The 54,335-nt window shown below is 67.2% G+C and carries 60 protein-coding genes and 1 riboswitch (2 of these 61 running past the window's edge); of the genes, 32 read left to right on the forward strand and 28 right to left on the reverse strand.

Going from position 1 to position 54,335, the window contains the following annotated elements:
• A protein-coding gene (locus ACFYO1_RS18335) for a 4-hydroxy-3-methylbut-2-enyl diphosphate reductase (RefSeq protein WP_387232201.1) crosses the window boundary here: on the reverse strand, positions 1–262 show its 5' end (the start). 752 nt of this gene lie to the left of the window's left edge; 262 of the gene's 1,014 nt are visible here — the first part of the coding sequence; it begins with the start codon at positions 260–262; the stop codon falls past the left edge of the window.
• A gap of 164 nt (positions 263–426) precedes the next feature.
• Between ACFYO1_RS18335 and ACFYO1_RS18340 the strand changes: the two genes are divergently transcribed.
• The 4 genes from ACFYO1_RS18340 to ACFYO1_RS18355 are packed head-to-tail and all read left to right on the forward strand — an operon-like array spanning position 427 to position 2,976.
• A complete protein-coding gene (locus ACFYO1_RS18340; protein ID WP_387232203.1) occupies positions 427–1,065 on the forward strand; it encodes a lipid droplet-associated protein in 639 nt (212 codons plus the stop codon).
• Positions 1,062–2,396 carry an exodeoxyribonuclease VII large subunit gene (gene xseA, locus ACFYO1_RS18345; protein ID WP_387232205.1) on the forward strand — a complete coding sequence of 445 codons (1,335 nt, stop codon included), beginning with the start codon at positions 1,062–1,064 and terminating at the stop codon, positions 2,394–2,396. Before ACFYO1_RS18340 ends, xseA begins: the two co-directional genes overlap by 4 nt.
• 2 nt (positions 2,397–2,398) lie before the next feature.
• Positions 2,399–2,635 carry an exodeoxyribonuclease VII small subunit gene (locus tag ACFYO1_RS18350; RefSeq protein ID WP_387232207.1) on the forward strand — a complete coding sequence of 79 codons (237 nt, stop codon included), beginning with the start codon at positions 2,399–2,401 and terminating at the stop codon, positions 2,633–2,635.
• Positions 2,632–2,976 (forward strand): VOC family protein, encoded by a 345-nt coding sequence (locus ACFYO1_RS18355; RefSeq protein ID WP_387232209.1) that lies wholly within the window; start codon positions 2,632–2,634, stop codon positions 2,974–2,976. The genes ACFYO1_RS18350 and ACFYO1_RS18355 overlap by 4 nt, the downstream gene beginning before the upstream one ends.
• Here ACFYO1_RS18355 and ACFYO1_RS18360 read toward each other — a convergent pair.
• Both ACFYO1_RS18360 and ACFYO1_RS18365 read right to left on the reverse strand, forming a co-directional pair.
• The gene (locus tag ACFYO1_RS18360; protein ID WP_387232211.1) at positions 2,973–3,179 is read right to left on the reverse strand and encodes a hypothetical protein; all 207 of its coding nucleotides are present in this window, start codon (positions 3,177–3,179) and stop codon (positions 2,973–2,975) included. The genes ACFYO1_RS18355 and ACFYO1_RS18360 overlap by 4 nt on opposite strands.
• 101 nt (positions 3,180–3,280) lie before the next feature.
• Positions 3,281–3,847, reverse strand: coding sequence for a DUF4245 domain-containing protein (locus tag ACFYO1_RS18365; protein WP_387232212.1), 567 nt, complete (start codon positions 3,845–3,847; stop codon positions 3,281–3,283).
• A gap of 191 nt (positions 3,848–4,038) precedes the next feature.
• Here ACFYO1_RS18365 and glpX point away from each other — a divergent pair, with 191 nt between their 5' ends.
• Positions 4,039–5,082: a class II fructose-bisphosphatase gene (gene glpX, locus ACFYO1_RS18370; RefSeq protein ID WP_387232214.1), complete on the forward strand. Its 1,044-nt coding sequence runs from the start codon at positions 4,039–4,041 to the stop codon at positions 5,080–5,082.
• A gap of 359 nt (positions 5,083–5,441) precedes the next feature.
• On the forward strand, positions 5,442–6,848 hold the full coding sequence (locus ACFYO1_RS18375) for a class II fumarate hydratase (RefSeq protein ID WP_387232216.1): 1,407 nt from the start codon (positions 5,442–5,444) through the stop codon (positions 6,846–6,848).
• 349 nt (positions 6,849–7,197) lie between these two features.
• Here the strand turns inward: ACFYO1_RS18375 and ACFYO1_RS18380 are convergent, their stop codons facing one another.
• The 3 genes from ACFYO1_RS18380 to ACFYO1_RS18390 all read right to left on the reverse strand — a co-directional run bounded on the left by ACFYO1_RS18380 (position 7,198) and on the right by ACFYO1_RS18390 (position 10,251).
• Positions 7,198–8,052 carry an acyl-ACP desaturase gene (locus tag ACFYO1_RS18380; protein WP_387232218.1) on the reverse strand — a complete coding sequence of 285 codons (855 nt, stop codon included), beginning with the start codon at positions 8,050–8,052 and terminating at the stop codon, positions 7,198–7,200.
• A 98-nt stretch (positions 8,053–8,150) separates the two neighbouring features.
• A complete protein-coding gene (locus ACFYO1_RS18385) occupies positions 8,151–8,696 on the reverse strand; it encodes an LGFP repeat-containing protein (RefSeq protein WP_387232220.1) in 546 nt (181 codons plus the stop codon).
• A 169-nt stretch (positions 8,697–8,865) separates the two neighbouring features.
• Complete coding sequence (locus ACFYO1_RS18390; protein WP_364722383.1) at positions 8,866–10,251, reverse strand: PhoH family protein; 1,386 nt, start codon at positions 10,249–10,251, stop codon at positions 8,866–8,868.
• A gap of 316 nt (positions 10,252–10,567) precedes the next feature.
• Here ACFYO1_RS18390 and ACFYO1_RS18395 point away from each other — a divergent pair, with 316 nt between their 5' ends.
• Positions 10,568–10,840, forward strand: coding sequence for a hypothetical protein (locus ACFYO1_RS18395; RefSeq protein ID WP_364722387.1), 273 nt, complete (start codon positions 10,568–10,570; stop codon positions 10,838–10,840).
• A 21-nt stretch (positions 10,841–10,861) separates the two neighbouring features.
• Here ACFYO1_RS18395 and ACFYO1_RS18400 read toward each other — a convergent pair whose 3' ends face one another.
• Together ACFYO1_RS18400 and ACFYO1_RS18405 are read right to left on the reverse strand one after the other, a co-directional pair.
• On the reverse strand, positions 10,862–11,065 hold the full coding sequence (locus ACFYO1_RS18400; protein ID WP_387232222.1) for a ferredoxin: 204 nt from the start codon (positions 11,063–11,065) through the stop codon (positions 10,862–10,864).
• 9 nt (positions 11,066–11,074) lie between these two features.
• Complete coding sequence (locus ACFYO1_RS18405; protein WP_387232223.1) at positions 11,075–12,259, reverse strand: cytochrome P450; 1,185 nt, start codon at positions 12,257–12,259, stop codon at positions 11,075–11,077.
• Between the two features lie 235 nt (positions 12,260–12,494).
• Here ACFYO1_RS18405 and ACFYO1_RS18410 point away from each other — a divergent pair, with 235 nt between their 5' ends.
• Entirely contained in the window at positions 12,495–13,199 is a 705-nt protein-coding gene (locus ACFYO1_RS18410) for a helix-turn-helix domain-containing protein (protein ID WP_387232225.1), read from the forward strand.
• Positions 13,200–13,218: 19 nt separating this feature from the next.
• On the opposite strand, the gene ACFYO1_RS18415 is transcribed toward ACFYO1_RS18410, so the two are convergent.
• Entirely contained in the window at positions 13,219–13,638 is a 420-nt protein-coding gene (locus tag ACFYO1_RS18415; RefSeq protein WP_387232227.1) for a limonene-1,2-epoxide hydrolase family protein, read from the reverse strand.
• Positions 13,639–13,693: 55 nt separating this feature from the next.
• Positions 13,694–14,419: a TetR/AcrR family transcriptional regulator gene (locus ACFYO1_RS18420; RefSeq protein ID WP_387232228.1), complete on the reverse strand. Its 726-nt coding sequence runs from the start codon at positions 14,417–14,419 to the stop codon at positions 13,694–13,696.
• A gap of 112 nt (positions 14,420–14,531) precedes the next feature.
• Here ACFYO1_RS18420 and ACFYO1_RS18425 point away from each other — a divergent pair, with 112 nt between their 5' ends.
• The 6 genes from ACFYO1_RS18425 (at position 14,532) to ACFYO1_RS18450 (ending at position 19,346) form a co-directional block, all read left to right on the forward strand.
• On the forward strand, positions 14,532–15,728 hold the full coding sequence (locus ACFYO1_RS18425; RefSeq protein WP_387232230.1) for an FAD-dependent monooxygenase: 1,197 nt from the start codon (positions 14,532–14,534) through the stop codon (positions 15,726–15,728).
• A 168-nt stretch (positions 15,729–15,896) separates the two neighbouring features.
• Positions 15,897–16,286, forward strand: a complete 390-nt coding sequence (locus tag ACFYO1_RS18430; RefSeq protein WP_387232232.1) for a hypothetical protein — start codon at positions 15,897–15,899, stop codon at positions 16,284–16,286.
• Positions 16,283–16,879, forward strand: a complete 597-nt coding sequence (locus tag ACFYO1_RS18435) for a DUF3558 domain-containing protein (protein ID WP_387232233.1) — start codon at positions 16,283–16,285, stop codon at positions 16,877–16,879. The genes ACFYO1_RS18430 and ACFYO1_RS18435 overlap by 4 nt, the downstream gene beginning before the upstream one ends.
• 24 nt (positions 16,880–16,903) lie before the next feature.
• Positions 16,904–18,121 carry a hypothetical protein gene (locus tag ACFYO1_RS18440; protein WP_387232234.1) on the forward strand — a complete coding sequence of 406 codons (1,218 nt, stop codon included), beginning with the start codon at positions 16,904–16,906 and terminating at the stop codon, positions 18,119–18,121.
• A complete protein-coding gene (locus tag ACFYO1_RS18445) occupies positions 18,118–18,864 on the forward strand; it encodes an ESX secretion-associated protein EspG (RefSeq protein ID WP_387232236.1) in 747 nt (248 codons plus the stop codon). The genes ACFYO1_RS18440 and ACFYO1_RS18445 overlap by 4 nt, the downstream gene beginning before the upstream one ends.
• A 38-nt stretch (positions 18,865–18,902) precedes the next feature.
• Complete coding sequence (locus ACFYO1_RS18450; RefSeq protein ID WP_387232238.1) at positions 18,903–19,346, forward strand: hypothetical protein; 444 nt, start codon at positions 18,903–18,905, stop codon at positions 19,344–19,346.
• Positions 19,347–19,350: 4 nt separating this feature from the next.
• Here the strand turns inward: ACFYO1_RS18450 and ACFYO1_RS18455 are convergent, their stop codons facing one another.
• The 3 genes from ACFYO1_RS18455 to ACFYO1_RS18465 all read right to left on the reverse strand — a co-directional run bounded on the left by ACFYO1_RS18455 (position 19,351) and on the right by ACFYO1_RS18465 (position 22,476).
• Positions 19,351–20,148: a GDSL-type esterase/lipase family protein gene (locus ACFYO1_RS18455; RefSeq protein WP_387232239.1), complete on the reverse strand. Its 798-nt coding sequence runs from the start codon at positions 20,146–20,148 to the stop codon at positions 19,351–19,353.
• A gap of 365 nt (positions 20,149–20,513) precedes the next feature.
• Positions 20,514–21,809 carry a serine hydroxymethyltransferase gene (gene glyA, locus ACFYO1_RS18460; RefSeq protein ID WP_387232241.1) on the reverse strand — a complete coding sequence of 432 codons (1,296 nt, stop codon included), beginning with the start codon at positions 21,807–21,809 and terminating at the stop codon, positions 20,514–20,516.
• Positions 21,810–21,900: 91 nt separating this feature from the next.
• Positions 21,901–22,476 (reverse strand): TetR/AcrR family transcriptional regulator, encoded by a 576-nt coding sequence (locus ACFYO1_RS18465; protein WP_387232243.1) that lies wholly within the window; start codon positions 22,474–22,476, stop codon positions 21,901–21,903.
• A gap of 236 nt (positions 22,477–22,712) precedes the next feature.
• On the opposite strand from ACFYO1_RS18465, the gene ACFYO1_RS18470 reads away from it, so the two are divergent.
• Both ACFYO1_RS18470 and ACFYO1_RS18475 read left to right on the forward strand, forming a co-directional pair.
• The gene (locus ACFYO1_RS18470) at positions 22,713–23,171 is read left to right on the forward strand and encodes a PaaI family thioesterase (RefSeq protein WP_387232245.1); all 459 of its coding nucleotides are present in this window, start codon (positions 22,713–22,715) and stop codon (positions 23,169–23,171) included.
• 18 nt (positions 23,172–23,189) lie between these two features.
• Entirely contained in the window at positions 23,190–23,639 is a 450-nt protein-coding gene (locus ACFYO1_RS18475) for a nitroreductase family deazaflavin-dependent oxidoreductase (protein ID WP_387232247.1), read from the forward strand.
• A 410-nt stretch (positions 23,640–24,049) separates the two neighbouring features.
• Here ACFYO1_RS18475 and ACFYO1_RS18480 read toward each other — a convergent pair whose 3' ends face one another.
• Positions 24,050–25,246 (reverse strand): DUF885 domain-containing protein, encoded by a 1,197-nt coding sequence (locus ACFYO1_RS18480; protein WP_387232249.1) that lies wholly within the window; start codon positions 25,244–25,246, stop codon positions 24,050–24,052.
• A 168-nt stretch (positions 25,247–25,414) separates the two neighbouring features.
• Here ACFYO1_RS18480 and coaA point away from each other — a divergent pair, with 168 nt between their 5' ends.
• Entirely contained in the window at positions 25,415–26,347 is a 933-nt protein-coding gene (gene coaA / locus ACFYO1_RS18485) for a type I pantothenate kinase (RefSeq protein ID WP_387232251.1), read from the forward strand.
• 6 nt (positions 26,348–26,353) lie between these two features.
• Here the strand turns inward: coaA and ACFYO1_RS18490 are convergent, their stop codons facing one another.
• Positions 26,354–26,932 carry a hypothetical protein gene (locus tag ACFYO1_RS18490; protein WP_387232253.1) on the reverse strand — a complete coding sequence of 193 codons (579 nt, stop codon included), beginning with the start codon at positions 26,930–26,932 and terminating at the stop codon, positions 26,354–26,356.
• A gap of 27 nt (positions 26,933–26,959) precedes the next feature.
• Complete coding sequence (locus ACFYO1_RS18495) at positions 26,960–27,739, reverse strand: isoprenyl transferase (protein WP_150402228.1); 780 nt, start codon at positions 27,737–27,739, stop codon at positions 26,960–26,962.
• Positions 27,740–27,920: 181 nt separating this feature from the next.
• On the opposite strand from ACFYO1_RS18495, the gene ACFYO1_RS18500 reads away from it, so the two are divergent.
• Positions 27,921–28,571, forward strand: coding sequence for a hemolysin III family protein (locus tag ACFYO1_RS18500; protein WP_387235207.1), 651 nt, complete (start codon positions 27,921–27,923; stop codon positions 28,569–28,571).
• 96 nt (positions 28,572–28,667) lie between these two features.
• Positions 28,668–30,269, forward strand: a complete 1,602-nt coding sequence (locus ACFYO1_RS18505; protein ID WP_387232255.1) for an adenylate/guanylate cyclase domain-containing protein — start codon at positions 28,668–28,670, stop codon at positions 30,267–30,269.
• Positions 30,270–31,095: 826 nt separating this feature from the next.
• Here the strand turns inward: ACFYO1_RS18505 and ACFYO1_RS18510 are convergent.
• Together ACFYO1_RS18510 and ACFYO1_RS18515 are read right to left on the reverse strand one after the other, a co-directional pair.
• Positions 31,096–33,144: a thioredoxin domain-containing protein gene (locus ACFYO1_RS18510; protein ID WP_387232257.1), complete on the reverse strand. Its 2,049-nt coding sequence runs from the start codon at positions 33,142–33,144 to the stop codon at positions 31,096–31,098.
• Between the two features lie 206 nt (positions 33,145–33,350).
• The gene (locus ACFYO1_RS18515) at positions 33,351–34,835 is read right to left on the reverse strand and encodes an ATP-binding protein (RefSeq protein ID WP_387232259.1); all 1,485 of its coding nucleotides are present in this window, start codon (positions 34,833–34,835) and stop codon (positions 33,351–33,353) included.
• 368 nt (positions 34,836–35,203) lie between these two features.
• On the opposite strand from ACFYO1_RS18515, the gene ACFYO1_RS18520 reads away from it, so the two are divergent.
• Entirely contained in the window at positions 35,204–35,944 is a 741-nt protein-coding gene (locus tag ACFYO1_RS18520; protein ID WP_387232261.1) for an NAD(P)-dependent oxidoreductase, read from the forward strand.
• 42 nt (positions 35,945–35,986) lie between these two features.
• A complete protein-coding gene (locus ACFYO1_RS18525; protein ID WP_387232263.1) occupies positions 35,987–36,457 on the forward strand; it encodes a PPOX class F420-dependent oxidoreductase in 471 nt (156 codons plus the stop codon).
• Between the two features lie 12 nt (positions 36,458–36,469).
• Here the strand turns inward: ACFYO1_RS18525 and ACFYO1_RS18530 are convergent, their stop codons facing one another.
• From ACFYO1_RS18530 to ACFYO1_RS18540, 3 genes are all read right to left on the reverse strand, one after another.
• Positions 36,470–37,183 (reverse strand): ATP-binding protein, encoded by a 714-nt coding sequence (locus ACFYO1_RS18530; protein ID WP_387232265.1) that lies wholly within the window; start codon positions 37,181–37,183, stop codon positions 36,470–36,472.
• A gap of 169 nt (positions 37,184–37,352) precedes the next feature.
• Positions 37,353–37,850 carry a cupin domain-containing protein gene (locus ACFYO1_RS18535; RefSeq protein WP_387232266.1) on the reverse strand — a complete coding sequence of 166 codons (498 nt, stop codon included), beginning with the start codon at positions 37,848–37,850 and terminating at the stop codon, positions 37,353–37,355.
• 113 nt (positions 37,851–37,963) lie between these two features.
• A complete protein-coding gene (locus ACFYO1_RS18540) occupies positions 37,964–38,923 on the reverse strand; it encodes an MBL fold metallo-hydrolase (protein WP_387232268.1) in 960 nt (319 codons plus the stop codon).
• An 89-nt stretch (positions 38,924–39,012) separates the two neighbouring features.
• Between ACFYO1_RS18540 and ACFYO1_RS18545 the strand changes: the two genes are divergently transcribed.
• Positions 39,013–39,957: a LysR substrate-binding domain-containing protein gene (locus ACFYO1_RS18545; protein ID WP_387235210.1), complete on the forward strand. Its 945-nt coding sequence runs from the start codon at positions 39,013–39,015 to the stop codon at positions 39,955–39,957.
• Here ACFYO1_RS18545 and ACFYO1_RS18550 read toward each other — a convergent pair.
• Complete coding sequence (locus ACFYO1_RS18550) at positions 39,909–40,811, reverse strand: serine hydrolase (RefSeq protein ID WP_387232270.1); 903 nt, start codon at positions 40,809–40,811, stop codon at positions 39,909–39,911. The genes ACFYO1_RS18545 and ACFYO1_RS18550 overlap by 49 nt on opposite strands.
• A gap of 65 nt (positions 40,812–40,876) precedes the next feature.
• Here ACFYO1_RS18550 and ACFYO1_RS18555 point away from each other — a divergent pair, with 65 nt between their 5' ends.
• Together ACFYO1_RS18555 and ACFYO1_RS18560 are read left to right on the forward strand one after the other, a co-directional pair.
• Entirely contained in the window at positions 40,877–41,440 is a 564-nt protein-coding gene (locus ACFYO1_RS18555; RefSeq protein WP_387232272.1) for a GyrI-like domain-containing protein, read from the forward strand.
• A 210-nt stretch (positions 41,441–41,650) separates the two neighbouring features.
• The gene (locus ACFYO1_RS18560; RefSeq protein ID WP_387232274.1) at positions 41,651–41,836 is read left to right on the forward strand and encodes a hypothetical protein; all 186 of its coding nucleotides are present in this window, start codon (positions 41,651–41,653) and stop codon (positions 41,834–41,836) included.
• Between the two features lie 4 nt (positions 41,837–41,840).
• Here ACFYO1_RS18560 and ACFYO1_RS18565 read toward each other — a convergent pair whose 3' ends face one another.
• Positions 41,841–42,419: a TIGR03086 family metal-binding protein gene (locus tag ACFYO1_RS18565; RefSeq protein ID WP_387232276.1), complete on the reverse strand. Its 579-nt coding sequence runs from the start codon at positions 42,417–42,419 to the stop codon at positions 41,841–41,843.
• Between the two features lie 415 nt (positions 42,420–42,834).
• Here ACFYO1_RS18565 and ACFYO1_RS18570 point away from each other — a divergent pair, with 415 nt between their 5' ends.
• Positions 42,835–43,227, forward strand: a complete 393-nt coding sequence (locus tag ACFYO1_RS18570) for a VOC family protein (RefSeq protein ID WP_387232278.1) — start codon at positions 42,835–42,837, stop codon at positions 43,225–43,227.
• A gap of 8 nt (positions 43,228–43,235) precedes the next feature.
• Here the strand turns inward: ACFYO1_RS18570 and ACFYO1_RS18575 are convergent, their stop codons facing one another.
• Together ACFYO1_RS18575 and mca are read right to left on the reverse strand one after the other, a co-directional pair.
• On the reverse strand, positions 43,236–43,505 hold the full coding sequence (locus tag ACFYO1_RS18575; protein ID WP_387232280.1) for a hypothetical protein: 270 nt from the start codon (positions 43,503–43,505) through the stop codon (positions 43,236–43,238).
• Complete coding sequence (gene mca, locus ACFYO1_RS18580; protein WP_387235212.1) at positions 43,505–44,371, reverse strand: mycothiol conjugate amidase Mca; 867 nt, start codon at positions 44,369–44,371, stop codon at positions 43,505–43,507. Before mca ends, ACFYO1_RS18575 begins: the two co-directional genes overlap by 1 nt.
• A gap of 119 nt (positions 44,372–44,490) precedes the next feature.
• Here mca and ACFYO1_RS18585 point away from each other — a divergent pair, with 119 nt between their 5' ends.
• Positions 44,491–44,940, forward strand: coding sequence for a DUF4307 domain-containing protein (locus ACFYO1_RS18585; protein ID WP_387232282.1), 450 nt, complete (start codon positions 44,491–44,493; stop codon positions 44,938–44,940).
• Positions 44,941–45,238: 298 nt separating this feature from the next.
• Positions 45,239–45,733 carry a transcription elongation factor GreA gene (gene greA, locus ACFYO1_RS18590; protein ID WP_040738717.1) on the forward strand — a complete coding sequence of 165 codons (495 nt, stop codon included), beginning with the start codon at positions 45,239–45,241 and terminating at the stop codon, positions 45,731–45,733.
• Between the two features lie 118 nt (positions 45,734–45,851).
• On the opposite strand, the gene ACFYO1_RS18595 is transcribed toward greA, so the two are convergent.
• Entirely contained in the window at positions 45,852–46,994 is a 1,143-nt protein-coding gene (locus ACFYO1_RS18595; protein WP_387232285.1) for a cystathionine gamma-synthase, read from the reverse strand.
• Between the two features lie 186 nt (positions 46,995–47,180).
• Between ACFYO1_RS18595 and ACFYO1_RS18600 the strand changes: the two genes are divergently transcribed.
• Together ACFYO1_RS18600 and ACFYO1_RS18605 are read left to right on the forward strand one after the other, a co-directional pair.
• On the forward strand, positions 47,181–48,356 hold the full coding sequence (locus tag ACFYO1_RS18600; protein WP_387232287.1) for an acyl-CoA dehydrogenase family protein: 1,176 nt from the start codon (positions 47,181–47,183) through the stop codon (positions 48,354–48,356).
• A gap of 206 nt (positions 48,357–48,562) precedes the next feature.
• Positions 48,563–48,931, forward strand: a complete 369-nt coding sequence (locus tag ACFYO1_RS18605) for a DUF6401 family natural product biosynthesis protein (RefSeq protein ID WP_387232289.1) — start codon at positions 48,563–48,565, stop codon at positions 48,929–48,931.
• A 63-nt stretch (positions 48,932–48,994) separates the two neighbouring features.
• Here the strand turns inward: ACFYO1_RS18605 and ACFYO1_RS18610 are convergent, their stop codons facing one another.
• Positions 48,995–49,867, reverse strand: coding sequence for a hypothetical protein (locus ACFYO1_RS18610; RefSeq protein WP_387232291.1), 873 nt, complete (start codon positions 49,865–49,867; stop codon positions 48,995–48,997).
• A gap of 353 nt (positions 49,868–50,220) precedes the next feature.
• On the opposite strand from ACFYO1_RS18610, the gene ACFYO1_RS18615 reads away from it, so the two are divergent.
• A complete protein-coding gene (locus ACFYO1_RS18615) occupies positions 50,221–50,655 on the forward strand; it encodes a DUF4254 domain-containing protein (RefSeq protein ID WP_387232293.1) in 435 nt (144 codons plus the stop codon).
• A 92-nt stretch (positions 50,656–50,747) separates the two neighbouring features.
• Here ACFYO1_RS18615 and ACFYO1_RS18620 read toward each other — a convergent pair whose 3' ends face one another.
• Positions 50,748–51,881: an AbrB family transcriptional regulator gene (locus ACFYO1_RS18620; protein ID WP_387232294.1), complete on the reverse strand. Its 1,134-nt coding sequence runs from the start codon at positions 51,879–51,881 to the stop codon at positions 50,748–50,750.
• A 290-nt stretch (positions 51,882–52,171) separates the two neighbouring features.
• A riboswitch (TPP riboswitch) is annotated at positions 52,172–52,287 on the forward strand.
• On the opposite strand from ACFYO1_RS18620, the gene ACFYO1_RS18625 reads away from it, so the two are divergent.
• Entirely contained in the window at positions 52,284–53,672 is a 1,389-nt protein-coding gene (locus tag ACFYO1_RS18625; protein ID WP_387232296.1) for a purine-cytosine permease family protein, read from the forward strand. (Overlaps the previous riboswitch by 4 nt.)
• A 16-nt stretch (positions 53,673–53,688) precedes the next feature.
• A protein-coding gene (locus ACFYO1_RS18630; RefSeq protein ID WP_387232298.1) for a DUF72 domain-containing protein crosses the window boundary here: on the forward strand, positions 53,689–54,335 show its 5' portion. Its footprint extends 160 nt past the window's final position; the window shows 647 of its 807 coding nt (coding positions 1–647); its start codon is at positions 53,689–53,691; the stop codon falls past the right edge of the window.

Below are 54,335 nucleotides of genomic sequence, written 5' to 3' on the forward strand. Positions count from 1 at the left end.
CCTCGTCGGTCTCGTCGACGAAGATGACGCCCTGCTCACGCAGGGTTTCCACGACGTGGCGGTTGTGCACGATCTCCTTGCGCACGTAGATCGGCGCACCGTGCTTTTCCAGCGTCTTCTCCACGGTTTCCACCGCTCGGTCCACGCCGGCGCAGTACCCACGCGGCTCCGCGAGCAGCACCCGCTTGCCGCCGACGGTATCGGCGGTTCCGGCACCCGCTGAGCGGGCGATTCCGACGTTCAAGGGTATGGCCGTGGACATGCCGACAGCTTACGTGCGTGCACCGACTCCGTGCCGTCCGGGCGCTGCGGGCGAACTCGGCGCGCGGCGGCGAGGCGTACTCTGCGCACGCGGCCGGATGCGCCAGAATCACTCCCGTGAGCCCCGACCTTTGCATAGCACACCATTTCGGGCAGGCTAGGACCATGTTTCGACCACCGTTCCTGGCCCGGGTAGCCGCCGGGGCCGCCGTATACGCCATTGAGGAAACTCGCAGGCTACCCACGGCCGCAATGAATTTGCCGATCACCGCCATCAGCCAGATGCTGCAGACGACCATGCACGTCCAGCAGTTCGTGACCAGTCTCGCGCTCAAGGGCGACGCGGTCTTCGATCGATTGGGCAACGCTCCGGAGGAACAGCCGGAGTGGGCCACCTTCGACGAGGACCTCGACAGCGAGCAATCCTTCAGCGGTACCGCGGCGCGCACCAGCCGCTTCGATCTCTACGCCGCCGACGAACCCGAACCGCCCTCGACCACCCAGGAGACCCCGGCCGGGCGTAACGGTCACCCGGTCGACTTCGTCGCCGAGCCGGAATCCGCTGAGCCGGCACCGGAACTGGAGATCGTCCGCGCGGAGGACCCCGCGCCGGCGATCAGCGAGCCGGAAGTAGCCACCCGCTACGACTACGCCAACATGACCCTCGCGCAGCTGCGTGCCCGCCTGCGTATGCTGACCGTCGAAGACCTCACCGCGCTGCTGGATTACGAGCAGCAGACCCAGGACCGGGCACCGTTCGTGACCATGCTGACGAATCGGATCGCCACCGTGCGGGCCCAGTGACCGAACCCCGGACTCCGTCGACGGTTGGCCGGGCCGCCCCCGGCCAACCCGAGCAACAACCCGCCGCTCCGGCGAACTCGGCCGAGCAGCCGTATCCGGTCCGCTCCGTCGCGATCAAGGTCGCGCAGTGGATCGATCGCCTCGGCAGCATCTGGGTCGAGGGCCAGATCACCCAGATCAACCTGCGCCCGGGCACCCGCACCGCGTTCCTGGTGCTGCGCGACCCGTCCGCGGACATGTCGCTCTCGGTGACCTGTGACCCCGACCTCATCCGCAAGTCCCCCGTCCCGCTGCAGGAAGGCAGCCGGGTCGTGGTCTACGGCAAGCTGTCCTTCTTCACCGGTCGCGGCACATTGTCGTTGCGCGTCATCGAGATTCGCCCGGTCGGCATCGGCGAGCTGCTCGCCAGGATCGAGCGGCTCAAGGCGCTGCTGGCCGCGGAGGGACTCTTCGATCCACGGCTCAAGCGGCCGATCCCGTTCCTGCCCAAGACCGTCGGCCTGATCACCGGCCGCGCCAGCGCCGCCGAGCGCGACGTCCTGACCGTCGCCCGAAATCGCTGGCCCGCAGTGCGTTTCGAGATCCGCAACACCGCGGTGCAGGGACCGAGCGCGGTGCCGCAGATGCTGGAGGCGCTCGCCCAGCTCGATCGCGACCCGGCCGTCGAGGTGATCGTCCTCGCCCGCGGCGGCGGCAGCGTCGAGGATCTGCTGCCGTTCTCCGACGAGGCGCTGTGCCGCGCCATCGTCGCCGCGACCACCCCCGTCGTGAGCGCGATCGGCCACGAGCCGGACAACCCGCTCAGCGATCTGGTCGCCGACCTGCGCGCCGCCACCCCGACCGACGCCGCGAAACGCGTCGTCCCCGACGCCGCCGCGGAATTGGCCGGCGTGCACGACATGCGCGCCCGCGCCGCCGCCGCGTTGCGCGGCTGGGTCGACCGGGAAACCCGCGCGCTGACCCAGTTGCGCTCGCGGCCGGTGCTCGCCGATCCGTTGCGCGAAATCGACCGTCGCCGTGAGGAAGTCGAGCGGCTGCGCGCGTCTACCCGGCGCAGCGCCGAGCAGTTCATTCGCACCGAGGCGACCGCGACCAGGCATCTGCGGGAGAAGCTGACCGCGGTGGGCCCCGCCGCCACGCTGGCCCGTGGCTACGCTGTCGTGCAGCGCGTCGCCGGTCCCGAACGGCACGTGGTGCGCACGATCGAGGACGCGCCCGCGGGCAGCCAGCTGCGCATCCGGGTCGCCGACGGCGCGGTCACCGCGGCCGCGCTCGGCACCCAGGCGCTCGGCCCGCGATCCACCGAAGACACCGAAACCAGGAGGAGCTGACCTTGGCCGAGCCCGAGACCGAATTGGCCGAGATCGCCGCGTTCGGCTACGAGCGTGCCCGTGACGAACTGGTCAACGTGGTGAAGATGCTCGAGCAGGGCGGTCTCGACCTGGACGAGTCGCTGGCCCTGTGGGAGCGCGGGGAGGCGCTGGCCAACCGCTGCGAGCAACACCTGGCCGGGGCCAGGAAACGCGTCGAGGACGCCTTGTCGCGCACCGACCTGGAGGACGGCAAATGACGATCCGCCGGGCCACGCCGGACATCCGCACCACCGATATCGAACGCAGCCGTGAGTTCTACAAGCTGCTCGGGTTCGAGGAGGCGATGGATCTCGGCTGGGTCGTCACCATGGTCTCCCCGTCCAACCCCACTGCCCAGGTGCTGCTGGTCGGCCCCGGCGCGGAGAAGCTACAGCCGGACATGAGCGTCGAGGTCGAGGACGTGGACGCTGTGCACGCGGCGATGACCGCCGAGGGCGCCGACATCGTCTATCCGCTGACCGACGAGCAGTGGGGCGTGCGCCGCTTCTTCGTCCGCGATCCCAGCGGCACCATCGTCAACGTGGTCAGCCACCGCTAGGGAAACGTGCAGGCCGGGCCGCCGCCGGAGCTGTCGACCCAGCCCGCGCGCAACATCCGTAGCAGTCGGCACAGGTAGTCGCCCGCCGAGGCGGAGCCGCTGTCGGCGACGAGCGTGGAGGTTGTCTGGTCGATCGGGGCGGCAGCGGCGGCGGGCGCCACCAGCACGGCGATGACCGCGAGTCCCGCAAAGGTCTTCTTCATCAGTTGTCCGCGTTCGTCCGAAATCCCCGCCCGCAAGCAGTATTCGACGACTCCGTCCGGCGCGCACGACCCCATTCATCAGGGCTTGGCGCACACCGCGGTCAGGGCTTGAGAGGTTGGGCTGTGACAACAGCCTGGGCCAGCGTGACGAACGAGTCGCGTTGCCCCGCGCCGGTGATCAGCACCCTGGACTGGCCGAGGTCGGCGATCCAGGCCGATTCCGAGCCGGGCTCGGAGTAGACGATCCACTTCTGGTCGCCGACCTGCTCGGTGCCGGTGGCGTAGCGGGAGCCCAGGACGAAGCGCGACATCGATTCCTCGGTCGCGTTGCTCTGGCTGAAGCGCATGTAGGAGCCGTGGCCAGTGATATAGCCGACAGTGCTGATCGGCCCGCCGCCGTTACCGCTGATGTTTTCCCGGCTGCCGGAGTTGGGTGTCCAGTCGGCGGGCACAGCCGGGTTCCGGATGGGGAACGGGAGGCTGCGCGCGTCGGAGGTGAGCGCCGCCTTCACATCGAAGTGGGGAATCTGCCCCTGCGTCGGACCCTTTGCGGCGAAACTGCATTGGCTGGCCAGGCCGGCGAAAACCACGGCGATCAGCACGAGCGGGATCAGCGACCAGAACAGATCCCGGTAGTCGTTCATGATGCGTGGCTTTTGTGGGGACACGCACTCAGTATCCACTCGGGGGTCGGGTGCTCGAGCTCGCACCCCGCTGGGGCGTGCAGGGTGTACGCCCGTCTCAGTCGGAGTGAGACAATCGTCCGGACCGTCGCGCGCGGTCAGGCAGCTTGCGTAACCACGGAGAACCCGCGTGCGGCGCATCGAATTCTGTACCGACGCACAGGAGGCACCCCGCAATGACGGCATCTTCCCCGACACCGAGCCGCCGCGAGGCACCGGACCGCAACCTCGCACTGGAGCTGGTCCGCGTCACCGAGGCCGGTGCGATGGCCGCGGGCCGGTGGGTCGGCCGCGGCGACAAGGAGGGGGGCGACGGCGCCGCGGTGGACGCGATGCGGCAGCTGGTGAACTCGGTGTCCATGCGCGGCATCGTGGTCATCGGCGAGGGCGAGAAGGACGAGGCGCCCATGCTGTTCAACGGCGAGCTGGTCGGTGACGGCACCGGTCCCGAGGTCGACTTCGCGGTGGACCCGGTGGACGGAACCACGCTGATGTCGAAGGGTTCGCCGGGCGCGATCGCGGTGCTCGCGGTGGCCCAGCGCGGCGCGATGTTCGATCCGTCGGCGGTGTTCTACATGAGCAAGATCGCGGTCGGCCCGGACGCCGCCGACGTGATCGATATCTCGGTCCCGATCGCCGAGAACATCCGCCGGGTGGCCAAGGCCAAGAACCTGTCGAAGTCGGACCTGACCGTCTGCATCCTGGACCGGCCCCGGCACGCCGGGCTGATCCAGGAGGTCCGCGACGCGGGCGCGCGCATCCGGCTGATCTCCGACGGTGACGTCGCGGGCGCCATCGCCGCGGCTCGCCCCGATTCGGGCACCGACATCCTGGTCGGCGTCGGCGGCACCCCCGAGGGCATCATCGCGGCCGCCGCCATGCGCTGTATGGGCGGCGAACTCCAGGGCATGCTCGCACCGACCGACGACGAGGAGCGGCAGAAGGCGATCGACGCCGGCCACGATCTCGATCGGGTGCTCACCACCGAGGACCTGGTGGCCGGCGACAACGTCTTCTTCTGCGCGACCGGCGTCACCGACGGCGACCTCCTGCGCGGCGTCCGCTACTACGGCGGTGGCGCGTCCACCCAGTCGATCGTGATGCGCTCGAAGTCCGGCACGGTCCGGATGATCGACGCCTACCACCGGCTGACCAAGCTGCGCGAGTACTCCTCGGTCGACTTCATCGGCGACGAGCACGCGGTGCCCCCACTACCCTGATCCGACCGAAAACGCCCTGCACTCGGCCGGTCCGGCCAGAGGATCTCCTCGGTCGGGCCGGCCGTTTCGGCCGAAGGGCGCTTTCGGTAGGACGGGGCGAGGGGCGCGGTCTAGTAGGCCGGACGGGGCATGGCGTGCGGTCTAGTAGGTCGGACTGGGCAAGGCGCGCTGCCAGTAGGCCGGACTGCACAAGGCGTGCTGTCAGTAGGGCGGAATGGGCGGGTGGCACCTTCGGGTCGAGTGGAGTACGGGTGCGCGGCTTCTCGCCTGCGCCCGGTTGTTATTCCGGGCGGTGGGTGTGCGGATCACTACAGGCGTGGCGGCCCCAAGGGTGCTCGGTGCGGCATAGGGTCGGAATCATGACCGAGGAGACGCAGCAGTACCGCATCGAGCACGACACCATGGGCGAGGTACGGGTCCCGGTGGACGCGCTCTGGCGCGCGCAGACCCAGCGGGCCGTGGAGAACTTCCCGATCAGCGGCCGCGGCCTGGAGCGCGCGCAGATCCGCGCGCTCGGCCTGCTGAAAGCCGCCTGCGCCAAGGTGAATCGGGATCTCGGACTACTCGACCCGGCCAAGGCAGATGCCATCATCGCCGCGGCGAACGAGATCGCCGAGGGCAAGCACGACGCGCAGTTCCCGATCGATGTGTTCCAGACCGGCTCGGGCACCAGCTCGAACATGAACGCCAACGAGGTGATCGCCTCGATCGCCAAGGCGAACGGCGTCACCGTGCACCCGAACGACGACGTGAACATGTCGCAGTCGTCCAACGACACCTTCCCCACCGCCGTGCACCTGGCGGCCACCGAGGCGGTCATCACCGATCTGGTGCCCGCGCTGGACCACCTGCGGCTGGCCCTGCTGGACAAGGCGACCGAATGGCGCACGGTGGTCAAGTCGGGCCGGACCCATCTGATGGACGCGGTGCCGGTGACGCTCGGTCAGGAGTTCGGCGGCTACACCCGGCAGGTCACCGCGGGCATCGAGCGGCTGCTGGCGACGTTGCCGCGGCTCGGTGAGCTGCCGATCGGCGGCACCGCGGTCGGCACCGGGCTCAACGCGCCGGACGGTTTCGGCGGGAAGGTCGTCGCTGAGCTGGTCCGTTCGACCGGGCTGGACGCGTTGCGCGAGGCGGCTGATCACTTCGAGGCGCAGGCGGCGCGCGACGGATTGGTCGAGGCGTCGGGCGCGGTGCGGACGGTCGCGGTCAGTCTGACCAAGATCGCCAACGATATTCGCTGGATGGGCTCGGGGCCGCTGACCGGTCTGGGCGAGCTCCAGTTGCCCGATCTGCAGCCCGGCAGTTCGATCATGCCCGGCAAGGTCAATCCCGTTCTGCCCGAGGCGGTCACGCAGGTGGCGGCGCAGGTGATCGGTAATGACGCGGCGGTCGCGTTCGGCGGCGCGAACGGCGCGTTCGAGCTGAATGTCTATATCCCGGTGATGGCGCGCAATCTGCTCGAGTCGATTCGCTTGCTGGCCAATGTTTCCCGGCTCTTCGCGGACCGGTGTGTGCGCGGACTGGTCGCCAATGACGATCACCTGCGCACGTTGGCGGAATCGTCGCCGTCCATTGTGACGCCGCTGAATTCGGCAATCGGTTACGAAGAAGCCGCCGCGGTCGCCAAGGAAGCGCTGAAGCAGAAGAAGACAATTCGCCAGACGGTTATCGATCGCGGTCTGCTCGACGAGAAACTCACCGAGGAAGAACTCGACCGGCGTTTGGATGTGCTGTCGATGGCGAAGGTGAAAGACAAGAAGTAGCAGGGATTTTCGACGCTGCGTCGGGCGTCACGTCGGACACCCTCATACCGGTCCGACGTGACGCCCGAACGAGCTGTGCGCGGGTAGGTCAGCCGAAGTCAGACGTACTCGCGCTGCGCATCACAAAAAGATGCCGAGTGCAGCGAGGAATGCGCCCGCACCGAGGGTGACCAGGGCTACGAGGCCCCCAACAATTGCTGCGATCATGATTCTTTCCTTTCTTGCGTCCGCGCATTGCGGATGTACTCAGCTAATCGCGAGCAATACCGCGTGTGTTTCATCACATTTTTCGCGGCACAAGAAAGAAACCCGGCCGGCGCGGTAAAACCACGCGCCGACCGGGAGTAATTCAGCGCAGGTACGCGAGTTCTTCGCGAGCCTTTTCGCCTGCTTCACCGAGATCGGTCCGGGTGAAGACGTTCCACCGCTGCAGCAGCGGCTTGAACACCAGCTCGTCCTGCTTGGCCGGATCGTAGATGCCCGCCTCGGCGAGCACATCGTCGCTGTTGCGCCCGTCGGCCAGCGTCACCGACGGCACGGTGAAACCGGCCACCTGGTCGGCGATGGCCCGCATCGCCTGGTCCGGCGCCACGTTCAGGCCCGCCTCGACCAGCTCGGCGAACACGACGGCCTGCATCTCGTCGTCGATCGCGATGCGTTCGGCGATCGCGGTGACCATCGGGCTCTCGCCGAGCGCGGCGGTGTTGCGATGCCGGATCGCGGCGGCGATCTCCTCGAACGCGCAGGCGGCCAGCACGTCGAGCAGGTGCATGCCGGGGCGGCGGAAGCCGGTGGTCATGTTGTCCATCCGCATCCGTTCCAGCGCGACCGGGTCCACCGACCTGGTCGTCATGAGGAAGTTGCGGATCAGGATCTCGTGGCGGTTCTCCTCGGCGGTCCACCGGCCGACCCAGCGCCACCAGGCGCCGGTGCGCAGGTACTTGCCGAGCTCGCGGTGATACGAGGGCAGGTTGTCCGCGATCAGCACGCTGACGGTGAGGGTGAGCTTGGCGACGTCGCTGAGCTCGGACTGCTCCGGCGCCCAGTCGGTGCCGTGCAGGAACGCGAAGTTACGACCGTCGTCCCACGGCACGAAATCATGCGGCTGCCATCCGTCGGCGGCGTCGATGTGACGGCGCAGAATGGATTCCACGTCCAGCGCGAGGGATTCGAGCAACTCGCGATCGGTCAAGAGAGTTTGCACCTAGACAACCTAGCGGTTGAGCCCGTGATACGGGGATTTTTGGAATGAGACTGGACGGGCGTCCGGGACCGGTCGGGGCGTCCCGGACGCCGCACCGACTACTGCTTCGGGGTGACCGTGATCTTGCCGTCGACCCAGGTGATGGTGCCGCCGGTGAAGTCGCTCTCCTTGCCGCCGGCGATGTCCTTCTCGTCGCTGGTCGGGTAGCCGAGCTTGCCCATGGCGCCGCCGTTGTCCTCCCACGCCTTGCGGATCTCGCCCCAGACGATGTGCGCCTGGCCGTCCTTGGCCTTGTACACCGTGCCGCCGACGAAGTCCTGGTACTTACCGTCCTCGGGACCGGACTCCTGCGCCTCCAGCGGAGCGCCGAGCGCACCGGCCGGACCACCCGACTGCACGTACTTGTCGAAAATCGCACCGGAGACCGTGAGGTCACCACGCTGCGTGGCGATCTTGGTTTCCTCCGCGGCACCCGAGGCGTGCTCCTCGCCGTGCTGCATCGCGGCCGTGGTGGTGGTGATGGACGCCGCCGCGTTGTTGTCGTTCTTGTCGTCGTCCTTGCTGCAACCGGCGACGATCAGTCCGGCGGCGGCGAGCAGGGCGGTGTATCCAGCCGTTCGTCGAGCGAAGTGGTGCATTTCCATCCTCTCGAAAGTGGCGACCGATGGCGTCGCCTACTCGGTGACGCCGCTGGCAGCCTAGGCCGATGTTCAGCAATGACCCGGCGAATCCACCAGGGACACGCCGGGTCATACCGAACAGCTATCGCAGGGATATTACCCGGCGACTGTGAGCGGAAACACACCAGCCAACTCAGGCGTTGGGGCCGTACTCCTCCAGCATCTCGGTCACGAGCGCCGCGATCGGCGAACGCTCACTGCGGGTCAGGGTGATGTGGGCGAACAGCGGGTGACCCTTGAGCTTCTCGATCACCGCGGCCACGCCGTCGTGCCGGCCGACGCGCAGGTTGTCCCGTTGCGCCACGTCGTGGGTGAGCACCACCCGCGAACCCGTGCCGAGCCGGCTGAGCACCGTCAGCAGCACATTGCGTTCCAGCGACTGCGCCTCGTCCACGATCACGAACGAGTCGTGCAGCGACCGGCCGCGAATGTGGGTGAGCGGCAACACCTCCAGCATGTCGCGGGCGAGCACCTCCTCCATCACCTCGCGACTGGCCAGCCCGTCGAGCGTGTCGAAGACCGCCTGGGCCCACGGGCCCATCTTCTCGCTCTCGCTGCCCGGCAGGTAGCCGAGCTCCTGGCCGCCGACCGCGTAGAGCGGACGGAAGACAACCACCTTTCGCTGAGTTCGCCGCTCCAGCACCGCCTCCAGGCCCGCGGTCAACGCGAGCGCGGACTTGCCGGTGCCCGCCCGGCCGCCGAGCGAGACGATGCCGATGCTCTCGTCCAGCAGCAGATCGAGCGCGATCCGCTGCTCGGCAGAGCGGCCGTGCAGGCCGAACGCCTCGCGTTCCCGCACCAGCTGCACCCGCTTGTCCGGGGTGACCCGGCCGAGCGCGCTGGAGCTGCTGCCCAGCAACCGGATGCCGGTGTGGCAGGGCAGTTCCCGGGCGTCGTCGATATCGAGGACGGATTCGGAGTAGAGCTGGTCGATCTGCGCCGTGCTGACGTCGAGTTCCACCATTCCGGACCAGCCGGAAGTAACGACGTCCTGTGCGTGGTATTCGTCGGCTTGCAAGCCCACCGCACTCGCCTTGACCCGTAGCGGAATGTCCTTGGACACGAGCACCACCTGACGGCCCTCGGCCGCCAGATTGAGTGCACAGGCCAGGATTCGGGAATCATTGGTGTCGGTGCGGAATCCGACCGGAAGGACCGCGGGATCGGTGTGGTTCAGTTCCACCTGCAGCGTTCCACCCTCGGTGCCGATCGGCACCTGCTGATCCAGCCTGCCGTGCTGCAGGCGGAGATCGTCCAGGTTGCGCAGGGCTTCCCGCGCGAACCAGCCCAATTCATGGTGATGCCGCTTGCCTTCGAGTTCGCTGATGACCACCAGCGGTAGCACGACGTCGTGTTCGCCGAACCGGGTGAACGCCCAGGGATCGGACAAAAGGACCGAAGTGTCGATGACAAAGGTATCGGCCGGGGAATGCGAGGGGTGTGCCCCCTTCGCGGCGGTTCCGCCTTTCGCGGAACGGGATTGCGCCGAGGGAGCGGGAACGGAGCGTGAAGCAGTCACGGTGGGCTCCTCTTTGTCCGCGCGGCACCCGCACGAACGATCTCGCTGGACCGGTCCGTCCTGATGGGACCTGACGTTGCCGTCAGATGCCACGAGGGCCGGGTGCCGGCCCCCTCGTACTGATTAGCTCAGTCACGGTCAGGACCTCCCGTACGAGCCACACCGCCGCGGCCCGCACCATCGACGCTACCGTCGAACTACGCTTCCCCGCTCCCGCACAGGTAGGCGTGTCCGTGAATTTGTCGTTAACCTCACTCGCCGACCCGAAGGGCCGGGTCGGCGCGGGCGGTCGGCGGGGCCGGTTAGAGTCGCCTGTATGGCCGGTAACGAGGACCTGGAGAAGCTGTCGTCGAAGGAACTGCACGATCGAGCGGTGAAGCTGGCCGTGCGGCACGGGGACGTGAAGTTCCTGTGGCGGCTGCTCACCTCGATCCCGGCCGCCGAGGCCGCCGCGGGCAACCTCGGAGAGAGCGAGGCGGACATCAAGTACGTGCTGCCGATGCTGGACGACTACATCCACGCGGGCGACGGCGAGATCGCCGAGGTGCTGCGGCCGTTCTATCTGGAGTATCTGACCGAGCACAGCTGAGCGAACGCGCTGGTCCGACGGCTATGCGTGCTCGTCCAGCACAGTGATCGCCTCGGCTGGGCACGCCTGCGCCGCCTGCTGGAGCAGTCCGTACGATTCTGGCGACAGCGCCGGATCGAGTACCCGTACCTTCCCGTCGCCGGCGTCCTGATCGAAGACGCCGGACGCGAGCAGGGCGCACATCCCCGCGCCGATGCAGCGGTCCCGGTCGGCGGAGATTCGCATAACGCCCGCCTACCAGGTGACCGGAAGCCGGTGCACGCCATAGATGTCCATGTCGTGTCGCAGCGGGATGTCCGGCACGGGGACGGCCAGCCGCAGCGTCGGAAAGCGATTCACCAAGGCGGGCAACGCGACCCGCATCTCGACGCGGGCGAGTTGCTGACCGAGGCACTGATGGACGCCGTGACCGAAGCCGACGTGCCCGACCGCGCTGCGCCGGATGTCGAAGGTGTCTGGCTCGTCGAACTTGGCGGGGTCGCGGTTGGCTCCCTGGATCGACAGCGCGACCGTTTCCCCCGCTTTGATCACCTGCCCGTCCAGTTCGACGTCCGACAATGCCGTCCGCGACGTGGTCGGCACAATGCTCAAATACCGCATGAGCTCTTCGATGGTCTGGTCGGCGAGTTCGGGGCGAGCGCGTAGTTCGGCGAGTTGATCGGGGTGGGACAACAACGCGAAGGTGCCCAGCGCCAGCATGTTCGCCGTGGTGTCCAGGCCCGCCCCGAGCAGCAGGGCACCCACACCCGCGAGTTCGTCCTCGCCGAGGTCGGAGTCGGTGAGATCGCTGAGCAGGTCGTCGGTCGGTTCCGCGCGCTTGGCCACCACCAGTGCGTGGATGTGCTCCTCGACCGCCGCGAACGCCGCCGTTCGCTCGTCCAGGGTCGAGTTCTTGTCGTTGGCCACCTCGACGTACCGGCGGAACCGGTCGCGCTCGGTGGCCGGAACGCCGAGCAGTTCGCAGATGGTCAGCGCGGGGATCGGGAAAGCGAACGCGTCGATCAGGTCGACCGGCCCGCCGGTCCGCGCCATCGCGTCCAGGTGCTCAGCCGCGATCTGCTCGACGCGCTCGGTGAGCATGGCCATCCGCCGCACGGTGAACTTGCCCGCCAGCAGCTTTCGGTAGCGAGTGTGCTGCGGCGGGTCGACGCCGAGCAGGTCGCCGGGCGGCGCGGGCGGCATCGGGCCGAGATCGGCGAACGGGTTGTGCCCCAGCTCATACCGCACGCTGAAGCGTGGGTCGGCGAAGATCGCGCGGACGGTCGCGTGCCCGGTGGCGAGCCAACCGCGGTGACCGTCGGGGAAATTCATCCGGACGAGCGCGGGCAGGGCGGTCAGTTCCGCCGGTGGATCGAAGGGGCGACCGGGGGCACGAGTGGTGGGAAGTTCGACGGCTTCGGAGAGTGGTTGATTCACCATGATTCCTACTTCGGTCGTTATTCGTAGTTGGCCGAACGCTACGTTGCGTTCAAGTTCTCCTCAACGATCGAAGCAGCAGTCCGAATGAAAGACGCTGTTACAGCGTAGATTTGAATTGCAGTAGTCCTGCCGGTGAATGCAATTCAGCCATGGAACTGTTGCAATGATGTGCGGCTGAGCGCAATACTGGATCCGCGGTTCGCGACGAACCGCGCTATCCCCAGGGGGCGATCGCATGCCGGGTGGCAGGCTGACCCGATTCGATCGCGAGCAGATCGCGGACGGGCTCGCGGCCGGACTCGGATACGCCGAGATCGCCCGCCGGCTCGGCCGCCCGACCTCCACCGTCAGCCGGGAGGTGGGCCGCAACGGCGGTCCGAACCGATACCACCCCGGGCGCGCACACAAGGCGACCGCGCACCGCGCACTTCGACCTCGGTCGCCCGAATCGACGACCGAGAACACCGACGCCGCAGACGATCCAGCGGTCGAGGAATTCCTGACGCGGTTCATCGCGCAGATCACCAGGACCGGCCTTCCTCGCACCGCGGCTGCCGCCCTGGCCTGCCTGTACACCACCGACAGCGGCAGTCTCACCGCCGCCGAACTGGCCCGGCGGCTCCGGGTCAGTCCCGCTACCATCTCCGCCGCCGTGCGCATGCTCGACGACCAGGGACTGATTCAGCGCGAACGGAACGGCCGCCGGGATCGCTACGTCGTCGACGACGACGTGTGGATGCACGCGACCGCGGTCAGCGCACGACAGATCCAGGACCTGGCCGCGACCGTCCGGCTAGGCGCCGAGACATTCGGCCTCGGCACACCGGCGGGCCGCCGCGCCCAGTACACCAGCCAGTTCCTCGAATTCGTCGGCCGGGACATGATCGAGTCCGCCGAACGCTGGCGAAAAGCCCTGCACCAGCAGCAGACTCAGGAGTGAGCCGAACGCGCGCCGTTGTTCAGCGGCGCGGCAGCACGGCGCGGAAGAGGCCGACGGCGGTGCCGCGCAGGAGGTTCTCCCAGCTGAAGTGGTCGTGCCACAGGATGATCCGGCCGTCGCGCAGTTCCAAGGTGCCGGTGACCCAGAACGCGATCCGCACCGGGCCCAAGCGCAGGATGTCGGTGCGGTCGGTGAGCACGATGTTGCCGTCGGCGGCGATGTGGTGCATTTCCACCGCGAAACCGAGCGCGTCCTTGTTCAGGCCGAGCAGTATTTTGCGGGCCAGACCGGCGCCGAGATCGGGCAGCGTCGTGTTCTTCCAGATGACGTCCGGGTGCAGCAGGTCCAGCGCGTCCGCGACGGGACCGTGTTCGAGCGCGGCGAAGAACTTCCGCACCGTGGTGATCGCGTCCTGCTGAAGTTCCAGGTCTTGGGTCATGTTCCGACGATAGGCCGGAGCCGGGCCGTGCGGCAGGCCCGGCGGGCGCGACCGCTCAACTGCCTGCCCGGCTCGCGATCAGGACGGCCAAACCGTCGAGAACCCGTTCGATACCGAAGTTCAGGGCATCGTTCGCGCCTGCCGAATCCGCGGCGGCGGCCTCCTCGGCGAACGCGGCCACGACTTCCGGATAACGATCGCCCGCCTCGGTCATCATCTCGGTGAACTGCTCGGCGAACTGCGCCGTCGGGTCCTCGCCCAGACTGTGCGTCTGTTGCGCCAGGCTGCGGGCGTGGCCGTTCACCAGCACGATGGTGTCCAGCTTTTCCGGGCCGGTGAGACCGGTGCCGCTGAGCGCAATCAGCGCACTCTCCGTCCAGCCCAGTTCGTTCGGGCCGAACGGGCGGGTGCCGACGGTGAGCTCCATGGCCCATGGATGTTCGCGATAGCGCTGGTAGATCGACTCCGCCCACAGCCGGATCCCGGCCCGCCAGGATTCGGAACCGCCTTGCAGCGCAGCGGTATCCGGTGGCGTGCCCATCGCGGCGTCGAGCATCAGCGCGGTCAGTTGCTCCTTGGCAGGCACGTACCGGTACAGCGACATCTTCGTGAAGCCGAGGCTCTCCGCCAGCCGCTGCATCGACAGGTTCGCCAGCCCTTCGGCGTCGGCGAGTGTGATCGCCTCGGCCACGATCCCCTCCAGCGAGAGGGCGGGCTTCGGGCCCCGCTTGGGTCGCTGCTGGGTCCCCCACAGCAGCTGAACGGTGGTCGGTGTCGGCATGCGCAAATCCTTCCGGAGAACGGCTTGACTTGAAACTGTGTCTACCATACGCTGAGTCGTGTCCGACGGAAACAGTTTTCGATGGACACTGATAAAGACTACAGGAGTCACCATGCGTAACCAGTCCGTTCTCATCTCCGGCGCCAGCGTCGCGGGCCCGGCCCTCGCCTACTGGCTGAACCGCTACGGCTTCGACGTCACCGTCGTCGAGCGCGCCCCCGGCCTGCGCCCGGGCGGCCAGGCCATCGACTTCAAGGGCAAGACACACTTCACCGTCCTGGAGCGGATGGGCATCCTGGAAGACATCAAGGAGCGCCGGACCGGCACCACCGACACCGTCTTCGTCGACGAGCACGGCAAGCGGCTGGCCCTGATGTCCGGCGACTTCACCGGCGGCGACGTGGAGATCCTGCGCGGCGACCTGGCCGAGATCATGTACAAGCGCACCGCCGAGCACTGCGAGTACCTGTTCGGCGATTCGATCAGCGCGCTCACCGAACTGTCCGACGGCGTGTACGTGGAGTTCGAGCACGGCCCCGCGCGCACCTTCGACCTGGTCTTCGGTGCCGACGGCATCCACTCCCGGGTGCGCAAGCTGGCCTTCGGACCGGAAAAGGACTTCGTCAAATACCTGGGTCACTACTACTGCGTCGCCGGCGCCAGCCCGTGGAGCAAGGACGCCACCGGACCGCGCGAGCGGGTCACCGCCTACGGTCACAACGCGCCCGGCAGGCTCGCGATCAGCGGCGGGTCGAAGGCGCAGCAGCTGTACATGTTCATGTCCCCCGAGCTCGACTACTCCCGCGACGACACCGCGGCCCAGCGGCGCATCGTCGAGGAGGTCTACGCCGACGTGAGCTGGGACGTTCCCCGGATGCTCAGCGAGATAGCCGATTTCAACGACTTCTACCTCGACTCGATCAGCCAGGTGCGGATGAAGGGCGACTACACCAAGGGCCGGGTCGCGCTCGTCGGCGACTCGGCGTACGGAAACACCCTGGCGGGCTTCGGCACTGGGCTCGCGGTGGTCGGCGCGTACGTCATCGCCGGCGAACTCGCCATCGCCGGCGGCGACTACACCGTGGCCTTCGCGCGCTACAACGAGATCATGAAGGGCTACGCGAAGATCATGGGAAACAGCAACGCTGGAAGGTTCCTCGCGCCGAAGACCGGATACGGCATCAAGATGCGCAACTGGTTCCTCGAGTCGCGGATGTTCACCCTGATGATGAAGTACGCGGACAAGGCCGCCAACGACATCGACCTGCAGGATTACCCGGCCCTGGCCGGCGTTGCCGAGATCAACTGAAACCGTTGGCCGCGCGGGAAATTCGCTCCGCGCACCGGTTCGAGGCCGACCGGTATGCGGAGCGATCCGCCGATGTGCCCGCACCGGAGAATTCGCTGTGTTTCGATGGAACCGAAGCGGGGCGGGGCGCGTCTATAGGGTCAGAGGCACTCATGAAAGGGGACGGTGATGGCGGTGGACAGCCCGTTTCCCGGGTACATCGAGGATGCGAAGTCCGGGGCGTTGAAGGTGCGGATGGATCCGCAGGGGTTCGTGGATATAGATAAGGCGTGTCAGGACCTGATCGACTCGCTCGTGGCGGTGCAGACCGACGCCCGCGAGCTCGGTGAGCGAACGAATTGGGGTCTAGGCGAGGCGAATCCCCGGCTGTCGTCGGCGATCGAGCTGGTCACCTTGTTTCGCGAGAAGGCGTTCGGCGGCCCGAACAACGCCTTCGACACCATCACCGACTACATCTCGGTCGCGCAGGAGATCCAGGCCATGTTCACGGCCATGCGGGATGCCTACGTCCGCACGGACGCCGGGTTCGCCGCCAAGCTGCGGGAGCTCAGCGTATGAACCTCGGGATCAACGGAACAGTCACTCCGCGAATCGGTTTCGCGGTAGCGGCGGCAGCGGGCCTGCTGCTGCTGGTCGGCTGCGGCGAGGGAAAGAGCGCGGGCACGCCGGCACCGGGTACCTCGCCGACATCTTCCGCTGCCACCGCGAGTACATCGACCGGACCCGACCAGCCCACAGCTTTCGACCCGTGTACGGCACTGACGCCGCAGTTCCTCAGCCAGCACCGATGGGACGCGAAACCGCCGGAACCAAAGCAGGACAGCGCGAGTGGCATTGCCTGGAAGGGCTGCCGCTATGTCGCCAAGGCCGGCTACGGCTTCGTCATCGAGACGACCAACACCACCCTCCCCCAGGTCCGGGACAAATTCCCGGCAGCGGTGGAGGTTCCGGCAGGCACCCGCAAAGCGGTGCGCTACGAGGCGCGACCCGATGTCCCCGGCGGGTGCTCGATCAACATCGAGATGCGGTCCGGCTCGCTGTATGTCCTGACCAACGTTCCGCAGACACAGGCGAGCAAGAGCCTGCCCGCCTGCGACGCCGCCACCGAAATCGCCCAAGCAGTCGCACCATTGCTGCCCGCGGGCAGCTGAACCAAACCCTACGGGGGAGCGATCATGAAACAGACCGACGGCCGCGCGATCACCAATCCCGAGAACGCGCAGAGCTTTACCCACGCCGAGATCAAACAGGCGGCCGACGAGATGAACCCGGACGAGGTGGGCAGCGCGTCCGACGCCTGGTCGAAGATCGCGACGGCGGTGACCGACGCGGGGCACCAATTCGAGACCGCCATCAAGCAGGCGATCGAACAGCATTGGGAGGGTGCGGCGGCCGACAGCGCGGTACGCGGCATTCGCGACTACGCGACCCAGGTCGGCGAATTCGGCGACACGCTCAACGCGCAGACCACGCCGCTGTCGCAGGCGGCGAGCGCGGCGGCGAAGTTCAAGCTGTCGGTGCCCGACGTGGTGGATACCTCGACCAACCCGCGCGGCCCGGAGCTACGCAACTCCAGCGAGGAGCAGGCCCGCGACGACATGACCACGCAGTACATCCAGCCGTACGGCACCACCGCCCCGGCCATTCCGACGCTGCCGCCGCCGATCAGTCCGATCGCGGTGACCCCGCCGGGCGGTGACAGCAGTATCGATCCGGGCACGAGCCCCGGCTCGACGAAGACTCCGGACAACAGCAGTTCCAGTGCGGAGGATTCCAGCAAGCAGGCGCCGGCCGACAAGGCGGACAAGTCTTCGGAGGCCGGCCCGGCGGAAACCGAGGCGAAGTCGGAAGATACTGCCCCGCAGTCTGTTTCGAAGGAACAGACCAACGATCCGTCGACCACCCCGGCCTCGACGACAACGGCGGCAACCACGCCGAAGTCCCCGACGACCACCACCTCGCCCTTCTCCGCCAGCCCGATCGCGACAGCAATCCCCACCCCCACGACGCTGCCGTCCGCGACCGTCACCCCTGCCTCGGTCAACGGGACACCGAGCAGGTCAGGCTCCCCGTACACCAACGGTCATCCGAACACCTCGACTGCCCCGAACACCTCGGCGAGCCCGAACAGCGAAGCCCGCCAAGGCACCTCGCGACCGCCCGTACCCGCCACCGCACCGGTCGCCACAGGACCCCAGTCGGCCGCCGCTCCCGGTCGTACCGGCGCACCGGGCGTCTCGGGCTACCCCGGCATGTTCCCGCACGGCGCTCGCAGCCGAGGCGACGACGACGGCGAGCACAAGTCCCCCGGCTTCCTGCGCACCGAGGAACACGCCAAGGAACTGCTGGGCGAGGTGGAAAAGACTGTGCCGCCGGTTCTCGGAGAGAAATGACGGCGCAGTGGTCGTTGTCGGCGGAGCAGTTCGCGGCGGCCTGGTTCGGCACCGGCCTGGATCGCCTGCCCTTTCCGTTCCGCTTCACCAGCCGCTTTCCCGGGCTGCGTGAATACCAGAGCTACCAGCAGCAATTCCGCGAAGAGCTGGCTCGCCCCGAGCGGGTCCCGCTGTCACGCACCATCACCGTGCTGGCCCGGCCCGATTGGCGCATCGAGCTTTTCGGTAACGACAACACCCGCGACGGCGTCGAGTTGCGGGCGATCGGATGCGCCACTCGCGGCGGCGCGGGCGTGATCGCCGAGCAGGCGCCCGCACCCACGGGTGGCCGAGTTCAGCTGCGCCGCTGCCGGATAGACCAGCTGGCCACCGAACTGGTACGGCTGCTGCCGGAAACCCCCGCGGGCACCACCGGCGAGAAGTCGTTCCTGCTGGACGATCTCAACGACGATCGCCCCGACCCGTTCGGCAGCGCCCCGTCCAGCGAGGTCAAGGATCGCTATCGCCGATTCTGGCGCCAACCCTGCGGTACCCGCGGCACCGCCGCCGTCCTGCTCGGCCCGCGCAACGCCGAACCACTGCGCACCGGCCGCCTGCGCTGGATCGATACCACCGCCGACGGCCGCTACTACGAGGTTCCCGCCAACCGCGCCCTGATGATCCGGCCCGGGACCAGCGCCGACCTCATCCGCTATCTCGACGAGTCGATCGCGCGCGCCCGGGCCAGAATGGATTCGGCATGAACCGTATTGGTACCGGCCGGTCTGGGTAAGTTGACGGCATGACTACTACTCGGGATGAGATCGAGTCGTTTCTAGTCGAATACCAAGACTCGCTGACCGCGTTCGACGCCGAACGCTCGGTCGCGCAGTGGGGCATGCCCGGCACGATGGTCAGCGATGCCTTCGTCGGCACACTGTCCTCGCCCGCGGAGATGGTCGAGGGACTGAAGAAGTCTTACCCGTTCTACCAAAGCCTCGGCCTGGCCTCGGTCGGTCACACCCTGCTCGAGCAGGCCGACCTGACCGCCCGCCTGACCCGGATCCACGTGCGCTGGCACTTTTACGACAGAGATGGCGCGCTGCTCACCGATGGCGACTACGAATACCTGCTGCGCCGTGAAGACGACGGCCGGCTCAAGGTGTACGCCGCGGTGGCCATCGATGAGATGGAGAAGCTCGCGGCGCTGGCCGCGGCCAAAGGTATCGAAATGCCGGCGAACTGAGCGCTCAGGTGTTCCGGCGAATCGCGTCGATGAGCATCTCCGCTTCCTGCTGATGGCCAACGGCGTTGGCGTGCAATGGTTGTGCCGGCGAGTTCGGAAAGACGCCTTCGGCCCAGCGACTGTCCTCCGGTGCGCAGGCGTCGTGGCCGATGCTGGCCGGATACACGTCGACGAACGTCGCATCGTGCGCGGCCGCCTGAGCCGCCAGCACCGCGTTGACCGCTTCGACGCCGGCGAAGATCTGGTCGGCCTGAGTCGGCAGCAGCGGCACCGCAGGGAAGCAGCCGCCCGCGCGCACGCGCTCGATCTTGCCCATCACGAAGACCTCGGCTCGCGGGGCGCGGGCGTGGATATCATCCAGCAGCGCAGCCAATTTCGGTGCCAGTGCGGTGGCCGTCCAGCCGTCGTCCGCATAGTCGTTGATGCCGAAATCCACCGACACGATCGTTGCGTCCGCGGTCACCGCGCCCATCTGCGGAATGTTCGGCGCGCCGAACGGAAGCGGCTGCGCCACATACATGTTCGCGATCTTCGCGCCGGAGCATGCCGGGTCGCGCAGGGTAAGCCCGAGCGCCTCGGCGGTCAGGTGCGCGTAGTTGCGGTCGGACCGAAAACACCCCAGCGGATCGAGCTGATCCGGAATGAACGGTCCCGCCGCACTCGACTCCCCGACGGACACATACACCCCCGGCGGTTCCGCACCTGCCGCTTCCTCTCTCGGCGGTTGCGCACCCGCTGAAGACATGCCCGCGCCAAGCACCACCAGCGCGCAGACCACCCCGACCACCCGCCAGCCGACCACCAGGTTGCCTCCGCGTCGAGTCGAATCCCTACCTGAGCCCCACAACGCCAGCGCCCCGTCCAACAAGGGCAATCCGCGAAAACACTAGCGGGACACCTCGTCGCCAACACGCGACGACACGCACCCGAACCAACTCCACGACCACCCCCACGAACAACTGCCGCACGCCCACCGATTCCGCCCGCCACAACGCACGGCGCCAGGTTGGACAGCTCGGACGACAGGCCATTACACCGGGACATGGCTGGGCAGTTCGCGAGTAAGGCTGTGTCCCGTATGAGCACGATGGACGGCCGGAACGAGTCGGGCTCGCATATTCGGTGGAACACCGGATATGCGAGCCCGTCGGATGGATCGAGGGCGGCTCAGCCGAGCAGGCGCCAGTCCTCCAGGCCGTCGTAGAGCGGGACGCTCTGGGCGAGCTTGGTGACGCGGCCGCGGAGGGTGTCGACGTCGGAGCCGCCGGCGAGGGCGGTGCCGATGATGTCGGCGACCTCGGCGAACTCGGTGTCGCCGAAGCCGCGGGTGGCCAGGGCGGCGGTGCCGATGCGCAGGCCGGAGGTGACCATCGGGGGGCGGGGATCGAACGGAACGGCGTTGCGGTTCACCGTGATTCCGATCTCGTGCAGCAGATCCTCGCCCTGCTGGCCGTCGAGCTCGGAGTTGCGCAGGTCGACGAGCACCAGGTGCACGTCGGTGCCGCCGGTGAGCACGCTGACGCCCTTGCCCTTGACGTCGGCCGCGGCGAGGCGCTCGGCCAGGATCTTCGCGCCGGACAGGGTGCGCTCCTGCCGGTCCTTGAACTCACTGCCCGCGGCGATCTTGAACGCGACGGCCTTCGCGGCGATGGCGTGCATGAGCGGGCCGCCCTGCTGGCCGGGGAACACCGCGCTGTTGAGCTTCTTGGCGAATTCCTGCTGGGCCAGGATCAGGCCTGAGCGCGGTCCGCCGAGGGTCTTGTGCACGGTGGAGGACACGACGTGCGCGTGCGGCACCGGCGAGGGATGCAGGCCGGCCGCGACCAGGCCGGCGAAGTGCGCCATGTCCACCCACAGGTAGGCGCCGACCTCGTCGGCGATCGAGCGGAACGCGGCGAAGTCCTGCTGGCGCGGGTAGGCCGACCAGCCGGCCACGATCACCTTCGGACGAGCCTCGAGCGCGATGGTGCGCACCTCGTCCATGTCGATGCGGTGGTCTTCCTTGCTGACGCCGTAGAAGTGCGTCTCGTACAGCTTGCCGGAGAAGTTCAGCCGCATGCCGTGGGTCAGGTGACCGCCGTGCGCGAGGTCGAGGCCGAGCAGCTTGTCGCCCGGGTTCATCAGCGCCATCAGCACCGCGGCGTTCGCCTGGGCGCCGGAATGCGGCTGCACGTTGGCGAATTCGGCGCCGAAGAGTTCCTTCGCGCGGTCGCGGGCGAGGGTCTCGACGACATCGACATGCTCGCAACCGCCGTAGTAGCGCCGGCCCGGGTAACCCTCGGCGTACTTGTTGGTGAGCACGCTGCCCTGCGCCTGCAGCACCGCGCGCGGCACGAAGTTCTCCGAGGCGATCATCTCGAGCGTGTCGCGCTCGCGCGCGAGTTCGCCTGCCATCGCGGCGGCGAGCTCCGGATCGAGCTCACCGAGAGACTGAGTATTGACCGAGGCCGTCGTCTGCGTCACCGCCACAGTCTATGGGCCCGCTTTGTGCTCTTCAGCACGGGGTTCCAGGCAACTCCCCGGCCATCTGCCCCGCGGCGCGGGGTGTGGGCGGTCAGCTGCCGGCGGGCGGGAGATACCGGTCGAGCAGGACCGAAAGGTGCTTTTGCGCGTCGATCAGTGGCTGGGTGGATTTCATCGCGCGCGACTGCACGATGGCGCCCTCCAGCGTGCTCATCACGAAGCTGGCGAAGGACTTCGCCTCCTCGGCGGGCAGGCCGGCCGCCGCGAAGCCCGCACCGAGCCGTTCGTGCCAGTCGGCGAATACCGCACCGGCAGCGGCCTGTACGCCGGGCTCGGACTCGGCGAGCGCGGCGCCGACGATCGGGCAACCGGTGCGGAACGAGCTCGCGTCCAGCGCGGTGACCCACCAGCCGAACAGCGCGTCGAGCCAGCGCTGCGGCGGACGCGAGGTGGTGATCTTCTCGATCACGGTCGCGAGCCGAGCGCCGGCGATCGTGGTGGCCGTCGCGACGAGCTCGCTCTTGCCGGACGGAAAGTGCTGATACAGCGAATTGCGCGAGGCCTTGCCGCGGTCGAGCAACGCGGTGAGACCCGCGCCGGCCACGCCTTGCTCGCGGACCAGTTCGATCGCGCTCTCGATCAGCCGAGCGCGTGGGCCTGCGGTCATCGCGCACCCCCTGTCCGGTCGAAGTTCCGCGTGCCCGCCCGCCGGAGCACCGCGCCATTGTGACTTACGCCACGGCCCGCCGGGTAGCCGGAGATTCCGCCCGATGTCGGCGACCCGTGCGCGGCGCGAATGTCTCCCACGCGAATCTCCTCCTTCAGCGCTGTTGCATGAACCGATCGGTCCATGCTCCAATCATGACAGATGTGGACCGATCGGTTCACCGAAAGGACGGATTCATGTCGGAAACCACGATCGACCTCACCCAACTGACAGGTCTGGAATTGCTCCGTCTCGGGATGACCAGGCAGGACCGCCCGCCGTTCATCGGCGATCTGCTCGGTCTCGAGGCGGACCTGCTCGAGCAGGGCAAGGTGGTGTTCTCGCTGCGGACCCGCCCCGACTTCGCCAACCCGCTCGGCACCACCCACGGCGGCATCTGCGCCACCCTGCTCGACTCGGTGATGGGCTGCTCGGTGCACTCCACCCTCGACGCGGGCGTCGGCTACTCCACCTTGGAACTGAAGGTCAACTACATCCGCGCCGTACCCACCGACGGCCAGAAACTCACCGCCACCGGCACCACCATCCACGTCGGCCGAACCACCGCGACCGCCGAAGGCCGGGTCGTCGACGAACAGGGCAGGCTGGTCGCGCACGGCACCACCACCTGCGTCATCCTCCGCGGAAACCGCTGAGCCACCGGGAGTCCCGCCATGACCGAACGCAGCACCGCCGCCGCCGTCCGCAAGTTCCGGCGCGAACGCCTGATCGGCCGCTACCTGGCCAACCCCGCCGTCGGCCTGCTCGACCGCATCGGCATCCGCTCGGCCCTACTCGCCGAACTCGAGACCACCGGCGCCAAAACCGGCCTGCCACGCCGGGTTCCGGTCACCGTGTCGATCGACGACCGCGGCGCCTGGCTCATTTCCCAGCACGGCCGCCGGTCCGGCTGGGCACGCAATATCGTGGCCGACCCGAATGTCCGCCTGCGCCAAGGCAAACGCTGGTACACCGGTACCGCCGCGTTCGTCCCCGACGACGACGTGATCGCCCGCGCGCGCAGCTTCGCCAAGGGACGCGTCCCCGAATCGGCCGCGGAGTGGACCATGAAGGCGCTGGAAAGCGACCCGATCTCGGTGCGGATCACCTTCACCGACGCCTGACTCCGGCGGTGCCCCCGCTGCTCGGGGCACACTCATTCGGGGCCTCGCCAGCTGTAACGAGCCACCCTGATTCCACCGGTTAAGCAGGTGGAATCGGCCACGCCCCGTCGTGAGGAGTCAATATGTTCGGCCTGATCTCGGTCCCCGCCAACCCGCTCGAAGCACTGCTCCGTCAGCTGTCCACGATCATCTGCACCATCTCCTCCGGCCAGGGCTGCGCAGTCATCCAGTAGCGCACGAATTCCGCCGCGCGACCCGGCGCACAGCACCATCGCGGATATTCGTCTGGCCGGCACGAACCGGAGGGGATCGCGCCGTACGGCATACCGCCGCGCCATCGCCCTCGGGCATTCGCACCCGCCGCCACTGCCCGGCGGCGGGTGCGAATCCGCGTCGGCGGAGTGCCGGAGTCAGCCGCGCCGGACCGCGCCCGGGGTCAGCGGCTCGTCGAGCAAGCGACGGAAACGATCCGAACGGTCGTCCAGATCGACGGCCTGGTCCAGCCAGCCGCCCAGCAGGCGGTAACCCTCCACGTAGGTGGAGATGTAGGCGCGCCAGAGCGGCGAGGACAAGAAGCGCAAGGACTGCCGGGCGCGTTCGGGGGTGGTGAGACTCCAGGTCTGGAGGAATTCGGCGACCTCGTCCTGGCTGCGGTGCTGGTCGTGCAGGAGCAGGGCCGCGTCCTGACGAACGCTGAGCAATTCGGCCGAGGCGGTCGAGAGTCGTTCGGCGCGTTCGCCGTCGAAGCGCAGGCCGAGGTCGGCGTAGATCTCCTGGGCCCATTTGCCCCAGCCGGGGCCGACGATGGCACCCAGGGCCAGGTCGGCGAGGCCCTCGGCCATCAGGCACTGCGGGGTGTTCACCACGAACAGGGTCTGCTCGGCCTGGCCTGCCGCGACCAGTCCCGCCTCCTTACGGCAGTGCTCGGTGTGGTGGCCCGGGTAGGACTCGTGGGCGATCAGCACCGGCAGGTGTGACATGTGCTGCTTGAGGTCGGAATTGATCGCGACGCGGGAGTGATAGTTGCCGAGGTAGTAGTTGAACCCGGACCACGGCTTGTCGCCGACCACCTCGTAGGTGACGTGCTCGTGGTCGGGCAGCGGGTAGCGATCGCGGACCAGCTCGCGCAGGGCGCCGGAGAACGCCTCGACACAGGCGGACAACCGCTCCGGCGGAATCTCGTCGGCCTTGCGGTGCGCGATCACCCGTTCGGCCAGCGGACCGGTGCCGGCCAGGACCTCGTCCATCTGCCGGTGCGCCTCCCGATAGTTCTCGACGTCGCCCGGCGCGATGTCCACATCGAAGTAGGCGCGGACCTCGTCCACAAAGCCGATGTCGTCGCCCGCGAACTTGCGGCCGGAGCATTCCAGCGCGCGCAGGTGCACGTCCAGGAACTCGGTGCGCTCGGCCGAGAGCCCGGCGTCGGCCAGTCCGGCACGCAGCTCGGCCGCCCGGCGGGCCAGCTGACGCGGCTCCGGAGCGGGCGCGTTCTCCACCTCCCGGCGCAGGTCCGGATCGCCGGTGAACGCGTCGACGAAACCGTCTTCGAGCCGGTCGAATGCCAACCCGAGCCGCAGGTACTCGGTCACCAGTGGATGCGCTGCCATCCGACCGACATTAGTCCTTCGCCGACCCGGCTTACCCCGCTATCGGTACCCCGCTTTTCGCACGCTGTTGACGCAGAGCAGAATTCGGCTATGCGGCGAGAGTTAGACCGAATCACACGGAGCCGGCACGGTATGTGTACGCGTTTGCCGAACTGGAGCGTCGGGTAAGTGGCACGAATGAGCGAGCCCAGTCCGTATGTGGAATTCGACCGCAAACAGTGGCGCACACTGCGAAAGTCGACTCCCCTGGTGCTCACCGAGGAAGAACTCAGGGGCCTGCGCGGCCTCGGCGAACAGATCGACCTCGAAGAAGTCGCGGAGGTCTATCTGCCGCTCGCTCGACTCATCCACCTGCAGGTGGCCGCGCGCCAGCGGCTGTTCGCCGCGACCGCGACCTTCCTCGGCGAGACGCACCCCGATCGGCAGGTCCCGTTCGTGATCGGCGTCGCGGGCAGCGTCGCGGTCGGCAAGTCCACCACCGCCCGCGTGCTGCAGGCACTGCTCGCCCGGTGGGACCACCACCCGCGGGTCGACCTGGTCACCACCGACGGATTCCTCTATCCCACCGCCGAACTCACCCGCCGCGGGATCATGCACCGCAAGGGGTTCCCGGAGAGCTACGACCGCCGCAAGCTGCTGCGATTCGTCACCGAGGTGAAGTCGGGAGCGGCCGAGGTGTGCGCGCCGGTGTACTCGCACATCTCCTACGACATCGTGCCGGACAAGTTCCACTGCGTGCACCAGCCCGACATCCTGATCGTCGAGGGCCTGAACGTGTTGCAGACCGGGCCCCGGCTGATGGTCTCGGACCTGTTCGACTTCTCCATCTACGTCGACGCCCGCATCGAGGACATCGAGAACTGGTACGTGCAACGGTTTCTCGCGCTGCGCGAGACCGCCTTCGCGAACCCGAACGCGCATTTCCACCACTACTCCGGATTCACCGACGAGCAGGCGACGCACGCCGCGTCGGAGATCTGGAACAACACCAACCGCCCGAATCTGGTGGAGAACATTCTGCCCACCCGGCCGCGCGCCACCCTCGTGTTACGTAAGGACGCCGACCACAGCATCAATAGACTGCGGCTACGTAAATTGTGATCCCGCTTACAATTTCCACGCGGCGTCGAGGCGTTCGGCCACATTGATATCGCGGGCCGCGGCAATGTGCGGTTTGTCGATCTCCTTGGCGATATAGCGGGCGACGAAACGCCGGATCTCCTGATCGACGCTGGCGAAGACGCGCAACAGGTTCCCGCGAATGGTGTCGGTGGCGACATTGATCCGGACATCGCTGGAGCGCGGCGTCGCGATGTCGATGATCACACGCAGCGGCTCGGCGGTCCGCACGATCAGGTGCACGTGGATGTGGCCGTCCACCTCGAACCGGTGCTTGTCCAGCGCGAGATCGATGAGCATGTCGACGCTCAGCGGGATCTTCAGCGCGAACGAGATCACCTCGTCGACGTCACGACGCACCACCGCCTGACCGAGCTGCACCTGCGCGCTGGCCTTCGCCAACCGGCCGGGCCCGACCCCGATCGGGCCGAAATCGAAGGCGGCGCCGGTCAACTGGGAGAACGCGCCCAGGATCCGTTCCTCGGTGGCGGCGTACTCCAGGAACCGTCGTCCGAAGTCCTCGTAGCTGATGTAGGGAACGGCCTTCGCCGCCGCGACCTCACTCATCGCCGCCTCCGCTCTCCCGCGGTGCGGTCAGATGCCGAAGCGCCGGTGTCGTGCCGCGAAGTCGCGCAGTGCCCGCAGGAAGTCCACGCGCCGGAATTCCGGCCAGTACGCCTCGGTGAACCATATCTCCGAGTATGCGCTCTGCCACAGCAGGAATCCGGAGAGTCGCTGTTCACCGGAGGTGCGGATGACCAGGTCCGGGTCCGGCTGGCCGGAGGTGTAGAGGTGCTGGCCGATGGCGTTCACGGTGATCGACTGGACCAGATCCTCGCCGGTCTCGCCCGCGGCGATCTCCTGCCGGACCAGCGAGCGCACCGCGTCGGTGATCTCCTGCCTGCCGCCGTAGCCGACGGCCACGTTGACGTGCACGCCGCTGTTGCCCTCGGTCCGCTCGGCGGCGGTGCGCAGACGCTTGGCGATCAGCTCGGGGAATCCGTCGAGCGTGCCGACAATGCGCACGCTCCAATTCTGTTCCGGCGCCGACAGTTCCTCGACCACGTCGGTGATCACCTCGAACAGCGTCTCCAGCTCTTCGGGATCGCGCTGCAGGTTCTCGGTGGAGAGCAGGTAGACGGTGACCATCTCGATGCCCTCGGCCTGACACCAGCCGACGAGCTCGGCGATCTTCACCGCGCCGACCCGATGTCCGTGGCTGACGTCGGTGAAACCGTTCTCTCTGGCCCACCGCCGATTACCATCGCACATCACCGCGACGTGGCGGGGATGTTGTTTGCCGGCCAGCTGCTTCATGAGCCGGGCCTCGTAGATGCGATACGGCAAACCCCGCACCTGAACCGGAAGCTCCACGCGGCCACCCTACGCCCCGCGGGCGGGATCCTGGCAGCGACCGGGTCTCCCGGTACAGTGGCGGTGGGCCGGTAACCTACGGTTCCGTAGGTTACCGGTGAGTTCAACCAGGAGGTAGCTCGTGTCCGAATCGGTCGGCGCCGCAGACCCCGGAGTGGTCGACGGCTCGGGGTCGCAGTCCCTGGCCGAGGCACTGGTGAAGCCCCGGATGCGCGGCTGGATCCACACCTGGGCGGTCGGCATCGCGGCCGTCGCCGCCATCGTGCTGGTGGTCGAGGCGGCCTCCATCTCGGCGACCGCGGGGTGGTCCACCGCCGTCTACGGACTGACCGTGTGCGGTTTGTTCGGCATCAGTGCGGTGTATCACCGGGTCACCTGGCCGACCCCGCAGGCGCGCATCCGGATGAAGCGCGCGGACCACTCGATGATCTTCCTGTTCATCGCGGGCAGCTACACGCCGTTCGCGCTGCTCGGCCTCCCCGGACGCACCGGGCAGACGCTGCTCGTCGTCGTGTGGGCCGGCGCGCTGGCCGGTGTCGCGCTGAAACTGTTGTGGCCCACCGCTCCTCGCTGGGTCGGTGTGCCGCTGTACCTGTTGCTCGGCTGGGCGATCGTGCCGGTGGCCGGGCAGTTGAACAGCGAGATCGGCATCGCCCCGCTGATTCTGCTGCTGGTCGGCGGCCTGTTCTACAGCGGCGGCGCGATTCTCTATGCCACCAAGTGGCCCAACCCGTGGCCGACCGTCTTCGGCCATCACGAGTTCTTCCACGCCGCGACCGTGCTCGCCGCGCTCACCCACTACGTCGCGGTGTGGCTCGTCGTCCTCCGATGACCAGTACGAACGGCTAAGCTGCTCGTTCGTGTTCCTAGTCACTGCCGTTCGTGGCGGCGTATTGCCCGGGCGGATCGTCGCGGACGTGCGAACGCCATGATCGCCCGGTTGGTCATCTGGGCCCTCAAGGCCCGCGCGGGTCTCGCGGCGGTGGTGATCGCCGCGAATCTCAGCGGTCTGTTCGTCATCATCACCGAGCTGTGGCTCAGTGGGTCGCTCAGCCGGCTCGGGCCGGACTGGATCCGGCACATCGCGCTGGCCGGCATCTATCCCACGCTTGGGTTCGTCGCCGGCGTCGCGCTCGCGATCCGGGACCGATCGCATCATTTCGGCTGGCTCGATCAAGGCCGTAAACCGACCGAGGACGAAGCGCGTCAACTGCTGCGCCTGCCGATCACCATCACCACGCGCGCGCTCGCCGTGTGGATTACCGGCGTCATCGTGGCGACCGTGTCGCTGATGCGCCTCGCGCCGGACAACGACCCCGCGGTGATGGCGTCGCTGTTCACCTTCGGCGGGATCGAATCGGTCGGGCTGACCTTCCTCATCGTGGATCGGCTGATCCGGCCGACGATTCCGGTGGTGGCCGCGGTCCTCGGGCCGACCATGCACTGGAGTTCCTCGGTGCTGGTCCGGGTGGTGGTGAGCTGGGCGGTGGCTGCCGCGTTGCCGTTGCTCATGCTGATCGTGGTGCTGGGGAATCCGGTGGCGGACCCGAGCGATCGCGTGCGCACCGCGATCTATCTCTCGGTGGTCGGGCTCGGCGTAGGGGCACTCGCCACCGCCTTCCTGGCGCGCGCCGTGGCCACGCCGATGCGCACGTTGCGCCGGGCTCTGGATCGGATCACCGGAGGCGATCTCGATGTGCGCGTACCGGTGGGCAGCACCAGCGAGATCGGGCGGCTGGAGAACTCGGTCAACGAGCTGGTCGCCAATCTGCGTGAGCGGCAACGGTTGCGGGACCTGTTCGGCCGGCACGTCGGCACCGAGGTGGCCGAGCGAGCGCTGGCCGGTGGGCTGGATCTGACCGGGGACGTGCGGGTGGTTTCCGCGCTGTTCGTCGACGTGACCGGATCGGTCGAACTGTCCACCGGGTTGCCGCCGGAAGAGTTCGTGGCCAAGTTGAATCGGCTGCTCGCGACTGTGGTCGCGGCGACCGAGGAGAACAACGGGCTGGTCAACAAGTTCGAGGGTGATGCGGCGCTGTGCATCTTCGGTGCGCCGATCGCGTTGCGTGACAACGCCACTCCCGCGCTGCGGGCGGCGCGGCGGATCCGCGACGAGGTGGTCGCGGCGGGGGAACTCGATATCGGCATCGGCGTCGCGCACGGGCTGGTCTTCGCCGGGGATATCGGTGCGGACACCCGACTGGAGTACACCGTGATCGGCGACGCGGTGAACGAAGCGGCGCGGCTCACCACCGAGGCCAAGGAGGTGCCGCGGCGAATTCTGGTGAGCGGCGCCACAATCGAGGCAGCCGCGCCGCACGAGCGCGCGAAATGGACACTGTACGAGACGATCCTGCTGCGCGGGATGAAGCAGCCGACCGCCTGCTGGACAGACGTCGATCAGTCCGCAGTCCCCGCCTCGGCGAGCAACAACGGCGATGAGGCGGCTGCGCCCAGCGGTACCGCCGATCCTGATACCGATCGTAGTGCGATGGTCGAAGTTCGCACCGCCGCAACGGAAATCGACTGAGGGGTTGGGGATTTACTGCGCCGTAGCGCATGCTCGACAGTCTGGCAGTCGGCGGCACTCCACCGCTAGCCTGGTGTCCCGCGGCACCCAGTCACTAGCCCGGTAGCCGACGGCACCCCCCCGTGGCGTCCCGGCCGCCACCGCGCGCGACTGACCAAACCGCATTAAGGCGAACGGTCCACCGATCACACCGGCGGAAATGGGGACCGGGCGAACCAGAAGCGCCCCCAATGAGCGCAATTGGGGGCCGACTGGCCATAACGCCGAGCAGCGACTTGATCGCGCCGTCTGGCGGCGAGCACGATGACCAGCAGCGCGGATACCTCCGCGGCCCGCAGCTCAGGCATCGCCACCACCAGCGAGCCATGGGCCGACAACGGTTTGCCGGGCGGTCGGCAGCGCCTACGTCCGCTCTAACGCCGCGCCCCAGCGCGTCTGGCTAGCCGTCGACAAGGTCGAAAACGATCGCAATTCGGTGGTCGGCCGGGCCCGGGCTGAGCAACCCGTTGATCGCGCACCGTCTGGCGGCGAGCGCACTACGAGTGCGATGAGCGGCAGCGCGGCTACCTCCGCACCGATCGGCGCCGCAGCTCGGCATCGCCACGATATCTGGCCGAAACGGTTCGTTGAGCAGTCCGCACGCCTGGCAGCGCTCACATCCGTACTGGCGCTGCGGCTCAGCGACGTACTGCAAGCGGTCCCGCTCGCTGCATGGGGGTGCGGGAACCCACTCCGCATCGCTCAGCAACCAGTTATCGGTTACCGGTAACCACGTGATCTATTGCCCCACGGCCCAACTCGGGGCCGACTCGCCTTTAACCGTTGCCTATGTGCGTTCCAAAGCTGCACGCAGCTCAGCGGCTGTCGCTACGGGGAGGTCGCAGACCGTGCCGCGGCAGACGTAAGCGGCGGGCCCGCCACCGAGCAGGGGGCGATCTGCCAGCAGAGGCACCGAATTCGGTGGGCCCGCCAGGATTACCGTGCCGCCGGGAGCAGTGGTGCGGGCTGTGGCGAGCAGTTCGCTTGGGTCGCTGAATGATTCGGTGGCGATGGCGACCTGGAGGGGACCGCGCAGGGCTGCCTCGGCGACCGTCATCCACTGGCCCGCTGAGCGCGGTGCGCGGGCCAGGACGACCGCGCCGCGCTGGAGGGTTTGTTCGGCCAAGGTGAAGTACGGGACGGCCTGGTCGGGCTCGCTTAGGGCGGCCGCGGTGAGCAGCGCCTCGGCAAGGGCGGACGCTCCTGCGGGGGTCGCGCCGTCGACGGGGTCGCGGGGACGGGCGACCAGAGTCTCGGCGTCGTCGGCGGTGTCGAACCAACTGCCGGGGATGCTGGGGTCGGCGAAGTGCTGAATTGCCTTGTCCAGCAACCGTTGTGCCTCATCGAGCCAGTTGAGGTCGCCGGTTGCCTGATGCAGGGCGAGCAGGCCGGTGACGAGCCAGGCGTAGTCCTCCAGCACGCCGGGCGACGTTCCCGCGATGCCGTTCAGCGAGGCGCGGCGCACCCGGCCGTCGATCACGTGCTCGGACAACAGGAATCGCGCGCAGCGAACCGCAGCAGCCACCCAGTCGCCTTCACCCAGTGCGGCGCCCGCTTCGGCCAAAGCGGTGATCGCCATGCCGTTCCACGCGGTGACCACCTTGTCGTCACGGTCCGGTTGCGGTCGGCCGTCGCGCGACTTACGCAGGGCCGCGACGATGCGTTCGAGCCGATCGATATCAGCGGGTGCCGGATCGGCATATCGGGTGAGCACGGACGTGCCCTGCTCGAAGTTCCCGCCGGTCGTCACACCGAAAAACTCGGCCGCCCAAGCACCTTCGATCGGACCGAGTTCGCCGACCAACTCAGCGGGCGTCCAGACATAGGTCGCGCCCTCCACACCTGGCCGACCGGGTTCGAGATGCGTATCGGCGTCGAGAGCCGACGCGAACCCGCCCTGCTCGGTACCCAGATCATCGAGGATGAACCGCACGGTCTCCCGAGTAACCCGGTGCGCCAGCGACTCCGGCCTATGCCCCGGTGCACGCCGCGCCAAATGCCCGTAGGCACGCAGCAATTGAGCGTTGTCGTACAGCATCTTCTCGAAATGCGGTATCAGCCAAGCGGCATCGACGGAATAGCGCGCGAACCCACCGCGCAACTGGTCGTATATCCCGCCCCGCGCCATCGCGTCGGTCGTACGAGTCACCGCCGCCAGCACCGCCGGGTCACCACTGCGCTCCCAGCTACGCAGCAACCCCTCCAACAACGCCGACGGCGGAAACTTCGGCGCCCCACCGAATCCCGCGTGCTTCGGATCCTCGTCCCGCAGCACCGCCGCGACCGCATGATCGAGCAGCTCCGCCGTGATCGTCAGGTCCGAATCCGGCAGCCCCGCCGCCTGCGCCTGCAACGCCTCGGTCACCTGCGCCGAAGCCTTGTGCACCTCATCCCGCCGCTGCCCCCAGGTCTCGGTGATCGCGGTCAGCAGTTGCGTGAACGACGGCATCCCACCCCGCGGCTCCTTCGGGTAATACGTCCCGCAATAGAACGGCTCCCCCGCCGGCGTCAGGAAGCAGGTCATCGGCCACCCACCCTGCCCCGTCATGGCAACCGTCGCATTCATATAAACCGCATCCAGATCAGGCCGCTCCTCCCGATCCACCTTGATACAAACGAAGTTCTCGTTCATCACCCCCGCAGTACCCACATCCTCGAACGACTCATGCGCCATCACATGACACCAGTGGCACGACGCATACCCGATCGACAACAGAATCGGCACATCCCTGGCCGCCGCCTCCGCCAGCGCCTCCCCATCCCACTCCCGCCAGTGCACGGGATTGTCGGCATGTTGACGCAGATATGGCGAGGTCGCACTGGCCAATCGGTTCATACCCCTAGCCTTCCACATCGGGCAAGGCAAGACGGCTCATGTGCCAGCGCTTTGCCCGTCGACTCCGATCAGCACTCATGCGGCGCTACGTGCCGAATCCAGTTTGGTCAACTGATCGCGGACGGTCACATGAGCGCCATCATCTCAGGGACCCGACCGCTCGGTACCAGCAAGTTTGCCCCATCTCGACGAGACCATTGAAGCCGCTACTCCGTCAACCGGTAGGTGGTGCGCCTGCCCGCGCCACCGACCTGTTCAACCCATCCAGCTTGCCGCATTCCGTTGAGCGCCTTACGGATTCCTTGCTCCGAGAGTCCCATCGTGGCTTGCAACTCGCGAACGGTCGTTGCCCCGGCGGCGAGCAGGGTTGCGATCTTCTGCTGGGTCGCGTTCAGCGGGGGCCTGGAAGCCTGGGCTGGCGCGTGGCCCACAGAGTCGGCGGTGCTACCAGACTGCGAAGTACCGGTGTAGGTTCCGGTTTTCAGTACAGCGGTGAAGCGAATCCCCGTGTCGGCGTATTGAGCTGGAGGAAGTCCGGCATCGTCGAGCGCCTCGGCGATAGTGGGAATACCTGTCGCCAGCGCCTCGATTACCCGGCCTCCGGACTCGGGCGACCGCAGGTACTGGCAGATCTTGACCAGCCACATATTCCGAGCCGACGTGACCGCTTCCTTACCGAGCCGATCCAACGTGATTCCGTAGAGACCACCAGGATTGGTGACGACGAGCCGGTCCCGGCGAAGACGTACCTCGATCGCCATTCCGGCGGACCAGTTGTCGAGGTCGCGGTGCAGGAGGGCGTTAGCGATAAGCTCGCGGAAAGCTGCCAGGGGGTATGCGGGAACGTCGATGACGGTGCCATCGCGCTGAGTGACGATCGCGGTGTCGAAGGTTTGCCGAGCCCAGTCCAGCGCAGCATCCAGCATCCTTGGTATCGGACCCGAAATCGTTACCTGATTGCGTGCCCGCGTCCCGGGGCGATCGGTTGCCAACGGCTCCGCGGCAGCCTGTATCACAAAGCGCGGCATCCATTCTTGCGGGTAAATGCCGAGAGCGAGCAGTCCGGCCACGGTGGGGATCCCGTCAGGGGTCAACGCTCCGGCTCGACGGAGCAACTCATCTCCGCTGAAGCGTCCCAGCCCCTTCCGATCACGGTCTTGAACATTGCGCGTGAAGTCTTCGACCAGTTGATCGTCCAATTCTGCCCTGGTCGCGCCGAGCACCGGAGCACGATCGAACATCGGAGAGTTCCGAGCCGACAGGAACGCCTGTTCCTCCAAAGCCGACATCTTGAAATCGCCGTCGTAACCACGCATGAACGCCGCCCCGGTCGCACTCACCCGGCAGGGTTTAGCAGATTCGTCGCATTCGTGGACGATCGCCACAACCACTGGCTGATCTTCCACGGTCTCGTCACTGATCGTCAGCCGGACCGGCGGCGTGAACGCCCGAGCCTTCTTCGCCAAGCCCTGCTTCAACTCTTGCGTGTTGGTCAGCCCAACCGGTCGAAAACCAAGGTTCTCGTCCAGGCCAAGAATTATCGTTCCACCACCTGGCTGATTCGATAAGGCGGACAGAGTCGAAGTGAGCGACTCCGGGAGACCACCGGCAGCGGATTTGACCTCGACATCGGTGTAATCACCGCCGAGAGCGCGGAGTGTGTCCAGAAGCTGTGCAAGATCCTGAGCCATAGATAAACGCTACTTTAAACGCAACCGAAACGCAACCAAGTAGAGTTGCGTTTCAAGTCGCGAGCAGGTCATCCCAACGGAATCGGCACCGACAAGATCGAGCTATCGGATACCGGACCTCCGATCGCCGCAGGATCGGCGAGGAAGCCGAAGTCTCGCCATGCCAAGGCACCGTCTTGACTACCTTTTCGTAGTCAGGTGGGTCGACTACGAAAGGGTAGTCATTGCCCGGTATGCAGCACGTTGCGAGCTGCTGATCGGGCAGCTCCCGAGATAGAGCCGGGAAAGTTTGCGCTGTTGGTGACACCTGTCACAGGGGCGTCCGGTCACAGGGCTGAGCACTGCGGCGTCTTGTGTTCGTCCAGCTAATGGCCGGGCAAGGGTCCCGGCAGTCGAGGAAAAGAGCTGTTGTCGTGCGTATCACTGTTTTCGGGGCCAATGGGCCTACTGGGCGGCTGCTGACCGGGCAGGCGCTTGCTGCTGGGCATGCGGTTACTGCGGTTACTCGGCGGCCGGAATCGTTTCCGGTGCAGCATGATCGGGTGGAGGTGGTTGGTGCCGATGTGTTCGATGCGGGGGCGGTGGAGGCGGCGGTCGTGGGGCGGGATGCGGTGCTCTCGACGCTGGGGGCGCCAGCCGGCCGGGGACCGATCACGACGTATTCGCTTGGTACGGCGAATGTTGTCGCCGCGATGCGACGACATGGGGTTCGGCGGCTCGGTGTCGTCAGTTCGGCCGGGGTCGATCCGCGTCCGTATGCCGATGCGGGGTTCCTGTTCAATCGGGTGTTCCTGCCCTACCTCACGCGGGTGCTCGGCAAGACGTTGTACGAGGACATGGGGAGGATGGAAACACTGGTGCGCGCAAGCGATCTGGAGTGGACGATCGTGCGGCCGGGTGCGCTCTACCACCTGCCGTCGGTCAGCGCGTACAGCGTGGTCGAGGGGCGGGCCGACGGTATGTACACCGCTCGCGCGGACCTGGCCGCGTGCCTGCTCGGCCTGGTCGCCGACGATCGTTATCTCCGCACTACCGTCGAAATCGTCTCCTCGGTCGGCAATCCGACACTGCTGCAATACATCCGGCACGAGGCCCAGCCGAAGGGGTGAACCGACGCATCGCCGGGGCCGCAGGCAGGGCAAGATAGCGGGATGCCTCGAATCGCCACTGCCGACCAGGTCGAACGCGACGCGCTGCTGGAATTCCTGCGGCAACGGCATCGCGGGGTGCTGGTCACCAGCCGCGCCGACGGCTCACCACAGCTCTCGCCGGTGACCTGTGGGCTCGACTCGGCGGGCCGCCTCGCCGTCTCGACCTATCCGACCCGCGCCAAAACACGCAACGCCAAGCGGAATCCACAGGTTTCGATCTGCGTGCTCTCCGACGACTGGAACGGCCCGTATGTCCAGGTCGACGGCAGGGCCGAAGTCCTGGACATGCCGGAAGCCCTCGACGGTCTGGTCGACTACTACCGCTGCATCTCGGGCGAACATCCCGACTGGGACGAATATCGCGCGGCGATGGTTCGCCAGAACAAGTCGCTGATCCGTGTCCATATCGACCGCTGGGGACCGATTGCCACCGGCGGCTTCCCACCCGCGCTGGCGGAGAACCCGCAATAGGCTCCCCACCGGTCAGCGCGGCGCGCGCCGACCGGCCGCCTCGTTCCGCAGGACCGGCAACTCGAGCAGCGCCAGCGGATTTCCCGACGCCTCGGCCAGGATCCGCTCGCGCGCCTCGAGGGTCAGCGCCGGCCAGCGATCGGTGAGCAGCGCGCCCGCGGCAGCCAGGTCGAGCGGCGCGGGACGCAACTGCGGCACCCCGGCCGCAGCGGATTCGGTACGGCCCGCGAACAGCATGACCACGCCCTCGGCATCGAGCCGCCGCGCCGCGAAGCGGAGCGCTTCGGCCGAGGCCTGGTCGAGCCATTGACAATCATCGACCAGGCACAGCACCGGCCCCTGCGCCGACAACTCGGCGAGCAGCGACAGCGTGGCCAAGCCCACGACGTACGGATCGGCGGGATAGGCGGCCGCGGTCAGGCCGATCGCGCTGCACAGCGCGTCGCGTTGGGGCTCGGGCAGGGCGTCGATCGAGGCACGGCGTTTACCCGAGGCCGGGGCCAGCAGGCTCTGCAAACCGGCGAACAAGAATTCGGATTCAGCTTCCACCCCGGCGCAGCGCAGCACCTGCCAATTCGGGTTCACCAACTCCGCGGCGCGGTCCAGCAGTGCAGTTTTGCCCGCACCGGGTTCGGCGACCAGCGCCAGCGCGGCGCTGCGCCCCTCGCACGCTGCTGCCAAAAGTGTGCTGATGTGCCGTTCTTCACCCATGCGGCCGTACAGCATGGCCACTAACCTAGGCTTTCTGGAACGAATCAGCAAAACGTCGAAGCTGCGGTGAAGTTGCCACGATCCAACGCCGGCCGTCGGTTCCGGAGCGCGAGCTCATCGTCGGTCGGCGAGCCAGCCGCCCCTTCCCGGAAGCTGCCGTCACCGGCGGCCGGCATGTCGTCGTTCAATTCCAGTCGGACCAGATCGGCGGCGGGCCGACGACGGTGACTCCGTAGCTTCGGAGTAAGTCCAGTTGCTGGTCGTGGTCGTGGTCGTGGTCGCGGACCTCGGCCGCGCCGACGCCGGAGAAGTAGCCTTCGATCGCACCCGGCGTATTGCCGACCAGAACCTCGCTCTCCTCGGTGATGGTCTGGAAGGTATGCGGAATATTGCGCGGGCCGTAGACGAAGGCGCCGGGACCCGCCTCGGTGACAGCGCATTCGGTCAGGGAGTATCCGCCGATCCAGAACCGGACCCGTCCGGACAGGATGACCCAGAACTCGTCTTCCCTGGTGTGGTAATGCAGCGGCGGCGCACCCGCGGGGAATACCTTGGCCCGCATGACGGTCAGTGCGCTCGCGGTGTCCTGCTCCGCGAGCACCTGCTCGAAACCGCCGTCGTAGTAACGAACCTGCGGCTGAGTCCAGGGCGCCCGAACGCCCACGGGGCCTGCGTAACCCATTGCGATGTCCTTTCTGTACGGGCGGGACCGTTATGTCGTCCCCCGCGACAAGAAAACCGCAGCCGCCGTCAGCAACGGATCACCGTCCGATCACCATCGATCACGGTGGTACCTCAGGGGGTGAAGGTCTGTAGGTGATCGACGGTGACGAACTCGCTGGTGGGGCTGGCTTGCGCGACCGCCTTGCGGAGCGCTTCGAGACCGCCCCAGTCGTGGGCCGGCTCGGCGAGCGGGTAGTCGAAATCGTCCCAGTGCGTGGGAATTACGTAGCGCGGATTACCGGTGACGCGCAGTAACCGCGCGACATAGTCGGTGATCTTGCCCCCGCCCGCGGGCAACAGCAGCACGTCGGGGTGCAGACCGGTCAACTCGGACTCGATGTAGTTGGAGCCGCCGAAGTTCAGCACGCTCACCCCGCCGCCGCTCACCTCGTAGGCCAGCGTGCCGCCCTCGACCAGATCGCGAATCACCTTGGGCTCCGGTAACTTTGCCGCGCCGAGTCCGGGCCGGGTGCCGGCGAAGGCCACCTCGGCCCGCGCACCGGAGACCGAATGCAGTGAGCGCAGTGCGCGAATGGTATAGCCGTCGAAGCGCAGTCGCTCGCCGCCGGTCGTGATCGACAGCTGCGCTTCGGGGGCGCCGAGTGCGGCCAGCAGATTCAGGTGGGTCTCGGTGCCGAGCACGGTCGCACCGGTCTTCCTCGCCAGGTACGGCACATCGGTCAGATGGTCGTAGTGACCGTGGGTGACCAGGATGTGATCGGCGCGCAGTTCGCCGCTGTCCACGTAGCGGTCGATGAGGGCGGTGTCGACGGTGATCGGGGTGTCCGGATCGGCGCCCGCAGCGGTATAGGTTCCGGTATGGAACCTGGTCAGCCAGGGGTCGATCAACACCGTCTTACCGCCCGGCAGCCGGATTTCCCAGCTGTTGTTGCCCCACCAGCGCAGGGTCGTGCCGCCGGGTGCCGGCGCCGACGGCTTCGCGGATTCCGTTCCGCCACATGCCACTACGCCCGCGAGCACCGCCGCGCCCGCCGTCACCCCGAAGAATTTCCGCCGTCCGAAACCTGTCATGCAGGCACCCCAGCACAGCAGCGATCCCGCTGTCCAAGACCGCCGCGGCCGCTCGGCGATATCGAAACCGATATCGTCGCAGCGTGGACATGCTGCGTCAGCTGCGGTACTTCGTTGCCGTGGCCGAAGAACTTCATTTCGGGCGGGCCGCCGAACGCCTCGGCATCGCCCAGCCACCGCTGAGCCAGCGCATCCGCAAGCTCGAAAACGACCTCGGCGCGCGGTTGTTCGACCGGGACAGCCGCCGGGTCGAGCTGACCGAGGCGGGCCAGATCCTGCTCGCCGAGTCCCGCGATCTGCTCGCCCGCTGGGAGCGCGCGACCTCGCTGGTCGGCAAGGCACATCGCGGCGAGATGGACGCGCTGCGGGTCGGCGTGCCGCCCGAACTGGCGGGACGGGTGCTCGCCGCGATCCTCACCGCGTTCGAGAGCCGCGAGGTCCGCGTGGATCTCCAGGAGCTGACCACCGCCGAGCAGGTCCGCCTGCTGGCCGACCGGCAGCTCGACGCCGGGCTGCTGCAACATCCGGTCGACGTGGTCGGCCTCGAACTGGGTCCCGCCGTGGACACTCCGGTCGGCGTGGTGCTCCCCCGCGATTCACCACTGGCCGTGCGTTCTTCACTCACCCTCGCCGATCTGGCCGGACTCGGACTGGTGATCTTCCCGCGCGCCGCCGCGCCCGGACTCTACGACTCGACCCTGCGCACCTGCTGGGAACACGGCTTCAAACCGACGCGGGTGCAGCACGCCCGAAACCCCGAATTCGTGCTCGGCATGGTGCTTTCCGGCCGTGGCATCGCCTTCGATCAGGGCATGGTGGCGCAGAAGGAACCGCGGGTCGTCTGGCGGCCCCTACCGGAAGGCACCTTGACCTGGCGGCTGTCCCTGGCCTGGCCGGCCCACGCGCCGCATCCGCTGGTGCCCGAACTCGCCGAGCTGATCGTGCGAGTTGTGCAGGGCGACGGCACATCTCGACCAGCAGCGGTTCAGGCCGCGCCGCACCGGCCGTGGAACGTGGTGTACGGCAGTCCGTGATCGATGCGGTCGATCGCGAGCGCGGCGGCGGCGCCGATCGCGCGATCCACCTCGGGCAGCCGCTGTGCGAGCGACTCCACCCTGGTGAATACCGCTACGGCATAACGACTTCCGTCCGGATACTCCAGCACACCGATCTCGTTGCGCACTCCGGGCAAGGTGCCGGTCTTGGCCCACACCCGCACCTCCGGCGGGAACGCGCCGGCGAGCCGATGCCAATTCACTTGCTGGCGCATGAGATCGCGCACCCAGCCGCATGCCTCGACGGGGCCCGCGAGATCCTGGCCGATGAGCGTGAGCAACCGGGTCATCTCCCGCGGCGTGCTCGCGGTGGTCCGAAGCGGGTCCAGCGCGCGGGTGCCGAGGATCTCGGCGGCGGTGAGCGCCGGAAACCGCTCGGCGAACTCGGCCGCATCCCGCGCGCCGATGTCCTCGGCCATGCTCTGCACGATGTGCCGCGGCGCGCCGACGATCCGGGTGGCGCCGAGGCCGAGCTCACGCACCAGCGAGCGCACATTGTCGATGCCGACCCGGTCGAACAGCAGATCGGCGGCGGTGTTGTCGCTCAAGGTGAGCGCGAAGAACGCCGCATCCCGCAGACTCAGATCGACATCGTCGTGACAGCCCGCCGTGCCGACCCCGCCGAGCCGGTCCGCACCCCTGGCCCGTACCCGATCGGCCGGATCCAACTGTCCCGCCGCCACCTGCCGGGCGAACTCCAGCACCAGCGGCACCTTGACCACCGAGGCGAGCACCACCGGCTCGTCGGCGCCCGACCCGGACTCCGCACCGCAGTCGAAGCACCGCGCATGCACCCAGCCCCGCACTCCGGCGTCCCGGAAGATCTCGTCCACGCCTCCAAGCTGCCACACCGACCGGCGCTTGACTCTCCCGGCGCTGGAGCCGCCAGGCTCGCGATATGAAACTCGACCTGGCCAAAACCGACAAGCACTACTACCACGCCCCCACCGAGCCGACGCTGCGCACCTTCGACGCCTATACGTACGTGACGGTCACCGGTTCCGGCGCCCCGGGGAGCCCGGGGTACGTCGCGGCGATCGAGTCGCTCTACCGAACCGCACACGGCGCGAAGAAGATCGCCAAGGCCGCCGGCCACGACTTCGTGGTGCCGAAACTGGAGGGCCTGTGGTGGGTCGACTCCGACGAGCCGCCGCTGACGGTGCCCCGCGAACACTGGCAGTGGAAGTTGATGCTGCGCATGCCCGAGTTCGTCACCGCGGCCATGGTGCCGGGGGCAACCTTCGAGCAGATCACCGAGGGTGACGCCGTTCAAGCGCTGCACATCGGTCCCTACGCGACCGAACCGGAGACCCTGGCCAAGCTGGAAGCGTTCATGAACGCCGAGGGGCTGACGATGAACGGACGCCATCACGAGATCTATCTGTCCGATCCACGCAGAGCACAAGCAGAGACAACGAAGACCATCCTGCGCCACCCCGTTCGCCGGGCCGCCGAAAAATAGGATGCGCCGGTCTAATTCGGCCGGATACAGTTCTCGAGCGCCCGGTGCACGGGCAACGGTGGAATGGAATCCGTTGTCCATCCGGAACTCCGGCGCGCACGGACACGCACCCACGGTGCGCGCACCCGTCTATTTGGGGTGCCCGAAATACGGTGGGCGCGGCGGAAATCGAGCCGATATACCTGCATCTTATGAAAGGGCGTAATTGCCATGCGCGAATTCAGTATCGCACGTCCGAAAGACGACGCAGCCCGGGATATCAGCGCGGCGACGTCATCGGTACATGCCGAGCAACATGCCTTGCACCGCAACCACGGTGGCCGGCTCGCCTACGAGCAGGCGGCGGCGCGCGAGCTGCTGCTGCTCGCGGCCTCGACCGTGATACGGATCCGGTAGCGCGCTACGGGGTGCGCGCCAGCACTTCGCGGCCGACGTAGCCGAGCAACCGGCGATGACCGGGCTCGTCCGCCTCGACGAATACCTCGGCGTCGAAGATGCCGGGAGCGCGGAACCGGTCGATGCCGCCGCCGGCCTGCATGGTGGCGAGAAGTTCGCCACACAACTCGTCGTCGGCCAGGTCCGGCCTGCCGATGGCGACCGCGAGATCGACACCGTGCACAACCAACTCGGTGAGATGCACAAGCGCCGCCGCCGCGGCGGGCAACTCGCCCAGCGGGATGTGCACGGTGTTCTCCAGGGCGTCGAGCCGATGCCAGGCCGCCCGGTCCACCTCCGCAGCCGCCGCGTACGCGCCCTGCGGATCGCCGCCGAGCCAATCGGATTCATGATCGGCACCGGAATCCGTGCCGCTCAACGCGGCCGCGAAGATGTGCATGTTGCCCACCGTGTGGTTCAACACGGCACGCACATCCCACTCCCGGCAGGGCGTCGGCGCGGTCATGGAGCTGTCGTCCAAAGCCGCGACGATCACGCTCGTCGCATCGAGTGCACGGTCGATCTGTCCGATCACGTTGTCCATGAGCTTCCTTCGGTCGAGCGGTCTGGCTGAATTGGTAACACAGGCGGGCGACATACGGAGGCCGTTGCGAAAGCTGCTCGCGGTGAATTAGGTTGCCAGCAGTGTGCTTCTCGGTGGCCGTTGGATTAAGCGGCTGCGTTGGCCGAATACATCTCGCTACAGTGTGCAATGCGCCCGGGTGCGCATGCAACGGCCGCTACACAACGTTTGAAAACTGGTGTGTCAGCGACGTTGTGACCGTAGAGCGGACTATGCGACGAGGTGGAGCTGACAATCGGTTTCGATCGAGCTACGGCTGTGGTGATTTCGTTATCCAGTTCAGGTGTTGTTCAAACCTGTTAAGCCCGATCGAAATTCGGACATTCACACATTCACCTGGCCATCCGGTCGGCAATGCCGCCTATCATCCCTCCGCATGCGCATAGACCTCTGCACGCTCGTCGTCGACGACTACGACGCGGCGATCGCCTTCTTCACCGAAACGCTCGGCTTCGACCTGATCGAGGACGCTCCGGCACAGACCAACGACGGACGCCCGAAACGCTGGGTCGTCGTCCGCCCGCCCGGCGCGCAGACCGGCCTACTGCTGGCCCGCGCGGACGGTGCCGAACAGTCCGCAGTAGTCGGCAACCAGACGGCGGGCCGCGTCGGATTCTTCCTCCAGGTAGACGATTTCGACGCCGCGTTCCACCAGATGGTGGCGCGCGGCGTCGAATTCGTCACGGCGCCAAGGCAAGAGCCCTACGGACCGGTCGCGGTATTCGTGGATATCGCGGGCAATCGCTGGGATCTGCTGGGCCCCAGCTGATCTGAACGTCAGGGTTTGTCGGCGCGACTATCCGGCTCCGCTTCGTCCTGCCGGGTGGTGATGCCGCGCTCGGTCCCCTCGTCGGCCTCCTGGTCCGGTTCCGGGTGCTCCGGCTCGAAGGTGGCGGGCAGCTTCTTCAGATGCTTGTTCATCGAGCGAACCAGCAGCACGGTGCCCGCGAGCAGGATCAGGATGATCACCAGGCCGAGCGGCGACGCCTTACCGAACTCCGGCCCGGTCGGGGTGCCGCCGGGCGCTTGGGCGAGCAGAGCCAGCATCACCGGTGCTCGTCCTCGATCCCGGCGAACAGATCGGTCTCCGGCAGCGCCGTCTTGACCCTGGTCTTGGCCAGCTCGAACTCCTCGGTCGGCCAGAGCCGCTGCTGCAGCTCCAGCGGGATGGCGAAGAACGCGCCGTTGGGGTCGATCTGGGTGGCGTGTGCGCGCAGGGCGTCGTCGCGCTGCGGGAAATACTTGGCGCAGTCGATCTGCGTGGTGACCCGGGAGAACACGTCGCCGCGCTCGGGGACGTACTTGCGCATCCGGTCCAGCCACTCCTGCAAGGGGAACGGCTCGCCCATCCGCTCGTACTCCTCGGCGAACACCTCCATCCGGCGGGCAGTGAAACCGTGGTCGTAGTACAGCTTCAGCGGCGTCCACGGCGCGCCCGCATCCGGGAACTGCTCGGGATCGCCGGCCGCTTCGTAGGCGGCGACCGATACCTCGTGGCAGCGGATGTGGTCCGGATGGGGGTAGCCGCCCAGCTCGTCGTAGGTGGTCATCACGTGCGGGCGAAACTCGCGCACCACCCGGACGAGCGCCTCGGTGGCCTCCTCGAGCGGTACCGTCGCGAAGCTGCCCTCGGGCAGCGGCGGCAGCGGATCGCCCTCCGGCAGGCCGGAATCGACGAAGCCGAGCCAGTGCTGGCGCACGCCGAGCGCACGCGCCGCGGCGGCCATCTCCTCGCGCCGGATCTCGTTGATCCGGTCCAGGACACCGGGGGTGTCCATCGCGGGGTTCAGGATGCTGCCACGTTCGCCGCCGGTCAACGTCACGATAAGGACGTCGTGTCCCTCGTCGGCGTACCGGGCGGTCGTCGCGGCACCCTTGCTGGATTCGTCGTCGGGGTGGGCATGCACCGCCATGAGGCGAAGGCCACTCACGTCTCGTTCACCGTCGCTCTCGCTCGCGGGTGTCTGGTCGTCGTTCCCTATAGTTCCATTCGACCGACTTTTGTTCCGACGTACCCCCCGGGAGCGACCTTGTGACCGATCGAAGCGACGCCCCGGCTCCCGCCACACCCCAAAGGCCGACCGACCGGTACGGAACCAAGCCGCCGGTGCCGCGCCGCTGGCTGCCGCTGGTCCTCGGCGTCGTCGTGGTGTTGCTGGGTTGCGGCGTGGCCTTCGTGGGCTATCAGAAGTACGGCCCCAAGGACCTGGAGTCCGAACAGCTCGGCTACACCGTGGTCGACGACTCGACGATGACCATCCGGATCAAGGTCACCCGCAAAGATCCCGCACAGCCCGCCGTCTGCTTCGTCCGCGCGATGGCTCGCGACAGCGTCGAGGTGGGTCGCCGCGAGGTGCTGATCGAGCCGTCTACCAGCGGCACGATCGAACAGACCACCACGGTCAAGACGTCCGCGCGAGCGGCGTCGAGCAGTATCTACGGTTGCAGCGAGCAGGTCCCCAGCTATCTCCGAGCGGGGTGATTTGCCTCTTTTGCCGCAGCAATTGTCCTCGAAATTAACTCCGACCTGCACGTTTGTGATTCATGCTAAAATGGCCTGATACACGGTTCCGGGGTTCGGAGCCGTGTTTGCTGCATTGGCGGCCAGCGCTATCTGTTCCGGATTACGAGCTTTGCCCGGAACCAGGGTCTGTCGGGGTTCGATGAACTTCAGGATCGCTCTAGCCGTCGACTGGTGCGTGCCCGCCCCACGGGTGGGTACCGCGGCAGTTATCAGGGAATCCCGGCCTGCCGGGAACAACTACTAGGGAGTGATCGAGATGACTGAGACGCAAGTGACTTGGCTGACCCCGGAGTCGCACGACAGGCTCAAGGGCGAACTCGATGCGCTCATTGCCAATCGTCCCGTTATCGCTGCCGAGATCAACGAACGCCGTGAAGAGGGCGACCTCAAGGAGAACGGCGGATACCACGCCGCGCGCGAAGAGCAGGGCCAGCAGGAGGCGCGCATCCGCCAGCTGCAGGAGCTGCTGAACAACGCCAAGGTCGGCGTCGCGCCGACCAAGTCCGGCGTCGCGCTCCCCGGTTCGGTCGTCAAGGTCTACTACGACGGCGACGAGTCCGATACCGAAACCTTCCTCATCGCGACCCGCGAAGAGGGCCTGAACGACTCCAAGCTGGAGACCTACTCGCCGGCTTCCCCGCTCGGCGGCGCGCTCATCGACGCCAAGGTCGGCGACACCCGTGAGTACACGCTGCCCAACGGCAAGACGATGAAGGTCACCCTGGTCAGCGCGGAGCCCTACCACAGCTGACCCGCCCGGCCGCGGTGTCGCGTAGCCACCGGCTGCGCGCCCCGGCCGACCTGTTCCCCTGAGACACGAACGGCCGCACCCGAATCCCCGGTGCGGCCGTTTCGTCATCTTGCGGACCCTAGCTCAGTGCCTGTTCGAGGTCGGCGAGCAGGTCGGCGGCGTCCTCGATGCCGACCGAGAGCCGGACCAGATCCGCGGGCACCTCGAGCACGGAGCCTTCAGTCGACGCGTGCGTCATGGCGGCCGGGTGTTCGATCAGCGACTCCACCCCGCCCAACGACTCGGCGAGGGTGAAAACCTTGGTGCGCGAGCAGAGGTCGCGGGCCGCGTCCGGGCCGCCGTGCAGCCGCACCGAGATCATGCCGCCGAAGCGGCGCATCTGCTTCGCGGCGACCGCGTGGCCCGGATGCTCCGGCAGGCCCGGGTAGATCACCTGGGCGACGGCCGGGTGCCGGGTCAGGAACTCGGCCAGGGTCTCGGCGTTGTCGCAGTGCCGATCCATCCGCACCGCAAGGGTCTTGGTGCCGCGCAGGGTGAGGAAGGCGTCGAACGGGCCGGGCACCGCGCCCGCGCCGTTCTGCAGGAACGCGAACGCCGCGTCGAGCTCGGGATCGTTGGTGATCAGCGCGCCGCCGACCACGTCGGAGTGCCCACCCAGGTACTTGGTGGTCGAGTGGGTGACGATGTCGGCGCCGAGCAGCAGCGGCTGCTGTAGGTACGGGGTGGCGAAGGTGTTGTCCACCACCAGCTTCGCGCCCGCGCCGTGCGCGATGTCGGCCAGCGCCGGGATGTCGCCGATGCTCAGCAGCGGGTTGGTCGGGGTCTCGACCCACACCAGCTTGGTGTTCGGCCGGATCGCCGCGCGCATCTCGTCCACGTCGAACACGTGGGCCGGCGAGTGCTCGATCCCCCACTGGCTGAACACCTTGTCGATCAGCCGGAAGGTGCCACCGTACGCGTCGTCCGGGATGACGATGTGGTCACCGGGACGCAACGTGGCGCGGATGGCACAGTCGGTGGCGGCCATGCCGGACGCGAACGCCCGCCCGTAGGTGCCGGATTCGAGCGCGGCGAGGTTCGCTTCCAGCGCGGACCTGGTCGGGTTGCCGGTGCGCGCGTACTCGAAACCGCCGCGCAGGCCGCCCACTCCGTCCTGGGCGAACGTCGAACTCGCGTAGATGGGCACGTTGACCGCGCCGGTCTGCGGATCGGGATCGAATCCTGCATGCACGGCCCTAGTGGAGAACCCCAGCTCACTCATGAACCCCAGCCTAATCAGGGGCGATTTTCGAGCAACCCCCTGGTCGGGTCAGATCGACGTTCTGCGCACGAATCCGGCTCAGCACCGATCTAGTTACGCAGCTAGGGCGAGCAGACCGGAAATTTTCTTACGAGAACCTCACCAGACCCCGATCTCACCGGCACCCTTCCCATTTACGCTTAGCGCATGGTGACTGTGGAAGAACTGTTCGCGATCGACTCCCTGCTGTCCGACGATGAGCGCGAGATCCGCGATGCCGTCGCGACCTTCGCGAATCAACGCCTGCGACCGCACATCGCGGACTGGTTCGAGGAGGGCACCTTCCCGGCCCGCGAACTCGCGCCGCAGTTGGGCGAGGTCGGACTGCTCGGTATGCATCTCGAAGGGTACGGCTGTGCGGGCATGTCGGCGACGATGTACGGCCTGGCCTGCCAGGAGCTGGAGGCCGTCGACTCCGGCGTACGCAGCATGGTGTCGGTGCAGGGATCGCTGGCGATGACCGCGATCCACAAGTACGGCTCGGAGGAGCAGAAGCAGCAGTGGCTGCCGGAGATGGCGGCCGGGCGCGCGCTCGGCTGCTTCGGGCTCACCGAACCCGACTTCGGCTCCAACCCCGGCGGTATGCGGACCCGGGCCAAGCGCGACGGCACCGACTGGGTGCTCAACGGCTCGAAGATGTGGATCACCAACGGCTCGGTGGCCGATGTCGCGGTGGTCTGGGCTCAGACCGAGGACGAGGGCAGGCAGGTCATCCGCGGCTTCCTGGTGCCCGCCGGGACGCCCGGGTTCAGCGCGCGAGAGATGCATCGCAAGCTGTCGCTGCGCGCATCGGTGACCGCCGAGCTGGACCTCGACGACGTCCGCTTGCCCGCCGACGCGGTGCTGCCCGAGTCGCGCGGGCTGGCCTCGCCGCTGGGCTGCCTGAGCGAGGCGCGGTTCGGCATCGTCTTCGGCGCGCTCGGCGCGGCCCGCGACTGCCTGGCCTCGACCATCGAATACGCGCGCACCCGTGAGGTGTTCGACAAGCCGCTGGCCGGGTACCAGCTGACCCAGGCGAAGCTGGCGGACATGGCGCTGGAGTTCGGCAAGGGGCAGTTGCTCGCGCTGCACCTGGGCCGGCTGAAGGACCGGGACGCGGTGACGCCCGAGCAGGTGAGCGCCGGAAAGCTGAACAGCACCCGGGAGGCCATCAAGATCGCCAGGGAGTGCCGCACCATCCTCGGGGCCAACGGCATCACGCTGGACTATCCGGTGCTGCGGCACGCGAACAACCTGGAGTCGGTGCTCACCTACGAGGGCACGGCCGAGGTTCATCAGCTGGTGCTCGGTCGCGCGCTGACCGACGCCAACGCCTTCCGGTAACTCGGCGGCGCGCGAGGGAACGGTTCGCCGGCGAACGGAAGCCCAATCCATACCGGACGGTTGCATTTGCCGGCATCGACCGGCGGACTGATTCTCCCCCAAGGCATTTCGATGCGGCAAATTTGCTGGAACTCATTTTTCCGGCAAAACAGACTGGGTGAAGCGTCACAGTTCTATAAAGACTCGCCGATTGCTAGCATAAAAACATGTTTCTGCTCGGCCCCGCGTTGCTCGAAGTGTCGGCGCGCAAGATCTTGACCCGCCTGCACAGGACGCACGGGATGCCCGCGCTCGCCGCGGCGGCCGAACTGCCCGCCCTGTCGGCGGCGCTGGACCAGCACGCGGCGGCCGTGCGGGACATCCTCGAGCTGGGCGTCGAAGGCGCCGCACGGGTGCCGATGAGCGTGCTGCTCGCGGGTTACGCGCGCGGACTCCTCGACCACGTGCGGGAGGCCGCGGCCGAGCACGGCATGACCGGCGCGGCGCCAGGCGACCTCAGCAGCTGGGCGAACGCCGACTGGCTCCAGCTGCGCCTGGCCGGCGTGTGCCTGCACTCTTCGCAGCAGATCGCCTGAACCCCTGATCGCACGCGTCCACCGTAGGCAGCAGCCCACGGCGGACGCGTTTGCCGTATGCGCTCAGCGCCGCTCGCCCGGATCGCGGTAGCCCATGTACTCACCGGACTGCTCGTACGAGCCGCCGCCCTGCATCGCACCCTGCTCCCACTGCTGTGCGTGCTGGCCCTGGCCGCGGGTGGCCTGCTGATCCATCCATAGCTGCTCACGCGAGGCATCCTCACGGCCACGCGAGTACGCCTCCGCATGCCCCTTGACCGCGGGCATCTCCTCTTCCAGGCCGCTCAGCCAGCCCTCCCAGCGCTGCTGCATCGGCCGGACCATGCCACCGCCGACACCTACCACCAGGATGCCGCCGATGGTGGCGAGCACCGTGATCAGGATCGGCATGGTGACCGACATGGCCACGCCGATCTGGTTCAGCGCGGCCACGATGCCGACACCCCAGATGAACACCGCGGCGATCCGGCCGATCATCGCGCCGTAGGACAACCCGCCGAGCATGTTGCCGACCAGGTCACGCACCGCGGACGCGATCGCACCGGCGATCACCACGATGATGATGGCGACCGCGGCCTTCGGCAGCCAGGACACGATGCCGTCGAGCAGATCGCTCACCGGGTTCGGCCCGAACACGCCGAAGCCGAGTTGCAGGGCGATCAGCAGGATCGCGTAGTAGGCCAGCTTCGCCAGCAGATCGGAAGCGTCGTAGCGGCTGCGCGACATCATCTGCTTGAGGCCGCCGCGCTCGACCAGGCGGTCGAACCCGAGCCGGTCGAGCACCTTGTCCACGATCGTCGAGACGACCTTCGCGACGATCCAGCCGATGAGCAAGATGACGATGAATCCGGCCAGCTTGGGGACGAACGTGGCCACCGAACTCCACGCGTCCGAGAACCCCTTCTGGAAATCGATAGCCAAACTGGAGGTGTACATGCCCATCCCTTCGCTATCCGATTACGCCATGGCGGTTGCCGAGGCTTCTTCAAGGCCGGTTATACCCTGGCCACATAACTCGAATCGCTTATTTGCAGATAATTTGCCACATTGCGACTTTCGGCGCGACCGCACATCGGTCCGACGCACGGGGAACGTACTCTCCACTCCGGCCACCCGAGACTGGTCGATCGTCCTCACAATCCCGGCCCCGCCGCGAGGAGAAGATTGTTACGACCTGTCATCGCGGTGCCATCTCGATGTCACCGACACGCCGAGTCAAGCGGCGCACTCTTATCTCGGATTCGGCATCAGGGCAATGCCTCCCGCCTGACGTCACCCGGAGGTGCACGATGAAGACCTTGTCAGCCGACCGATCATTGCCTGATCAGCGCGAACTGGTGGCCGCCTTCGGCGGCAACGCCGGCGATCCGGTCACCGACCATCCGATCATCGACCTGGCCCGCCGACTGGCCACGCTGCACCGCCAGCGGCACGGCAACCCGCTCGGAGCCGCCGGAATCGATTGCCGCCGCGCCGAATTGGTCGCCGCCATCGACAACTGGGTGGCCACCCAACTTCCTCGCCGCAGTTGCACCGAGCATCTGCGCACCGGGTCGCTCGGTGCCATGGTCGATCGCATGGCCGCGGCGCACGCGCATGCCAGCCATCTGCTGCACACCGCGGAAAAAGTCTCCGACCTCCGGGTACATGCGGCGTGGTACCGGCTCGCCGCGTTGGCCGACGAGTGGGCGGATCTCATCGTGGGCGCGGTGCGAAAAGCGTAGTGGCGCAGGGGTACCCGGCCTGCGCGGACATTCTCAGCACCGAACTACGAGAACCGCGGGCAATCAGCGGGAAAATGTCCGCGCAGGCCGGGTCAGGCAACCAGCTCGGGCTGCGCCAACTGCAACTGTCGCGCCGAGAACCAGCGCATAGCTTTCGCGAGCAGCGGCAGCATGAGCACCATCAGCAGCAAGCGCATGCTCTGCACGCAGGTGATCAGCGGCAGGTTCGCGTCCATCGACTCGGCCGTGGCCAGCACCGCGTTGATGCCGCCGGGCGTGGTGGCCAGGTAGATGTCGGAGAGCTCGAGATCGACGAACGTGGCGACCGCGAAGGCGAGTCCGGCGACGATCGCGGACAACGCGACGATGGTGACCGTCATGCCGGGGATCATCCGGGCCATCTCGCGAACCACGGTGCGGGTGAACCGGGTTCCGACCTCGAAACCGATGAGCACGAACAGCAGATCCTTGAACAGGTTCGTCGGCGCGTACCCGTGGCTGACGCCCAGCGCGGTGAGCACCGCGGTCATCAGCATCGGCCCGATCAGCGCCGGGCTCGGCAGTCCGAGCCGCCTGCCCAGCTTGGTGCCGATGACGCACAGCATCACCGCGATGGACAACCCGGCGACCTGATCCCCGCGCCCGACGATCATCCAGAACGGCAGATCGGGATTGGTCACCGCGCCGCCGAGCGTCACCTTCTCGTTGCTCAGCCCGCCGCCGCTGTTGCTCAGCAGCGCGCCGAGGGCCGGCGCGCTCACCGCGACCAGCGCGACCCGCAGGTACTGCATGAACGCCACCTGACGCGGATCGGCGTCCATATCGTCGGCCACCGCCACCACCGCGGCGGAACCGCCGGCCAGCAGCCCGAGCGTCGCGGTCGGCAGTTCGACGTGCGCGAAGCGGGCGAACACCACCGCCACCAGCAGGCTGATCAACAGGGTCGCCACGGTCACCGCGAGCACCGGAATCAACGCCAGCCCGATACTCGACAGCAGCGAGATCTCCAGATAACTGCCCATCAGCACACCGAGCATGGACTGCACGCCGCACGTCAGCTGGCGGGGCATCGGCGCGGGCAACTTCCCGGCCAACGCGAGGGCGCCGCCGACGACGATCGCGAGAATCATCTGCGGCGCGGGAAAATTCACCCGATCGAGCAACTCGGCCCCGGCAAGCACCGAGGTAAGCAGAGCTACCCAACCGATCACTTGCCTCCGAGTCATACCTCGTGATCCTGGCCCTAGACGGTGAACAGACCGTTACAACTCCGTTATCGCGGTTAACGGCCGGTGTGATCCCGGCCGCAGGACACCAATCCCCAGTTCAGAACGGACATTTCCCAAGCCCTGCATTGGTTCGTACTCTGCCCGGTTTCCAGAGTACCGATTCGAGCGAACTTGCAGTTCATGGTTGTTCAGTTGCGTCGGCAAGGCGCCTCGGGCACTCGCCCGTGCAGGCGCTCGGCATGAATCGCGCGGACCGCCGAATCGCCACGTGTACTATTCGCCCGAACCACCCCCACCGCGGGAGCTCGGGCAAGGCCGGGCTGAGAGGGCGGACCCCAGCGCTTCGCCGACCGCATGAACCTGTCCGGGTAATGCCGGCGTAGGAAGAGCGTTTCGGGCATGTCTTCATCGACCCTGCACAACTCCGAACGGCACGAGGCCCCCTTCACCCTCGACGAGCCCGCCCCGAAGGTGCTGTCCTTCTGGGATCAGAGCGCATTCTGGGCAAACCTGGGTGTCAGCCTCATCGCCTTCTCCGGCGCGTACACCGTGCTGGCACCGAATTCCGAAGGCGCACCGCAGATTTCCATCTCCGCGGGCATCCTCGCGATGATCGTCGGCACGGTCGTCGGCGGTCTGATGCTCGGCCTGGCGGCGATCCCCGGCGCCAAGACCGGCAAGCCGGCGATGGTCCTGCTGCGCGGCCTGTTCGGCGCGAAACTCAGCTATCTGCCCACCGTGTTGAACATCGCCCAGCTGATCGGCTGGGGCACCTTCGAATTGATCGTGATCGGCGACGCGGCCGACGAGCTGTTCGGCGGCGGTCCGCACTGGCTCTACGTGGTGGCCGCAGGCGTGCTCACCACGGCGCTGACCATCTGGCCGCTCGGCTCGGTCCGGCTGCTGCGCCGGTTCGTCACGATCGGCGTGGTGATCGCGCTGATCTGGTTCTACATCCAGTTCTTCCGCACCGGGCTGCCCGATCTGTCGGCCAACCCCGGCCCGCACGGCAGCGGCCCGTTCGGCGCCGACTGGAACCTCTTCTGGATCGCTACCGACGCGGCGCTCGCGGTGTCTATCTCCTGGGTGCCGGTGGCCGCGGACTACACCCGGCACTCGCGCGGCACCGGGTCGGCGTTCGGCGCGGCCAGCGGGGCCTACGCGATCACTCAGATCGTGGCCTACACGCTCGGCCTGTTCGCGCTGGCCAGGGCGACCGGGGACGGCCAGTACTCGCCGTTCCTCCAGGTGAGTCTCGGCGGCCTGTTCTTCTTCGTGTTCGTGCTGCGCGAGGCGGACCAGTCGTTCGCCAACGTGTATTCCACCGCCGTCTCGATCCAGAACCTGGCCCCGCGCATCGACCGGCGGATCCTGTCGATCGGACTGGGCGTGCTGATCACGGTGCTCGCGTTGCGGCTGAACATGGCCAATTACTTCGGCTTCCTCGGGCTGATCGGGTCGGTGTTCGTGCCACTGCTCGGCGTGCTCGTCGCCGACTTCTTCCTGCGTGCGAAGGGCGACTGGAACACCGCCGACGACGCCCCGCCGCGCTGGGGGATGATCGTCGCCTGGCTGGCCGGGCTCTCGGTGTACCAGCTGATCAATCCGGGCGATGCCGGCGTGTGGACCGACTTCTGGGTGCACGTGCAGGAGCAGCTGCACTTCACCAAGCAGGCGTGGATGAGCGCGTCGCTGCTGTCGTTCCTCGCCGCGCTGGTGGTCGCGTGGGCATTCGGCCGGATCTCGACGCTCCGGCGTGCCCGGGTAACCGGCGGCACATCCGCGTAGCTGCCACGATGGACTGATGGGCGAAGTCAGGATCGGCACCTCGGGGTGGGTGTATCCGCCCTGGCGCGGCGTCTTCTATCCCAAAGGGGTGACACAGAAGCGTGAGCTCGCGTATTTGTCGGAACAGCTGAACAGCGTCGAGATCAACGGCTCGTTCTACGCGCTGCAGCGCCCGTCGAGTTATCAGAACTGGGCGAGTCAGACGCCGGACGACTTCGTCTTCGCGGTGAAGGGCAGCAGATTCATCACGCACATGAAGCGGCTGCGCGACGGCGATGAGCTGCTGGCGAACTTCCTCGCCTCCGGAATGCTGGCCCTGGGCCCCAAATTGGGCCCGATCCTCTGGCAGCTGCCGCCGAACTTCCCGTTCGATCCGGACGTGCTGACCAACTTTTTCGACCACCTCCCCCGGACCACAACGCAGGCCGCGGAGATAGCGAAACAGCATGACCATCGGGTGGATCCGGCGTATACGACCACCGACGCGAACCGTCCGCTGCGGCACGCCCTGGAGGTCCGCCACCCCAGTTTCGTCACGGCAGAATTCACCGACCTGTTGACCAAGCATGAGATCGCCCTCGTAATCGCCGATGCCGCAGGCAAATTCCCGATGATCGAGGAGGCTACCGCGGACTTCGTCTATATCCGGCTGCACGGTCACGA

Source organism: Nocardia sp. NPDC006044 (assembly GCF_042871115.1).
Taxonomy (GTDB): domain Bacteria; phylum Actinomycetota; class Actinomycetes; order Mycobacteriales; family Mycobacteriaceae; genus Nocardia.

Coding starts and splice junctions, on each gene's coding strand:
- ACFYO1_RS18435 (WP_387232233.1), top strand. CDS start 16,283: ATGAACCTCGGGATCAACGGAACAGTCACTCCGCGAATCGGTTTCGCG.
- ACFYO1_RS18605 (WP_387232289.1), top strand. CDS start 48,563: ATGTTTCTGCTCGGCCCCGCGTTGCTCGAAGTGTCGGCGCGCAAGATC.
- ACFYO1_RS18610 (WP_387232291.1), bottom strand. CDS start 49,867: ATGTACACCTCCAGTTTGGCTATCGATTTCCAGAAGGGGTTCTCGGAC.
- ACFYO1_RS18615 (WP_387232293.1), top strand. CDS start 50,221: ATGAAGACCTTGTCAGCCGACCGATCATTGCCTGATCAGCGCGAACTG.
- ACFYO1_RS18480 (WP_387232249.1), bottom strand. CDS start 25,246: ATGGCAGCGCATCCACTGGTGACCGAGTACCTGCGGCTCGGGTTGGCA.
- ACFYO1_RS18525 (WP_387232263.1), top strand. CDS start 35,987: ATGCCTCGAATCGCCACTGCCGACCAGGTCGAACGCGACGCGCTGCTG.
- ACFYO1_RS18490 (WP_387232253.1), bottom strand. CDS start 26,932: ATGAGTGAGGTCGCGGCGGCGAAGGCCGTTCCCTACATCAGCTACGAG.
- glpX (WP_387232214.1), top strand. CDS start 4,039: ATGACGGCATCTTCCCCGACACCGAGCCGCCGCGAGGCACCGGACCGC.
- ACFYO1_RS18540 (WP_387232268.1), bottom strand. CDS start 38,923: ATGACAGGTTTCGGACGGCGGAAATTCTTCGGGGTGACGGCGGGCGCG.
- ACFYO1_RS18360 (WP_387232211.1), bottom strand. CDS start 3,179: ATGAAGAAGACCTTTGCGGGACTCGCGGTCATCGCCGTGCTGGTGGCG.
- ACFYO1_RS18395 (WP_364722387.1), top strand. CDS start 10,568: ATGGCCGGTAACGAGGACCTGGAGAAGCTGTCGTCGAAGGAACTGCAC.
- ACFYO1_RS18420 (WP_387232228.1), bottom strand. CDS start 14,419: ATGCCGACACCGACCACCGTTCAGCTGCTGTGGGGGACCCAGCAGCGA.
- ACFYO1_RS18515 (WP_387232259.1), bottom strand. CDS start 34,835: ATGGCTCAGGATCTTGCACAGCTTCTGGACACACTCCGCGCTCTCGGC.
- ACFYO1_RS18440 (WP_387232234.1), top strand. CDS start 16,904: ATGAAACAGACCGACGGCCGCGCGATCACCAATCCCGAGAACGCGCAG.
- greA (WP_040738717.1), top strand. CDS start 45,239: ATGACTGAGACGCAAGTGACTTGGCTGACCCCGGAGTCGCACGACAGG.
- ACFYO1_RS18595 (WP_387232285.1), bottom strand. CDS start 46,994: ATGAGTGAGCTGGGGTTCTCCACTAGGGCCGTGCATGCAGGATTCGAT.
- mca (WP_387235212.1), bottom strand. CDS start 44,371: ATGGCGGTGCATGCCCACCCCGACGACGAATCCAGCAAGGGTGCCGCG.
- ACFYO1_RS18450 (WP_387232238.1), top strand. CDS start 18,903: ATGACTACTACTCGGGATGAGATCGAGTCGTTTCTAGTCGAATACCAA.
- ACFYO1_RS18425 (WP_387232230.1), top strand. CDS start 14,532: ATGCGTAACCAGTCCGTTCTCATCTCCGGCGCCAGCGTCGCGGGCCCG.
- ACFYO1_RS18430 (WP_387232232.1), top strand. CDS start 15,897: ATGGCGGTGGACAGCCCGTTTCCCGGGTACATCGAGGATGCGAAGTCC.
- ACFYO1_RS18560 (WP_387232274.1), top strand. CDS start 41,651: ATGCGCGAATTCAGTATCGCACGTCCGAAAGACGACGCAGCCCGGGAT.
- ACFYO1_RS18625 (WP_387232296.1), top strand. CDS start 52,284: ATGTCTTCATCGACCCTGCACAACTCCGAACGGCACGAGGCCCCCTTC.
- ACFYO1_RS18570 (WP_387232278.1), top strand. CDS start 42,835: ATGCGCATAGACCTCTGCACGCTCGTCGTCGACGACTACGACGCGGCG.
- ACFYO1_RS18445 (WP_387232236.1), top strand. CDS start 18,118: ATGACGGCGCAGTGGTCGTTGTCGGCGGAGCAGTTCGCGGCGGCCTGG.
- ACFYO1_RS18510 (WP_387232257.1), bottom strand. CDS start 33,144: ATGAACCGATTGGCCAGTGCGACCTCGCCATATCTGCGTCAACATGCC.
- ACFYO1_RS18555 (WP_387232272.1), top strand. CDS start 40,877: ATGAAACTCGACCTGGCCAAAACCGACAAGCACTACTACCACGCCCCC.
- ACFYO1_RS18520 (WP_387232261.1), top strand. CDS start 35,204: ATGGCCGGGCAAGGGTCCCGGCAGTCGAGGAAAAGAGCTGTTGTCGTG.
- ACFYO1_RS18545 (WP_387235210.1), top strand. CDS start 39,013: ATGCTGCGTCAGCTGCGGTACTTCGTTGCCGTGGCCGAAGAACTTCAT.
- ACFYO1_RS18600 (WP_387232287.1), top strand. CDS start 47,181: ATGGTGACTGTGGAAGAACTGTTCGCGATCGACTCCCTGCTGTCCGAC.
- ACFYO1_RS18530 (WP_387232265.1), bottom strand. CDS start 37,183: ATGCTGTACGGCCGCATGGGTGAAGAACGGCACATCAGCACACTTTTG.
- ACFYO1_RS18565 (WP_387232276.1), bottom strand. CDS start 42,419: ATGGACAACGTGATCGGACAGATCGACCGTGCACTCGATGCGACGAGC.
- ACFYO1_RS18340 (WP_387232203.1), top strand. CDS start 427: ATGTTTCGACCACCGTTCCTGGCCCGGGTAGCCGCCGGGGCCGCCGTA.
- ACFYO1_RS18620 (WP_387232294.1), bottom strand. CDS start 51,881: ATGACTCGGAGGCAAGTGATCGGTTGGGTAGCTCTGCTTACCTCGGTG.
- ACFYO1_RS18470 (WP_387232245.1), top strand. CDS start 22,713: ATGTCGGAAACCACGATCGACCTCACCCAACTGACAGGTCTGGAATTG.
- ACFYO1_RS18400 (WP_387232222.1), bottom strand. CDS start 11,065: ATGCGAATCTCCGCCGACCGGGACCGCTGCATCGGCGCGGGGATGTGC.
- ACFYO1_RS18505 (WP_387232255.1), top strand. CDS start 28,668: ATGATCGCCCGGTTGGTCATCTGGGCCCTCAAGGCCCGCGCGGGTCTC.
- ACFYO1_RS18385 (WP_387232220.1), bottom strand. CDS start 8,696: ATGGAAATGCACCACTTCGCTCGACGAACGGCTGGATACACCGCCCTG.
- ACFYO1_RS18405 (WP_387232223.1), bottom strand. CDS start 12,259: ATGGTGAATCAACCACTCTCCGAAGCCGTCGAACTTCCCACCACTCGT.
- ACFYO1_RS18410 (WP_387232225.1), top strand. CDS start 12,495: ATGCCGGGTGGCAGGCTGACCCGATTCGATCGCGAGCAGATCGCGGAC.
- ACFYO1_RS18355 (WP_387232209.1), top strand. CDS start 2,632: ATGACGATCCGCCGGGCCACGCCGGACATCCGCACCACCGATATCGAA.
- ACFYO1_RS18475 (WP_387232247.1), top strand. CDS start 23,190: ATGACCGAACGCAGCACCGCCGCCGCCGTCCGCAAGTTCCGGCGCGAA.
- ACFYO1_RS18415 (WP_387232227.1), bottom strand. CDS start 13,638: ATGACCCAAGACCTGGAACTTCAGCAGGACGCGATCACCACGGTGCGG.
- ACFYO1_RS18465 (WP_387232243.1), bottom strand. CDS start 22,476: ATGACCGCAGGCCCACGCGCTCGGCTGATCGAGAGCGCGATCGAACTG.
- ACFYO1_RS18375 (WP_387232216.1), top strand. CDS start 5,442: ATGACCGAGGAGACGCAGCAGTACCGCATCGAGCACGACACCATGGGC.
- ACFYO1_RS18575 (WP_387232280.1), bottom strand. CDS start 43,505: ATGCTGGCTCTGCTCGCCCAAGCGCCCGGCGGCACCCCGACCGGGCCG.
- ACFYO1_RS18535 (WP_387232266.1), bottom strand. CDS start 37,850: ATGGGTTACGCAGGCCCCGTGGGCGTTCGGGCGCCCTGGACTCAGCCG.